Here is a 45,053-nt window from a genome sequence, read left to right as displayed (position 1 = left end):
TGACTCCGCTCAATCCAAACGGATCAATAGGTGCAGTTGCATTGCAAACGAGAGAAGGGCACTCTAATTGCGGGCGCCCTTCTCACTTTATTTTCATCATAAAATGACGAACTTATAGAATCGCTTTTTGGTTCCATTATTGGATGTGAAACAAAGGTAGGAGGAAAGGATCTTTTATGGGAAACCGGACATTCCTGWWCGTTACAAACGCCGATACAGATTCGGTCGATTATGAGAATACAGMTTTCGAGACGAATAATTTTCTCGCTCCAGTATGGTTTTGTCTGGTCAGCCAGGAGCAGTTCCAGCGCTATAGCGGGCAGCTTATGCAAGCATGGAGCAGGATTCAACCCCATATGGACCAACCGGATGTGGAGGATCTCCCTGAGTGGGAATGCTTTTCCRAGGCATTCCAATGGCAGATTCCATGGGCGGATGCTGCAGAGCAGCTGCGCCTGAGCTTACCCGGCACGCTGGCCCATTTCCCTTCTCTTGCCGCACCTGTGCATGAGTGGCTGGAAACCTTGTCGACCCATGTACAGCGGCATTCTGCTGCCGTTATTCATCTGGAGCTTTCACAATATTTCTCGTTYACGGGCGATCCCGCCCTCTATCTGAAAGACATTCAAGAATACGTTACGCTCTGGCAGTCGCCGCATCCCTCGCAGGTGAAGGTCTGGCAGGGAGCAGCCGATAACTTCTATATGCTGAATGGTGAGCATTTGCCATGGAGAGAACGTACGGCAGCTCAGCCGGARSAAGCTCCGGAAATTCAGCCAGCACAGTCCACTCCTCCAACATCTGGGAAGCGCCAGGCCAAATGGCGGCAGGAGCTCTACATATGGTTGCTTGCGATTYTGTCCGCAGCCCTCTTTCTTACCGTCTATGTCAAGACCTCCAGTGGATGGTTGGCGGTGCTCGGCTTCCTCATCCCCTCAATGTTAATCGTTTTGTGGAATGTGATTTTCGGTTCTAAAAAAACCTCCCGCCAACGGATGGASGCGGCTATGGCCTTGAAGAGGAACAGTACCCGCTCTTATGCTGTGCTCAGGATTGAATATTTCGATGGGCATTCACCAATTGGGGTGGATGGCATGGAAACCGGCCCTTCGGAGAATAAATCATTACCGGATCTTATCCCCTGGCTGCAAATCATTCAAGCGAAAGTGCTTTCATCTCATGAGGTTGGGCTCATGATTTCTACTAAAAATCCACCAGTCTCTACCTTACAACTTCATTTTAAGCTGGAWGAACAGCTGGTAGCCAAGGATACTGTATCAGCGGTTAATGCCATTGTGTTGGCTCATAAAATGTYCGTTTAACTGCAATGACTTCGACCTCAATCTGGATTGGCAGCTTCGTTGCGCTAACGGGCAGTATAGTTCCAATATGTGCTAAAATTAAATAACAAAATAGTTTAGCTAAGTATCTTTCCTGAGGTGATACAGAACAATGAGCTTTATGAGGTAAAAACAAAAGAGGATATTCTTCACTTTGTAGCTTCCTTAAAGAGTGATTTGGATACTAATAAAAATGAGTGGGAAAACCCGAATTTGGAATCATTTTTAGAGGGGATGAAGGCTTGGCTTGAGGATACAGGGGCTAGTCTTGAACCAGATTGGAGTACTTTCGCAATTATCCTCTCTGCCGGAAGATCCTATGAGTGACTATTATATAGTAGCTCCAATTTTAAACTAATTGGAAACGATAGTTGAACATCGAAAGGGCTGCCATGTAGTAGCTCTTCATTAAGATAACGGGCAGGTTAGTTATACTTGTCATTTACCTTAAGTAATAGTACTTTTATGTGGTAAGTTGAAGTTGCGTGTCATACAGAAGTAAATCTATTTAAAGTTTTTGAAATACACTAGCATTTTTTTGTGACATAAAAATATTTAATGGGGGATTGAAATGAAAATTGTTTTTAGAAATTTCGATAATTCTTATTATGATAAAGTTTGTGAATTTCTGATTGAATTATCAAAGGATGACCGTAAACATATAAATTGGAATTGGGCAAGGTGGGAATGGATGTTTTTTCATCCTGACTTTAATAGTGACTTAATGGATAAGATTGGCTTGTGGTATTGTAATGATGAGTTAGTAGGTATAGCAATCTATGACCATTATTTCGGCGAGGCCTTCGTTGCAACAAAGCAAGGGTTTGTAGAATTAGAAAAAGAAATATTAGAATATGCCATTGCTACTTTTAGTAATGAAGATGGCCTTGGGATTGCGGCGAATGATACGGATACTCATACTCTAGACTTATTACGTAGAAGGAAATTTGTGAAGAATGATCAATCTGAAAATGTACTTGAACTTGAACTTGAGAATGTTAGCCTTGATTACATAACTCCTAAAGGCATAACAGTGAAAAATCTCAATATAAAAAATGATCTATATAAGCATCAGAAATTACTATGGAAGGCATTTGACCATGAAGGACATGTGCCTGTTGATGAAATAACTATTCATAAGCAAAAAAAAATGCTGTCAGCAACGAATTTGAATTCATTTCTACATATTGTTGCAGAAAATGAAGACGGGGAATATATTGCATACTGCGGCTTATGGTATAGTCAGAAAACTGATTATGCTTATGTTGAACCTGTATGTACGATTCCAGAGTACCGGCATAAAGGACTTGGTAAAGCGGTGGTTTTAGAAGCCTTAAAAAGAAGCTGTTCCTTAGGTGCTAAGAAAGCATACGTTATTTCTGATAATTCTTTTTATAAGTCCTTAGGCTTTCATCAGCATTCACATTATACTTTCTATTGGCATAGCATCTAATATTCCAATCTTGAATTTAAGGTTGTTCATACATTTTATTTTTAGTTTAGCTTAAATAGATTTGTGTCACCCGACCATGTTTTATAGCTTGAATATCAGATGGAAAGGTAGTCGGGCGATCAGTTGCCTTTTCTCAACTAACGGGTAACTATAGCTTATTTTTGTACTTGCATATGATGGAGGAAATATTCTGTATATAAGAGGTATCCATTCCCTTCGCCCCCTCTGTCCAAAAAATAGAAAACCCGATCGAGAAGATCGGGTTTTTTGTCTCAACACTATGCATGATAGCTCTTTAATGCTGAGTTGAGAAACAATATCCGTGTAAATTAAACAAACTTCCGACTCGTCTTCTTCCCATCACAGCTGAACACGATCTTTTTATCTTCAACAAATGTCTCCAGGTGCACATTTTTGCCCCAAAGCTGAACGACATGAGGCAGTGTACGCTCCACATACTTCAGATCCAATTCCATACCCTCATACTCGTGGATTAAATAAAGCTCACCCACACGATTAAAATCTCCATCCTTGACCATCAAGCTAGGAAACCCACCGTTCACTTTTGAATAAACAAGCTGATCGCGAATTTTCTCCCACGACTTATCGGTAATTTTCCATTCAGGACCTTTTTTCTCGAAAATGTATAGATCAAGATCATTAACCAGATCCTTCGTCAGGTAGTTGCGGATGAATGAAATATCGGAATCGAGCTCGCGTACCTCGAACATTTTTTCCCTGCCCTTGCCAGGGACGCGTCCGAAGCGTGCTTGTTCTTCCTTCGTTGGGTTATCGAATCGACGCTCGATATCCTCGAATATTTTTAAACCTAAATAATAGGGATTCAAGGTATGCCGGGATGGCTGCACGACAGAGGAGTTTAGCTTAGCGAACTCAATCGTTTCATCGCTAGTCAAATCAAGCTCGCGAATAATTCGCTGATGCCAGTAGGAGGCCCAGCCTTCGTTCATAATCTTGGTCTCGATTTGCGGCCAGAAATAGAGCATCTCATCGCGAAGCATAGATAGAATGTCGCGCTGCCAATCCTCCAGAGTAGGGGAGTACTCCTCAATGAACCATACGAGATCTTTTTCTGGCCGTGGCGGAAAACGTTTGGCGTCAGCGGCCTGTGATTGAGCGGCTGATGCGGCGGCAGCTGTTCGATCCGGGTCTAGATTCCACAAGTCATCATAAGAGGAGGAAGGGATATTCCACTCCGAGCGCTCACTGTCCTTTTGCACCATTTCGATATAACGTTTCTTATCTAATTGATAGGGCTTTATTAGCGTCGGATCGACATGCTCTTGAATGGCGAGTATTGCATCGATAAACTTTTCGACTGCTTCTGTTCCATGATCCATTTCATATTGATGAATGCGATCCGCTGTAGCAGACATGCTCTCAACCATATTGCGATTGGTAACACTAAAGCGAGCATTGTTTTTGAAAAAGTCACAGTGAGCGAGCACATGGGCAACGATGAGTTTATTCTGGATTAAAGAATTTCCTTCAAGTAGAAATGCGTAGCAGGGGTTGGAGTTAATTACAAGCTCGTAAATCTTACTTAAGCCGAAGTCATATTGGAGTTTCATTTTATGGAAAGTTTTATCAAATAACAATAAATATGAAGAAAATGTGATAAGTTTTTGAGACCGATAGAGATGGGTATTGCTAATTCTACCGCAAATGCCTAAACCCAAAACACAATCGCTAACGACCTGTTCCGTTAATGAATGTCAAGTCTAATTCATTCGTAAATTACAACAAAACTAAGCCCATATCTTGCTAAACCTCGAATGTAAAATAAAAAGAAAACCCCTTTGACTAACAAAGGGGGAAAGTATTTATGCTCGATCACGGTCACGATCAGTTGCTCGGCTTCTCATACCTGCTAGTCCAAGAAGACCTAAAAGACCAAGCCAACCCCAATTTGAACCACGATTATAATCAAAAAAAACGACTTCATGAGATCGGAGTTTTCCATGGTGGATATGGAGGCGAGGGGGCGATAACTCTTATTTATCCTGGTTACTTGTAATATCTATTTTTTAGCTGTATTACGAACGTAAGTTCTGATATAATGTACAATAAATTGAAGTCGAAAGGAAGCAGCTATGAACGCTATAGAAGCCATAATTCAGAATTTAAATGAGATTCGACGCAGAAGCATGATTATTTGGGGAAGTATTCCGCATGAGTTTTTGGACTGGAGGCCTGATTCAGAAGCAATGAGCATAAAAGAGATGATTCGCCATGTCCTGGATAGTGAACATTATTACCATCTTGCCTTGTTGAATGAAGGAAGTCTAACCGCTTATGAATCCCCTTATGAGGCTCGTACTTTTACAACGCTCAAAGAGGAACTCATCTTTTCAGAAACCTATCGGAATGAATTTATGAATACAGTAAAATCCTATACACAAGAGGATTTAACAAGAATCCAGATTGATAGAAAAGACGTAGGCTACATTCGATCATTAGGCGACATGCTTTTAAGAATTGCATACCATGAAGCAGTCCATTCAGGCCAACTTTTAGATTATTTAAGAGTAGCCGGATTAAAACGGCCAAAGGTATGGGATTGAAGTTTACATTTTTCTCTTAAATTTATTTGGCGAAGGCAGTATACTAAAATTAGGCATGCTAAAGAACCTTCACAGTAAGTGAAGTGCCTCTCTTATAGTAGACATCGGAAAAACACATATGGAAAACCGATGATGCTGGTCAAGATTCCATATAGTGGACAGAATCGGAGCCAAATTGTTTAGTTTTCTTTGCCGACGCTTATTGTTGTAAAAGTGTATATATTCTTCAATTCAGCTTTGTTCTTCTACTGATCGTATATCATAAGGGTAGAGCGCTACTGTCTTCAAATGCGACTAGAAGCTCTCCCTTGAGGCATTGTCGTAAAAATTGCCCCGCTTGGACATGCTGATTTGGGCGCCAACCTTTGGTAGTATGTCATGGTAACCGTAGGATGTGTACTGGCTCTGATCGCTGTGAAAGATCAGCCCAGTCACGTCATTTTCCTTCTCAAAGACCTTAGAGAACGTCTGTAGAACAAGTTGCTTGTCAAGTGATGACTGGTTTGGTAAGCGATCCTGCTTATTCTTATCTGTGTTCAGTCGCTTCAAGTATGCATAGAATCCACTTCGGGATAAGTCCCGGTTCATTTACACTAGCTATTGCGTCACAAGGACGTATAGCGGGGAGTGTTGTATCCCCCCTGGCCTTCACCTACTGCCCTAATTGAAAGGGTTAAATTTAATGAATCAACATAACGATTACTTGTTGAATTGAATCCTTTTTTAGACCCATATACTCAGGTTCTGAATCTTTCCCGTGTACGGGTTTGATAACATAAACTGACGTAAGTCTTTAAAAGAAGTATGGGGAAGCAGCGGCAGATTAGGACGAATCTATCATCCTAGTAAGCTGCTGCTTTTTTTCGCATTTTAAGTGTTCTATGCCCTTAATTATATCTTATCGAGCACAGTGGCACAGGATTTTTTACTTCAAGGTCCATAATAAAGTCGAAAGTTAAGGAGAATTATGTGGCACATTCTGAAGATTTTGTTAAGTAGCAAAATTATCATAGAAATCAACTTTTTATTCAAGACGTTGATTCCAAGTAAATTTAGTATCTTTTTAGGAGCTACTATAACCAGGTAAAGAATATCATCTATGGTTACTGGGTGACTGGATGTACTGCTGCGGTTTTGCTGATCCGGACGGTCATTGGTGGTACGCGTTTTATATGGACTTGAGCAAAATGCTGCAAGGCTGAAAACCCAATTCGCCATTTCGTGACGATGTATCTCCAGTTAGCTTACATTGAATTGTCATCTCTTTCATATCCTTCATCCTCAAGCGATTCTAGGAATCGGGCGATCCATCCAGATTCACATTATCATTAATAAAGCAAAATTCAAGGGGACCCTTTTGAGCCCAATTTTTTATCTTTTTCCATACCACTTGGATCAGTGATATACGCGAGATACCCAATTCCTGACATACTCATTTTCGGAACTACAATTGCTCATCCGTTATATGTATCTACTTCTAAGTAATCGTCAATTGAACTTCAATAAAATTCACCGTTTTACTCACACACTCGTAGGCAGAAAAGTTATAGTTTGATTCACACAGTTTAACATAAGGTACAACCATTTGTTCATATGATGAAAAATGAATAAACAATCTGGAATTTCAAACCAATTGATAGCTTGGCGAGTTGTAAAACGATAAATAGGGTTACTGGCCCGACGCTTTCACTATAAAAGCGGGGGAAGGTAACGAGACGGGAATGGGGTAACGGGATGAACGATTCCGCCAAATCGCCATCCGTCGTATTTGACGACGTTTCGTTCCGCTATTTGGATCACGGCAACTGGATAGTAAAGGATTTCAAATTCAGCATTAATCCGGGTGAATGGGTATCCATCGTGGGAGGAAACGGTTCGGGAAAATCGACCTTGGTCAAGTTAATGAATGGCTTATTGAAACCAAGTCTGGGAAAGGTGCTTGTTTTCGGTGAAAATATCGGTCCGGGTAATGTTCAAAAGATCCGTCAGCTGGTTGGAGTTGTTTTCCAAAACCCTGAAGAACAGATGGTCGGCAGTACTGTCGAAGAGGATATCGCGTTTGGTTTGCAAAACTTAAGATTCACGCGAGATGAGATGATTTCAAGAGTAGATCGGATACTGAGATTGCTGCAATTGGTAGAGCTGCGGAACCGGTCCGTTCGGACCTTGTCCGGCGGGCAAAAGCAATTGGTTACGATCGCAGGCATACTCGTCATGCATCCACAAGTTATCATTTTCGATGAAGCTGCATCCATGTTAGATCCGCAAAATGCCGGTAAATTGCATGACGTTATGTCCGACCTTCATCGAATGGGATTCACCATCATCCAGGTAACGCATGATCCGGAAGACATCTTGAGGGCGGATCGCGTCCTGGTACTAAATCATGGACGTCTTACTTTTGATGGAGACGTCCTCACTTTAATGAAGCAATCCTTTATTCTCGAAGAGGCTCAGACACTTCCGCCGTTTCTGGTTCGTTTCAATAAAGCGCTTCGCAGTAAAGGTATGGATCTGCCCGTATACTGTGGATCAGAAAAGGAATTGGCCAAATCCATATGGGAATCAATTTCAGCAAAGTAAGCTATGCGCATGCCAAAAAATCACCTATGGCGCATAAAGCGGTGAACGATATAACCTTTTCTTTACCGGATGGACAATTTGTCGCAGTCATGGGACCTTCCGGGTCAGGCAAATCCACTTTGGGGCAACTGGCTGCTGGTTTAATACATCCGGATACGGGAACCGTAAATGTGGATCATATCCCGACGAACAACAGAAATAGCCGTTCCGATTTCTTGAACAAAGTCACTTACGTATCCCAATACCCGGACCATCAGTTAATTGAAGAAACGGTATTTCGGGATATTCGCTATGGGCTTCGCAGGATGAACTATAATGATCAAGAAATAACGGTAAAAGTGAAAGAAGCGATGGAAAATGTGGGCTTAAGCTTTGAACTATATAAGGATCGCTTCCCTTTTCAGCTTAGCGGCGGAGAAAAGAAACGTGTTGTATTGGCAGGGGCCTTGATCCTAGAGCCAAAGATCCTTATATTAGATGAGCCGACGGTAGGACTGGATCCATTGACCCGTGTGAAGTTTCTAGCTTTGCTGACCTTACTTCAACGAACACGCCTTATGACCATAATCTTCATTACACATAATCTTCAGGATGCTTTAGAACATGCAGACCGTCTGGTCATTTTAAATCACGGACAATTGATCTATGATTTGAAAATAACCGAAATTCGGCGTGCTCTTGAGGACCCCGATATTCCTTTATCTTCAATACCGTTACTACGTTTAAAAGAGGAGCTTGAATCCTTTTTCCGAGGGAAAATCGATCCGGAACTTATTCAAGAAAACAAGCTTCTCACCTTCATAACCGACCGACTCATGTGTACATAGGTGGTGGACAATGAACAGCTTAGGCCCTTTATCCGCCCTCCAATATGTACCCGGCAATTCCTTACTGCACAGGCTTGATCCCCGTTCTAAATACGGGTTTGTTGTTAGTTATTCAATAAATCTTGCATCTTCCCATTCTTTAACAACGAGCTTGATCCATACGTTTATCGCCTTATTGTTGTTTTTGCTTTCCAAGCTTCACCTTCTTACAGTATGGAAAAATATTCAAGGGCTTGTCATCGTCCTGTTGATATTGAATTACTTTCAATTCCGGTTACATGGAATAGAAGCAGCCGCGCTGCTGACGTTGAAGATGCTTTCTTTTTTTCTGTTGATGACGCTGATGTTATCTACTACGCCGCCGGAAAAACAAATGGAGGGGCTGCAAAAGTTATTGTCTCCTTTGCGACGCCTGGGAGTTAAGACAGAATCGTTTGTGTTTATGTTCACCATAGCTGTTATCTATCTTCCGCTTCTCTTGGAGGATCTTATGCGAATCATGCAAGCACAGAATGCCCGCGGACCGCAACCCGGTAGATGGAATTTACTGGCTAGGGGCAAAGATATGCTTTTACTTTTGACCCCCTTACTTTTCATAATCTTCAGACGAGCCGAACGGTTGTCGGAGGCTATGGAGTCCCGCTGTTATTACCCCGGATGCGACCGAACCGCTTTTTATCAATTGAAGTTAGGCAAGCACGATTTTATCGTGCTGCTCCTGGCCCTTCTGCTTGCGTTTGTTCCTCTATACTCCGAATGGCCAAAATAAGGAGGGCCTTTGAATAATGCATGGACCATTTATAAAATATTGGACTCAACCGCTGCCGCAAATAGAGTACGGGTCACCATTAGTCAGTGTTGGCGCAAATCAAACCAAATTAATAGTGACCATAGCCTTTTTAAGTGCCCTAACCGCATTATTCCAATCTGCGGGAGGTTTTTTACCAGGAGTGGGATACTTGATCAGCCCACTTTCTACCGCCCCGATTGTTTTCGCGACCCTCATTTCATTTCGCTCGGGACTTACTGCCTATGCATTGAGCAACTTGTTATTGTTCCTCATTCAACCAAGCGAGTTAATCGTCTTTCCTTTTACAACGGGATTGCTTGGGATGGCACTCGGCATCTTCATTGCTCTCTCCAAAAATCGTATTCAGGTTATCTTTATTTCTGCAAGTGCATTATGGGCTGGAATTACACTTGTGTTATATGCCTTCCGCTTTCCTTTGCTAGGACCGTCGGTCGCCACGAGCTTTCGAATTGACATAACCGTATATGTATTTCTTTTTAGTCTGCTTTATAGCGGAATGTGGACGGAAATCAGCCTCCGGTTAATAGCGAAACTAAGAAAATCCGTGTAAGGGATAAAAGGAAACAACTAGAAGGGGAGTAGAGTGATTTGGCTAAAGTAAAGGTTAGTTTACGGCCCATTGTTAGTAGGCTAAATATGCCCACCGTTTTGAAAACAACTATACTCCCAGGTGACTCTATTGAAAGATTATTTATTGCAACCCAGGTAGGAGAGATCTTTTGCGTAGGAAACGGAGATATAAGGACTTTTTTAGATATTCGCTCGCGAATCATAAAGCTAGGTGGATCTAGTGGTGGATATGATGAGCGGGGATTACTAGGGCTAGCATTTCATCCCGAATTTTATTATAACGGTCTGTTTTATCTTCATTATTCAGTAGCTGGAACGCAAGGTCCAGGTGCTCTTCCAGGTGCTCCTGAATCTTTTAAGCCTACCCCGTGTGATCCCAGTACCTTAAACTTAAAGTGGATAAATAGAGAAGCGCAATATGATCATATTGATACAGTAGAAGAATGGATTTTACAGTCGAATGGTCAATCCCAAAAACGACGGACATTACTTAACTTAAGAAGACCATTTTTAAATCATAATGGTGTCAATAGCTTGAATTTTTCACCTGAAACAGGAAAGCTTGTTTTTACAACAGGGGATGGCGGATCAGGATATGACCCATTTAATTTAAGTCAGGACATAATGGAAATTTTCGGAAAAATAATTGAAATTGATATAGTCAAGAATACATTTATCTATAATTCGCCAGTAGTCACACGTTTTAATGAACTTCCCGTATCAATTCAGGAAACGCTTACGGTAATTGCCAAAGGGGTTCGCAATATACCAGGCATTTCATTTCAAAAACATTATAGTCAGTATATCAAATATGTAGGAAATGTCGGACAGGATTTGGTGGAGTCAATATTTTCATTCGTTCATTACAAACCAATACCGGTTACTCAGCTTACTCATTCTTTTTTAATGAATTCAGAACCTGACCAAGAAGGTTTGATTAACTTTGGCTGGCGAGGGTGGGAAGGTGCTTTTCCTACTTCGTTTATAAAGGGCTGCCCTGAAAATCAGACTTTGGAAGAGAAAACAATTGCTTATTACAATGAAACGGTAGAAACTTCAGCGAGGCGTCTTCAACCTTTAATCAGTTATTTTCATAAAGATACTAGACCCGATAAGTTTGGAGGAACTGCTCTTACTGGAGTCCAGCCATATATGGGAAATGAAATCCCCGAGTTAATGGGAAGCGTCCTGTTTACCGATCTAGCAAGGAAAGAACAATCTGGGCCTCCGATTAGAGGGGTTTTAGCTTTTACAAGGGTAAGAACAGATTGTAAGCAAAATGATTTTAGTGTTATTGAAACCGATTATAATTTTGGATCTCAATCTGCTTATTATGTTAGTTTGGGAACGAATCTGAATCAAACCAAACTATATTTAGGAGTATTTGGATCTATGAAAGTGGCTGATTTTAATCAAGGTACTGTTTTTGAAATTGTTCCATATGGCTAATGGGTGCGTAGATTCAAGAAAGATTAACGAAATTTACAGTTTTCTGATCAGGTTCCGTATTACCAACTTCATAATTTAAAGGTGACTTGCCATTTCTTTTTGTGATTTCTCAAAACCTATTCAGCAGCTATGAACGCTATAGAAGCCATAATTCAGAATTTAAATGAGATTCGACGCAGAAGCATGATTATTTGGGGAAGCATTCCGCATGAGTTTTTGAACTGGAGACCGGATTCATAAGCAATGAACATAAAAGAGATGATCCGCCATGTCCTGGATAGTGAACATTATTACCATCTTGCTTTGTTGAATGAAGAATGTCTAACCGCTTATGAATCCCCTTATGAAGCTCGTACTTTTACAACGCTCAAAGAGGAACTCAACTTTTCAGAACCCTATCGGAATGAATTTATGAATACAGTAAAATCCTATACACAAGAGGATCTAACAAGAATATAGATTGATAGAAAAGACGTAGGCTACATTCGATCATAAGGCGACATGCTTTTGAGAATTGCATCAAAGCTCTCTTCCTTCACTAATAATACGAAAATCCAGTTTAGGAACTTGTTCACATACGCAATTAATCCTCTATGCAAATGAAAAATGGATCAACCAGAAAGAACTGGTTGATCTCATAATACGAACGGTTAGGATAAGACGTTGGAGACAAGTTCACTCTTTCCCTCATGATGACATTAGGCTATTTTGGGTGTCAAGGGGATTATCAAAACTATACAAATGATTTCAAGATATTATGTTCTGGCCAGTGATTTACTCCATAATTTTTTATTCCGAATGACATCACATTTTGTGAATTGAGAAGCTAATTACTTTTGTACAACACAATAATAGGATGCTCCTAAAAAGACCCACTGACAAGTGTAGCATAGTGTGAAAAAACCATTAATTGTAATAATCATCTTAAGGCATTAGGTTGGTCCTATGTTATAATCTGCGATATTTGCCTCTTTTTGTAGAGTGTAGTCGCAAAAACTGTTATTAAGCTTAATGATTACTTATCCAATGAAAGCAACCGCCTGTTGCTCTGCGTAAAGAAGGCGTTCCCTGACATGGACGACCTCACCGATAATAATTAGAGCTGGGTTAATCAATTTCATAGATAAAGCGATTGTATGAATATCCGCGAGTGTTCCAATAATTGTACGCTGGTTAGCGAGCGTGCCTCGTTCGATAATTGCCACCGGGGTTTTAGCTGATTTTCCATGTTTCAGCAATTCTTCTCTAATGAATGGCAACTGGCTTACGCCCATATAAATGGCAAGTGTATCGACGCTATGAGCAAGTAAATCCCAGCGGATTGGTGATTTGTCGCCGTGGCATCGACTGCCGGTCACACAAGCGAAGGAAGCTGCATAATCGCGATGGGTGACCGGTATACCAGCAGCAGCGGCAGCGCCGATAGCAGATGTAATTCCTGGAATGATCTCGTAATGAATTCCCCTTACTGCAAGCTCCAACGCTTCTTCACCGCCTCGTCCGAAAACAAACGGATCTCCGCCTTTTAGGCGGACGACCCTTTTACCTTCCAATGCGTATTCGATTAGTTTCTCGTTAATGAGATGCTGTGGCATCGCATGAATGCCAGGCGATTTGCCGCAAAAGATTAGTTCTGCATCAGGATGTGCGTATTCAAGTAATTTTTCATTTACAAGCCGATCGTACAATATAATATCGGCTATCTGTATACGGCGCGTTGCTTTGACAGTAATAAGCTCGGGATCACCAGGGCCTGCTCCGACAATATAGACGATTCCATTTGTAGTTTTCTTCATTTGATGCTTCTTTCCGAAGCGGCCGCAACCTCTATTTCTGATGATTCCGTATGACGCTTCGTTACTGCAGCAGAGCTTTTTTTTCGATGAGAAAGATATAGAAGAATACCAGTAAACACAGCACCGCCTATAAAGTTGCCGACCAATACCGGAATTTGATTCCAAAGCCACCAGTCTGCCATCGATACGTCAGCACCAAGCATCATGCCTGCTGGGATCACAAACATATTGACGACCGCATGCTCGAAGCCTTGTGCAAAAAAGGTTAATATAGGCAGCCACATTGCAAGTATTTTTCCTCCAGTAGATTTAGATGTCATCGCCATGACTACGCCAAGTGTCACCATCCAATTGCATAGCACAGCCTTAATGGTTACAAGAATGATACCGTCAAAGCCCATCTTCTGGTAGCCAAGAGTTTTTGTCTCGCTAAGCTGAATAAGCATTTGTGCTAACGGGTTGCTGATATCAGTGTCCATCTTCGTTATAGTCATCCCATAGAGGATAGCGTATAATCCACAACCGATTAAATGGCCTAAGATAACCCAACCATAATTAGCTATCATGCGGGAGATCGTTGTTTTACGTTCAAGGATCGATAATGGAATGAGTGCAAACGTGCCAGTTACGAGCTCAAGACCTAATAAAACGATAATGACAAAGCCGACTGGGAAAATAATTGCACCAGTGAGTCCGACAGTGGTCTGGGTAACAGCCGTGAAGGCAAGTGTTGTTGCAAAGGAAAGAATCGCTCCCGCGAGAAAACCGCGAACGACCATTTGTAAGGCGCTTAGGTTTGCCTTTGTTGTTCCGGCATCAATCATAGCATCCAGTACTTCGGTAGGCTTTACATACGACATACACCACTCCACCTTATATCTTTATATAAATAGAGCCGCTTATGTGGTCGATTTCTGTTTCAAAGGTTCTAATGCAACCGTTATCCGGCTCTAGCACACTGCCGCTCCTTAGATCAATCTTCCAATCATGAAGCGGACAATGGATGGTTGAACCACATACCATACCCTCAGATAGCAAACCGCCTTTATGAGGGCAGCTGTTTTCTACGGCGAGTACACTTCCGTCTGATAGGCGGAACATCGCAATATCGATATCTTTTATTTTAATTCTGCGTGAGCCTTTCATATCAATATCAGAAAGGTTAGCTGCCAATAGCTTCGTTGTCATAGGTATACCCCTCCTATATTTGTACCGGCTGTGCGCCAGGCAACTGCTCGAAATTTTTACGTAAGTCTTCATTCTCGACGATTTGTTTCCAAGGGTCAGTCGTTAAGCTGAGAGTTTTCTCTATGCGGCCCACAAGGGCGAGTCGATCTTCACGGTTCTCGAGCGCTTTCTTAATCGGAGTAAGGCCTATACGTTCCACCCATTGTGCGGTACGCTCATTCCATGTCGCGTTTTCACGGTAATATTGTAAAAATGCAGATGACCATTCCATAACCTCATCCTCGGTTTTTACAATGCAGAGAAGGTCAGTAGCTCTTACCTTTACGCCGCCGTTACCAGCGATATGAATTTCCCAGCCTCCTTCGATTGCCACAATACCGACGTCCTTGATTGTAGCCTCTGCACAGTTGCGGGGACAGCCGGATACCGCAAGCTTCACTTTGGCAGGCGCCGTCAAACGCTCAAACGCTTTCTCCAACTGTATGCCCATACTCATAGCATCTTGTGTGCCAAATCGGCAAAAGGTTGATCCGACGCAGGTCTTCACGGTACGCAGCGTCTTGCCGTAAGCGTGACCGGATGGCATATCTAGCTCTTCCCATATTTTCGGGAGATCCTCTTTTTTGACACCAAGTAGATCGAGCCTTTGTCCACCGGTGAATTTAACTAATGGAACTTCAAACTTCTCAGCGACCTCGGCAATTTTCTTAAGGTCAGCTGGTGATGTTACACCGCCGTAAATACGCGGTACGACCGAATATGTGCCATCCTTCTGAATGTTCGCATGGTAGCGTTCATTTGTGAATCGTGATTCCTTCTCATCAACATATTCTTCGGGATATAACATGCCTAGGTAATAGTTTAGTGCTGGACGGCACTTCGTGCAGCCTTCCGGATTATGCCATTCAAGCACATTCATAACTTCCTTGGTACTCATCAGACGCATCCGAGTTATTTCTGAAACAATTTCGTCACGGCTCAGCGTTGTACAGCCACATATACCCTCTTTTACCGGTTCGCCAATTGCATCGCCACCGTATAGGCTAAGGAGTCCTTCAACTAAAGGCTTACAACCGCCGCAAGAAGCGGAAGCTTTCGTACAGGCTTTAATGGCGCCTATGGTATTGCAGCCTTTTGTTGTAATTGCTTCGGCTATCGTCCCTTTTGCAACACCGTTACAGCCACAGATGATTTCATCATCTGCCATGGCTTCAAGCCTGTTATTACCCGAGGACTGACCTAGCAGGTCAGACGATATACCGAGCAACAGCTCCTTCTCGCGTCCTGCGACAGATTCTCTCTTCTTAATAGAAGCAAACAATTCCGCGCCATCCGATATGTCACCGAAGAGTACTGTTCCGATCAGCATTCCGTCTTGAATGATAATTTTCTTATACGTACCTGCCAAATCGTCTTGAATTTTTAGCGCGCGTGTACCAGGAGCATCACTGAAACGTCCTGCTGAGAACACATCAACGCCTGATACCTTGAGCTTGGTGGATGTGACTGATCCCGAATAGCCTGTCGTTTCGATGTTTGCCAAATGCTTGGCTATTACAGCCCCTTGCTCGTAAAGCGGAGCTACCAAGCCATAGGTAATGCCGCGATGCTCTGCGCATTCCCCAACAGCGTAAATACCAGGAATATTGGTTTGCATAAAATCATTGACTATGATGCCGCGATTAACATCAATCCCGCTGGCTCTAGCCAGCTCGATGTTTGGCCTGATGCCTACTGCCATAACCACCAAATCTCCATCAACCTCTGTGCCATCGGTAAAGGTTAGCCCGGAAGCACGTCGTTTACCCTTAATTGAAGCAGTATTTTTCTGCAAAAGAAACTTCATGCCTTGTGCTTCTAGCTCACGTTGCAGCATTTTAGATGCTGCTTCATCCAATTGTCGTTCCATTAAGTAGGGATGAATATGAACGACGTTTACTTCCATTCCTAAATGAAGAAGTCCTCGAGCGGCTTCAAGCCCAAGCAATCCGCCGCCGATCACGACTGCTTTCCTATAATTTTTGGATGCATCGATCATCATTTCACAATCATTAATGTCGCGGAATGCGATAACACCTTCCTTGTCAGCACCAGGTAGCGGTAGCATAAACGGATTGGAGCCAGTTGCGATAATGAGCTCATCGTAATCCACTTCTATGCCTAAATGAGAGGTAATCTTTTTGCGCTCTGAATCAATGTTTGTAACCTTGTGCCCCGTATGCAGCGTAATGTTATTTTCTTTGTACCATTCCCAGCCATTAATAATGATTTCCTTCATATCTGCTCCTCCTGCTAGGACCGAGGATAACATGATGCGGTTGTAGTTGGGATGAGGCTCGGAACCGAAAATCGTAATGTCGTAATTCTCTGGGGAAAGCTTGAGAAGATGCTCAATTGTTCTAACCCCCGCCATGCCGTTGCCGATAAGTACTAATTTTTTTTTGGAAGAAACCATAGTCTTCCTCTCCTCTCAGTCGCTGTATGAGTGAAAATAACAAAAGCCTGCCTCATATTCATGGAAGAACATGCGTCTCCCTAGAATACGAAAGCAGGCTTCTTTGCCGCTTCAGACGAATACACCATTGTATTCGAGAATGTTTGGTTACTGATAGCGTAAATATACAATGACACAGCATTATATGTCAATATATATAACATACACTTCTTAAATTTCTGGTTATCGACAAAAAAGAGGTTTTCGTGTTATATATAGTAACAATGATATTGATTTGTGTTGATACCTTTAAGTCGAATAGGAGGGAGCGCTTCTATATGCGTTCTTTGTTAGTAGTAGAACGTCCACTAGCAGCGGGAGTAGAAGCAGTTTCTCGAAAGGAACAAATTCCCAAAGATCAGACGCCGAAATATAGGCTTACAGACTACGGTTACCATGTCATAAGCACAAATGACGCAAAAAAGGCAATTCAACAATTAAGCAGCGCAGAAGCAATTATTTTGCACTTGCCATTAAATGAGACCAAAGCTTGGAGTGAGGTTCTTCTAAAGCAGAGGGCATTACCCTTACTCTGGTGGTGCAGCACCCCAATAGCTTCTTTATCTACAGCCTTCTGCGAAGATGATGTATCGATTGATGGTCTCCTGACAGCTACGATGAGCGAGCAAGAGCTGCACTGGGCGCTTCATTTCGCTTCTAAACAATGCTTCGAGAGACAGCAATGGCAGAACGAACGTAAACAGCTGGAGAGTAGGCTCGAAGAACGTAAATGGATTGATATGGCAAAGGGGATTTTATGCAAAATCAAAAACATTTCCGAGGCGGAAGCGTACGACGTACTGCGCAAGCAAGCGATGAATGAACGGAAGCGAATGGTCGATGTGGCAACGTCTATTGTTAAGGTTTATCAAATACTACAGGATTCAAAATAAGGGGGGCATGCGATGATTGCAAATCTATTAAAGGAAGTTGCCAGAGGAAAACGGGGTGCCAGAGATCTCAATTATGAGGAAGCGCTCGAAGCCGCAAATTCCATTTTGGAGTTGAAAGCAACCCCGGCGCAAATCGGAGCCTTTTTTATAGCTGAACGAATGAAGATGGAAAGCGTCGAGGAGCTAGAGGCATTCGTGACAGTCTGTCGCAAGCATGCATACCGAAGCCCATTACAACAAGGACTAGATTGTGCAGGGCCTTATGACGGGCGGAAGAAATCGTTCTTTACTACGTTTGCAACAGCATTTCTGCTTGCGGCGGCTGGGCTTCCAGTCACTCTACATGGAACAGCGCCGTTACCTCCGAAATGGGGGATTACGCTGCATGAAATAATCCTTGAATTAGGGATAAATACAGAGTGTATTCCACGTGAGCAGATTTTAAAAGCAGCAAAGGATACGGGTGTTCTTTATGTACCTGCTGAGCAATGGTGCCCACCACTAAAGCAATTGCGTTCGATTCGATTAGAGCTTGGCATGCGAACTGTGCTCAATACTGCTGAGAAGCTAATCGATTATACCCATTCGCCTTATTTGGTATTCGGCGTTTATCATAATACAGTGTTAGCAAGAATGACCCAATTGGCCACGAATTTACGATATAGAAAAGCACTCATCGTTCAAGGAGTGGAAGGATCTGAAGATCTGTTCATCGAACGTCCGACTCGTACATTTACCGTAGAAGATGGTGAATCTCGGCTTCAAATTATCGATCCCGGCACGTATGGCTTAGAGACTCCTATCCCTGATACAGATTGGACTCCAGCCGAGCAAATTCATATGACGGAAGCCGTCCTGCAAGGGGAAGGACATATTGCCTTCGTCAATCAGGTGCTTTTAAATGGAGCGGTACGACTGCAGTTCGTAGGCAAGGTAGACTCTATTGAGGAAGGTATTTATACATGTCAACATTTGCTTGACTCATGCGCTCCATGGGAGCTTTATCGCAAATGGCAAGGCGCGATGCTCGGTGGCGCTATTAACATTTTATGAGGATCAGGCAGATTTAGAGAACGCGCCGAGTGCGTAACGATCACCGGATTAAGGCGATGGCGAAGCTGCTTCAAACCCCGATACGGCTGCACATAAAAAGCTCTAGAACGACAAAAAAATACCCTTGGATTAAGCAAACAGCTTAGTTTAAGGGTATTTGGTTTATTTAATTGATTAATTGTATATTAAACGTTAACTTGAGAAGCATCAACGTCTAGACGGGCTTTGCCGCCTTTAGCCATCCATTTATGTTTCCATTTCATTTGCATGACCGTTAACAAAATAAGGGATGCCAGCGTCACAGAGCTGAGGATCAAGAAGCCGGAAGTGTATGAGCCGGTAGATTGATAAAGCTTTCCGAGAATTAGAGGGAGCGCATACCCGCCTAATCCGCCAGCAGCCCCAATAATGCCTGTCATGAGGCCTAGTTCACTGCCGAAGCGCTGCGGTACAAGCTGGAATACAGAGCCATTTCCTGCACCGAGACACATCATTCCGATGAAAAGCAAGGTAATGACGACAGGCAGTGGGGGCATGGCTGCTACTGCTGCAAGCATTAAGCCTGCGCCGCTGTAAAGAATCGTCAACATGCGCGCTCCTCCGATCCGGTCTGAAAGATATCCGCCAACAGGTCTAAAGAAGCTTCCTGCAATGACACAAAAGGTTGTGAAGTCAGCGGCTCTGACTGGGGATAACCCATATTGTGTATTGAAGAAGATGGTCAAATAGTTGGAGAGTCCGACGAATCCGCCAAAGGTTACGCAATAGAAAGCGCAGAACACCCATGCATCGCCTTGTTTTAAAACCTGCGCATATTGTGAAAGCTTTTTAGGCGCAGGACGGTTCGGACTATTTTTGGCAAAGATCGTGAAGATAATAAAGACGATAATGATCGGGATGATAGCAAGTCCAAAAACCATTTCCCAGCTGCCGTAATGTTGCGCCAAGCGGTTAGCAAACAAAGTAGAAATTACAGTACCGCTATTTCCTGCCCCGGCGATACCCATTGCAAGTCCTTGATGCTCCTTGGAGTACCACTGGCTGGCAAGCGGTAAGGCTGCAGCAAATGAGGCGCCAGCAACACCGAGCAGTAGAGCTACGATATAGAGCTGATCCAAGGAATGTACGAATTGCCAGCCCATTATTAATGGAATAAGAGTAAAGAGCATTCCGAACTGAGCCGTTCGTTTGGGCCCGATATAATCGGTCATGAAACCTAACACTAATCTTAAAATTGAACCTCCTAATATAGGAAGAGCTACGAGGTTTGCTTTTTGAACAGGATCCATCGGATAATCGGCCGCAATAATAACGCTGAGAGGACCAATAAGCACCCAAATCATAAAACTCATGTCAAAATACAAAAAAGCACTGAATAAGGTAGGTTTGTGCCCGCTATGCCAAAATCCTTTTCTCTCCATTCCAATCTCTCCCTTTTCTATTGTAATCAACTAAAAAAGCCGCAATCCGTCCTTATTAAGGAACGGATTGCGGCTTCATTGCCATAGGGGGCACGTCATTGTGCGACCACTTTTATGCATTGGATCACAAACTTTGTAACCCCAACTCGAATTATAGGGCGGTGTAATATTTATGTCAATATATATTACATAAAATATTTTTCGGAAAAATTGATTAAGATTGTGTTATATATATTGACATGTAAATTAACATGAACTAATCTATACATTATAGAACGAGTACAGCACAATGGCGTGCTAACTCTTGCGGCAATGATGCCTTTTCCCAGATGCGGGAAAGGGCTTTTTCTGATCATTTTTGTACCAATCATTCGCTGGAGGGATAACATGTCGGTCCTAAATCCAATTCAACCGCTTACGGCATCCGTATCAAACGCTTTAATGAAATTGACAAGGGAAATGAAGGAGCCGATTTGTGAGACGGTATCGTTAGATGATTGTCTATCCAGAGTACTTGCTCATGATTTTGAAAGCCCATTCTCCTTGCCACCTTTTCGCCGAGCCGCAATGGATGGATACGCCATTTACGCCGCATCATCGGGAGGTGCAAGCAAGGAAATGCCTGTGTTATTACAGGTTAAAGGAGAAATTCGGTCAGGCCAATCAGAGCGTATGTACGATATGGAGCCAAAAATGATGACTGCGGTTCGTATTTTCACTGGTGCTCCCGTGCCTGCTGGCTATGATACGATTGTAGTGCAGGAAGCAGCACGCGAACGTATGGACCTACGGGGATTATCCATTCAAATTGATCGTGCTTACGTAAAAGGACAACACATTGCCGAAAAGGGCGAGGATATCCGAAATGGTATGAAGGTGCTATACCGCGGAACGGCTATCAAATCGAAAGAAATCGCCATTTTAGCTTCTTTTGGGCAAACGGAAGTACAGGTATATAAAAAACCTCTCGTCACAATTATTCCGGTTGGCGATGAATTGCTCATGCCAGGCGAGAGCTTGCAATCCGGCAAAATTTTTGACGCGAACAGCTTCATGGTAAGCGCTCGGCTTAGGGATCTTGGAGCCTCAGTCATTCGTCATAGGTCCGTACCCGATTGCCTGAAAACGATTGAAAACGCGCTTAAGGCGGCGCTAGAGCAATCAGAATTGATCGTAACCACAGGAGGTGTATCGGTTGGTGATTACGACTTCGTAAAGCTGGCGGCGGAAAGCATCGGCGGCGTACCTTTGTTTACTAAAGTTGTCATGCGACCGGGAACGCCTACCTCTGCCTATCATTTTGGATCTAAGCTTCTCATTTGCTTATCCGGGAATCCATCTGCTTGCTTTGCAGGTGTCGAGCTGCTGCTTCGTCCTGCGATATTGAAGGCTATCGGAAGAAATGATTTTCGGACCGAGTGGATGGAAGGGCGTTTAATCGATTCCATAGCTAAACCGTCCCCTTATCCAAGATACGCGAGAGCATTTGTCTATCGCTCGGAGAAGGAATGGATGGTAGAGCCGCTGCGTCATGATAAGTCCGGTAATGTTGCTGCCTTCGCTAGAGCCAATGCTATCGTACAAATACCAGCCGGGGGGGCTGGCGCGTCAGCTGGGCAAGAGGTTCGTTTTGTTTCTTTAACAATCTAGGAAATTGCACGAGTGGATGTGAGCATAGGTGAGTAGAGAGAAACTAGTCGTTATAGGAAATGGAATGGCAGGTATTAAATGTGTGGATGAAATCATCAAGCTTGCGCCAGATAAATTCCAAATTACGGTATTTGGCAATGAGCATCATCCGAACTATAACCGTATTTTATTATCAAAGGTGCTTCAAGGAGACTCTTCCATTGAAAGCATAGTAATTAATGATTGGTCTTGGTATGTGGAACGGGAAATAAGTCTTTTTAAAGGCGAGACTGTCGCTCATATTCATTCAGATTCACAATATGTAACGACCATATCCGGCATTCGTGCCGATTATGATCATCTCATTATAGCAACCGGCTCTTCTGCCTTTATTCCGCCCATTGCAGGAGTTCATAAATCTGGCGTCATCTCGTTCCGTAACATTGACGATTGCAAGATGATGATCGAATACTCAAAAAAATATAAGAAAGCCGCAGTGATCGGCGGCGGCTTGCTAGGGCTTGAAGCTGCACGAGGCTTGTTAAATCTCGGCATGGAAACAGATGTCATTCACAATGCGCCTTATTTAATGAATCGTCAGCTCGATCGTATGTCATCCGACATGCTTCGCAAAGAATTGGAAGAGCAAGGGATGCGATTCTGGCTCAGCAAGGAAACGGAAAGCATTACCGGATTAAATCGCGCTAAAGGAATACGCTTCACGAACGGCGATTCATTAGAAGCAGATTTAATCGTCATTTCCGTAGGAATCCGTCCAAACGTCGAGCTGGCCAAAAAGAGCGGTATCGATACTAAAAGAGCAATCATCGTGGACGATTACATGCGAACGAGCAAACCCAATATATATGCCGTTGGTGAATGCGCGGAGCATCGTGGCGTCGCTTATGGTTTAGTTGCACCGCTTTATGAGCAAGGGAAGGTGCTGGCCAAAAGTATTTGCGGACATAGTTCAGAGCCCTACTTAGGTTCCGTTCCATACGCACAGCTCAAGGTTTCAGGGGTCGAGGTTTTTTCAGTCGGCGAAATTCGTCCGGAAGAAGCAGAGACCGCTATCCAGCAGTTTGATGGTATTCACGGAACTTACAAAAAAGTGACGATGAAGGAAGGTACGGTGCGCGGAGCTATATTGTATGGCGATACAGCGGAAGGAACCGCCTTGCTTGGCTTAGTGAATAGAAGAGCAGCTGTTGTGGAGCTTATTGCTCCTCCGAGCGCCGGAGGCGGCAGTGCAAAAGATGAACTAGCTGCTCAAATGCAAGAGCGTGAGATGGTATGTGCCTGTAATGCAGTAGACAAATCCGCTATCATGTGCGCCGTAATTGAAGACGGTCTACTAACGCTGGAGCAGGTTCGTGATCATACGAAAGCCTCAAGCTCCTGCGGAGGCTGCCGTCCCATCGTCGCAGCGATCGTCCAATATGCGCTTCAACATGGCAAAGATGCTTTGAAAGCATCGGCTCCGCCAATTTGCAGATGCACCGATGCCAGTCACGAGACGCTGAAACATCATATTGCTGCCAATCCGATGTCTTCTGTTCATGAAATGAAAACATCATTAGGCTGGAAGATCTTATCCGGCTGCACCGTTTGCTCTTCTGCCCTGCACTATTATTTAGTTATTTATCATCCACAGGCTGCTAATCTAGATAGAAATATCGCAGCTGAATACAGTTTTAGCATAAACTCTGCCCCTGCAAATCTAGATTTAATACGCGGTATCCATGCTGAGTTTGATTTGGTTTCCCTTGGGAGCGAGCTAGAAAGCTGCTGCGCAAGCTTGCCTTTCCCGGCACCAGTGAAAGCGGCTATTTCACCCAGCATTCAAAATCCGGCCGGAGTACTTGTTCATGATATTGGAATCACCGGAGCGCCTTCGGGGTGGGAAATCTATGTTGGCGGGCATTCAGAACACCCCGTTAAGCAAGGGCAGCTTATCGCAGTAGCAGAGACAAACTCACTCGCATTAGCGCTGTCTTTAGCTTGCCTCCAGCTATACAGGGAATATGCCGAATTTGGCGAGCCGGTTTGGAAATGGCTGGAAAGAGCAGGAATCATAGAGATTAGAGAAAGGCTGCTCGATAGCAGCTGCCGAATGGAGCTTGCTGGTAGAGCAAAGACTGCTGCCGCAGTGCAACAAAGGATGAAAGGACTTGGTGAGGGTATATGCAGCAATCGTTAATTCATAAGAGCAAGGATTCAGGCTTCGTCATGGATACGCAATGTCCGTTTTGCAGCGTGCAATGCAAGATGCGCATAACGAAAGAACCGACTGTCCTAGAATCAAGCAGGCCTTCCTATGTGATTGAAGGAATTGCTAACGCTGCTTCGGAAGGACGACTATGCGTGAAAGGCATGAATGCACATCAGCATGCAATTAGTCCAGAGCGTCTGCTTCAGCCATTAGTAAGGAAAGATGGCCAATTTGTCGCTTCGTCATGGGAGGAAGCAATAAACGCAATTTGCAGTAAATTCCAAATCAGCAGCAAGGATCATGGCCCTGATTCACTTGGTGTATACGGAGGTGGATCTCTGACTAACGAGAGCGCCTACTTGCTCGGGAAGTTCGCCAGAATTGCGCTGGGAACAAAGTATATCGATTATAACGGTAGGTTTTGCATGTCAGCTGCAGCGTCTGCTGGCAACAAAACCTTCGGCATCGATCGAGGGCTGACCTGCCGATTATCCGATATTCCGCTTGCTCGGTGCATTATTTTGGCAGGAACGAATATAGCTGAATGTCAGCCCACGTTGATGCCTTATTTCATAAAAGCAAAAGAAAACGGAGCCATCATCATCGTCATTGATCCGAGAGTTACGGCAACGGCTGCGATTGCCGACATCCATTTGCAGCTTAAGCCCGGTACGGACGCTACACTTGCTAATGGACTGCTGAAAGTGTTGCTTGATGAGAAGCTGATGGATGAAAAATTTATTACTAAAAGAACCAATGGATTTGCAGAATTAAAGGATCATCTCTCCAGCATTCAGCTGGATGAGGTGGCAAATATAACGGGCTTAAAAGAAACTGCCATCCAAAAAGCGGCTATTGCGTATGGACGCGCGGAATCCGGTATTATTTTCACTGCGAGAGGCGTAGAGCAGCAGACTGATGGCCATATGGCGGTACGAAACTTCTTGAACCTCGTAATCGCAACGGGAAAAGTCGGCAAACCCGGCTGCGGCTACGGCGCCGTGACCGGACAAGGCAACGGGCAGGGGGGAAGAGAGCATGGTCAAAAAAGCGATCAATTGCCAGGGTATAGGAATATAGAGGATGAACAGGACCGCGCATATGTAGCTAGCGTCTGGGGAATTGATCCTGCGGAGCTGCCGCGAAAAGGTGTGTCCGCATACGAAATGATGGAGCTTGTTCATCAGCGCGTTATTCGTTCGTTGTTCGTGATGGGCTCTAATCCAATCGTATCTAATCCAAATGCCAATTTGGTTGAGGAAGGGCTACAAAACTTAGATTTTTTAGTCGTTGCAGACATGTTTTTGTCAGAAACAGCGAAATTGGCAGACGTTGTATTGCCAGTGACGGCATACTTGGAAAATGACGGTACTTTGACTAATCTAGAAGGCCGTGTGCTTTTAAGAGAAACTGCGATCACTGCGCCCGGAGAGACAAGGCATGACTGGTCTATTTTATGCCAAATTGCCGCAGGAATGGGGAAACAACAGCATTTCTCCTTCCATTCATCCGAACAGATCTTTGAGGAACTGCGACTTGCAAGCCGTGGTGGATTAGCAGATTATTATGGTATTACTTATGAGAGATTACGGCGTGAGGGAGGCGTGTATTGGCCATGCGCCTCAATTGATGAGGACGGAAATCAAGGAATAATGTTTGCTGATTCGTTTGCCCATTCGGATGGAAAAGCGATCTTTATGCCGGTAGCAAATCGCTTTCCTCAGGAGAGACCTTGTGAAGAATATCCACTAACAATGACGAACGGAAGAGTGCTGTCTCACTACTTGACGGGTGTCCAAACACGTAGAAGTCCGTCTTTAGCTGCACGAAATATCGAAAACTATATTGAAATTCATCCGAAGACCGCTCAAAAGTATCGTATAGAGGATGGCGAATGGGTGGAGGTGACCTCACTTAGAGGCAGCTTCAACGTTAGAAGCAGAATCACCGATAAGATTATGGAGGATATTCTATTTGTACCCATGCACTGGGGCGGCGTTCAGAACGTGAATAAGGCAACCAGTCCCGAGCTTGATCCCAACTGCAAAATGCCGGGCTTCAAAACCTCGACCGTTGCGATTACGCCGCTGCGTTTGATGAAATAAAAGAAGAACCGTTATAAGATCTCAACATTCTGTATCCAAAAGCCACCTAACGGTATTTCTAACTAAGCTATTTGAAGTGGTTTAAAATTTGTTATATAAAAATAGATACAAACCTCCATATATATATATGGTAGTATATGGTTCTATCGAGCGATAAAGTGTAGAGTTGCCTTCTAACGGCTAGCCGTATCCAAGCAAAAGGTGATCCGATCGCTGATCTATATGAGGACATAGCGGCGGAGGAGAAAGCTAGGGCGACGTATCAGTGGCTGATTGATCTAACAGACGATGTGGGTCTGCAGGATAGCTTGAAGTATTTACGGGAGCGGGAGATTGTGCATTCACTGAGGTTTCGGGAAGCGGTGGAAATACTTAAGGATAAGCGGGATGAGAAGATATTTTATTAGTGGGAACCTCTCTACAGGGTGCTGCGGGGAGGTTTTTTGCTGACTGTTGATATTAACCTCCCTCGGTACAATTTGACAGAAATACGGAAAAAGATAGTTTCAGTACCACTGTTGAATAACAAGGCAACATGAAGGCGTAGGAAATAGAGGGGTGAAATTCTACCCCATTTCCTTCCATATACTGCAAGTATGCTCCGCACCACCCCTGGGGGTTTACACGATTTGTGAAGATTTCTATTACAAAGGTTTCCATCGATCCGTGTTATAGTGATGTTCCGATGCACTATGGGAAATAATTCTTGATTGAACTGGTAATCATAATACCAGTCCAACCGGATTGGAGGAAACTAGGAAAAAATGGCGCACCTTGTTAGGTTCTTAAAACAACATTTCGCGCATAGCGATGATTTCGCGGTCGAAATGAAGGAAACAAACGGAGGGCAAGTGACTCTCTGTTATTTGAAAAGTTTGGTTGATACCTCTCAAAATTTCGATTTGTTGAAAAGGATCCCTGAGTTGATTGATGCGAAGGAGGGGGGGGATAATACGGCGCCTCAGATGGAGTCCAAGTCTAACATATCCGAATCAGAGGCGGTTAATGAAGTCCTCATAGGCAACTTGGTCCTTGTTCACCGGACAGGAAACCTATCTTTAAAACCTACTTCCCGTTCTTTGCAGAGGTCTATCGACACGCCCCAAAGCGAAAGTCCCACTCAAGGTGCCTCGGACGCCTTCACAGAAAGCCTAGACTCCAATATCGGCATTCTAAGAATACATTTGCGGTCTGATAGACTTGCCATTCGCCAACTTGAAATGGGGGTAGTCAGAAAACGATCGGTTGCTGTATGTCACATTCAGGGCAAGAACAGCTGTAATATAGTGATCCAGATCGTATCCTTGCTTGAGGAGCAGAGTCAGACAGAGGTAGGAAATATCCAAGATCTAGCACGAATATTGGGTCAACGTAAATGGAGTCCAGTTCCGCTATTTTATACGTCAGAAATGCCGGAACAGGCTGTAGCACTCTTGTTAAAAGGTCGAGTGTTGTTGCTGCTTGATCAAATGCCTTACGCGCTGATAGCCCCTCCGAAATTGATGGACCTATGGAATATTTATTCCGACAGGAATATGCAGGAATCCATAACGCTTTTCCTACAAGGGTTAAGGATTCTGGGCCTGCTTATAGCGCTTCTTGTCCCAGGGCTCTATGTTGCATTCGTCGACATCAATCCGGAGTTATTCCGAATCGACATGGCTTTGTCCGTTGCCAAGAGCCGGGAAGGCGTCCCTTATCCGCCTCTTTTCGAGATGCTGCTCATGCTAATCGTCATCGAAATGATCGTAGGCGCAAGCGTGCGGCTTCCGAAAAGTATCGGTCCGACGATTACGATGGTTGGCGGTATCATCTTGGGCCAAGCTGCCGTTCAGGCGCAATTGGTGAGCAATCTTCTGTTGATCGTCGTAGCCGCATCGATCATCGCGAACTTTACATTTGTCGGGTTACAGAATGCTTTAATGATTCGCTTGTTTAAATATGTAATTGTTATTTTGGGCTCCATTTTCGGTATTTTGGGAATTTTCGCCGGTCTGGTTTGGTTGCTGTTTTATCTATCGGGCATCACCACATTCCAAGTGCCTTATCTAAGCTTAGATATAAACCCGGAGGAAAGTCATGAGTAAAAGCTGGAGCATAACGATTACGTTTTTCGCGGTTCATCTCAGTTTAATTTTTTTCCTATATCCAGAGAACATGATCGAAATTGCAAGATTTGGACAATGGGCGTACATATTGACAGGGTTTACGCTTGAACTTCTCTTCCTTCGATTTTATTTTAGCGGACTCGCCGCTTTCCCGGGAGAAGACTTGACGGAGATAGTTCGAAGGTACGGTATATGGACCGCAAGAATTTTGCTGTTGCCACTTGTCTTTTATTTTTTTATGAGTTTTGTGTTGTTGAACCGAAGTCATGCGGAGTTGGTGACGGTTGTTTTTTTGCCTAAGACTCCGATTTGGGCGATACTGCTAATCATGCTCGGCATCCCTTTGCAAGCAGCAATACATGGCTTAAAAGCTATAATGCGGGGGTCTGTCATCCTTATGTTTGTCGTTCTGCCTTTCATTTTATTTTCTTTAGTGACCTGTTTTCAAAACACAAATCTGAACTTTGTTTTTCCATTGAACATTGAACCGTCCTTTTGGAGGAAGGAGAGCTTCCTAACAGGAATGCTTGCCCATTCGGCTTTCTTGTTTCTAGGAATGACTTCATCAAAAATCAATTTTTCTTCCAAACGTCTCCGCTTGATGCTGTACTGTACGATGGGGGCGTTACTACCCTTGTATTTTCTTGCTAATTATATTCCATTATTGATTTTTGGTCCAGCCACGGCGGTGAGGTTTCCCTTTCCTTTTCTTAGTGCTCTGGACACAGTAAATTTGGAATGGCTTTTTGTTGACAGAATTACGATGTTTTATTTGGTCTCTACCTTATCCTTTATATTTATCTATAGCTCGATCTTACAATGGATGGTTGCAACTATGCTTGCCAAACTGTATGTTCCGATTTCCACTAAAGTTCTCTGCTGGGCGGTAACCTTGTTAGCGTATTGGGTATCGGTATCAATTCCAGATTGGGAGATGATCGAACAACTAATTATCTTGGACACTCCATTACGGCTGTACAGTATCGGGTTTATCCCACTACTAATATTTGTCGTCGGAATAACGAAGGGCAAGGGGAGGCGAATTCAATATTGAAGCGATGGACGAAAGCTTTCATTGCGATGACCACAATGCTCATGGCATTAACAGGTTGCTGGGACTCAAAGCCAGTAGATAAGCGCTTACTCCCACTTATTATGGGGGTCGATCTGGATGAAGAAAAAAACACATATATTGTTAGTTTGAGGATACCAGATCCTCTAAGTGGCAGTTTTTACTCTGCTCACGCAGAGGCCTATACGTTCAGCGAAGCACTGGACCGCATGAGGATGAACGAGGAAAGAAGCATCGACTTACTTCATGTCTCTCTTGTCTTGGTAAGCGAAGCTCTCGCAAAGAAGGGAATTGAGGACATAACTCAATATATTATGAGGGCACGCGAACTTAAATCGAAGGTTACACTAGCTGTTGTAAGAGGTAATGTCGCCAAATTGATAAGCGATCAGAGTAAGAAGCGCAAAGAAAGCAGCACAGAGATGCTGGATTTGTTCAATACGAGCGCGGGCTGGACCCCTAATATAGCGCTTACTCATGCTTGGGAGGTGTACAGGGACATCCTTTCCCCTACAGCGGATATCGTGCTTCCCATTATCAATAAGGGTACCGAAACCATGTTTCAGATGGAAGGTTCGGCATTATTTCATAATGACCGAATGGTCGGATTCATATCTTCGGACGAAACAATGCTTTATAACCTATTTCACGGCCGATTCATAAGTGGAATCGTCGAGGTCACAGAGTCTGCTAGCTTACAAATTGTAGATGCGAATGTCAAGAATCAGACTTCATGGGAAGGAGGGTCTCCGAAGATTAAAAGTACGATGGAACTGAAAGCAATCGTGTTAGAGGCAAAAGCGAAGAACGTCTTGGACAACAGGATATTAAAGCGCGAACTGGAACAGCTCCTTGAAAAGCGGTTTCAATTGCTATTCATCAAGATAAAACAGGAACATTCTGACATTCTGATGACCGGAGTAATCTTTCGAAAGAAGCTCACGCAGAGTCAAATCGATGAATGGGAGAATCAACTATTTCCTAAGCTAGTTATTGATTTTCGGACGGTTGTGGATATACGGAACACCGGGGATATAAAAATGAGGGAATAAACTGAATATTCTTTAAAATTTGTAGACATCTTTTGAAGGTAGCTTTGTGAAATAATTTCGCTTTATGTGTTCGCAACCCTCAAAAAGCCCAAGAATTAGTGAACTAGGGGTAGATTTTCGTTAATGGATTTTAATCATTGGAGTCGCTGGAACCTCCATTGATATAGGGTTGGATCCTGCGCAAACTTGTTCTTCGGGCTCTTTGAGCCTGCAAAGGATTAACTAGTATATAACATACCCTTCACTTTGTATTCACTGAGCAAGTGTACGATGGTAGTGTCCGGATGTTTTAAAATGACAACTGGTTTTATCTTATGCATCTCGGTTTATGCCAGATCACTTGAAGATTAATTGATCTCGACCATAGGGCATATTACATTTAATGAATGCTTTATGACTGATTTTCCTTTTGCTACATCAATGACAGGTTTCATTGATTTCCTCCTATTATTTCTTCGCCAGCAATCCCACTACCACTATTATTTCTTAAGTTCTCTATTACTTGGTTAATATACTAAATAGCTGATAATTAAAAAAACTCACTTGAAAGTCATTCATTCAATTAAAGAAAATAAATAAGGTGAATCTTCTTTTGGTTACAGGCTCCTCCTAAATTTCATTTTCCAATATTTAGTTCATCAAGTCTGTCTAGTTGAATATTTAATTTGATTATTGGGTTCTTATCTCTGGCTGAAATAGATTAAAGCCATTGGGTGATGCAAAATTAGATGTTTCATAGTGGCTATAGTGGCTATATTTATTGTCATTTTCTTCATGGCTGGCACTTGAAAATATCCAGATTGATTCATATATTGCCATACTTCATATGCCTGCTCAGAGCAGTTTATTGCTCCTTGTTGCATTATTGTTCTAAGCTGCGGGTTAGCAATTCCAGTGTGGCAATTATTTTCATAGTTGCCGATGCCTTATGAAGTCCAAGTAAATGTCATCAAACTGTACTGGGGACATATTTGGGCTTTGCATAGCGGGATTATCAAGCCCGTATATTGGCATGAAATCGGTAATTAACCGAAGGAGACATCATTTGTTGTCTTTGTCCATTCATGTTTTGTAATGTTTGGACGACAAGATTGTATTCACTAACCGCAAATCATTATTTGAGCTATTCTAGGATCCTTTGCATAAGGACGATATAGCTTGCATTGATAGTGGACGTCAAAATCTCATGAGCTTCCACCGTTTCGTGAGCTCCTAAATGTGCTGTCAAGTTCATTCCTCCTTCAAGAGTTGGCCGAACATAATTAGAATGCCGATCCCAATGGATTATATACAGATGATCCTTTGATGATGGAGGAACCATCCATGACGCATATTCAACTGTCATTTTGTTTATTGTAAGATTAAGGCTTATATAGCCCAATTAAAAGTGGGAGGAAATAATAAATGACAACAAGCAGAAACCATCAAGGAGCGCATGAAATAGGACAAACCGAAGAGCAGTTGAATAATCAAATTGAGGCAGCAGTTGAAATTCAAGGTGAATCCGAGATCGATGAAAACATTATCCAAGCTGCTAGTCGATCATATCAAGAAACCAAGAAAGAAACAGAATAGGAATGAATTTCGATTTAGGTAACTTTCGTAAGGCTGCCGATTGTCGACAGCCTTTTCCTCGCAGTTCATATGCAGTTCAGGCTTCATACTCACCTATACAGGCGCGGAGAGTTTCAAAAATACAATACGCTCTCCCTTACAGTTAAATGATCCTCGGAGTCACATGATATGTTCTTTTATTCCGGCTACCTAAGACCCTCTCTAAATCTTCTAGGGCGGATACGAATGGGACTTTTCTTGGCCGTATGCATATGCGACCGGAATTTCGAAATATACCGATGGCTATCAATTGGCAACCGAAAATAAGCATTTCGGATAACCAAATATAACCAACCGTGGATGAGCTAGCTTGGATACATAAGGAATGATTCCTTCTCCGAGTGTTCGGCGTACACTTTCGTTAAGGCTTGAAAAACTTAAAAAAAGTACCGACAGCTGCTAGGAAGAAATTAAGAATAACTGAGAATAAGCTTTTTTCGATTATTAAACTAGACCAAGTAGAAATAAATCCCGATCCTGTACCTGTTATTGATCCTAACCCGAATAATGCAAGTAGCCACGCCTCTTTCTTTTGATTCAATTTGCTCCCTTCTGGATAGTTTGTCCTTTCTAGCTCCTTGGTTTTTCGCAATGGCACTTTCCTATGACGTTCATTTGTCTTTGACAAAGTACGTTTTTAACAAACTACCCAAGGTGTTATACCGATGTCTTTTGCACGTAAGAAGTGAGTTAAGACTCCCAAACCGGCCGAGTGATGACGAAAATTAAGGTTTTAGATCAGTCACTTTTGTCTACATAATGAAGTTTTCTCAGGAAACGATATAATGATGGCAAATCGTACTGCGACACTAATGGATAGGGGCATGATCATGAATGAATAGCGAGAATGCAGTGGGGAAAATTAGAGACACCATGGTTCTGCTGGAAGGCGTGGACGATCTTGACGCATTAGTCCAAGCGATCGGGGATGCGGATTTTGTATTGCTAGGAGAAGCATCTCACGGCACGGCTGAATTATATACGTGGAGAGCAGAGTTATCCAAGAAGTTGATTGCCGAGAAAGGATTCTCCTTTATCGCAGTGGAGGGGGACTGGCCGTCTTGTTATACATTGAATCGTTATGTGAAACAATATGTCGGGTCTGCGTCAAACGCCCGAGAAGCGCTTCGCAATTATACCCGCTGGCCGACCTGGATGTGGGCAAACGAAGAAATTTTGCAATTTACGCAATGGCTTTATGATTACAATAAGCTTCAATTAGTAAAGAATAAGGTCGGTTTTTATGGCATCGACGTGTATAGCTTGTGGGAATCCATTGATGAAATTTTAAAGCATTTGGAAAAGACGGGTTCTCCGGAACTGGATGCAGCTCGCAAAGCTTTTGCCTGCTTTGATCCTTATGGCCGAGAGCCACAAAATTATGGGGTATCCGCCGCATTTTTATCCGAAAGCTGCGAGGAAGAGGTTGTGAAGCTGCTGGACAATCTTCAGACCAGAAGACAGCGAAGCGATAACGGTGATGAAGCGTTGCTAAGCGATGAGCTGAATGCTTTGGTCGCGGTGAATGCCGAACGATACTTCCGGTCGATGGTGCGAGGAGGACCCGATTCATGGAACGTACGGGACCATCATATGGTCGAAGCATTGGAAAGGATTAAATCATATCACGGCCAAGCAGCCAAGGCCATTGTATGGGAGCATAATACGCATATCGGCGACGCGCGGGCAACGGATATGAACGCAGATGGAATGATAAATGTAGGACAGTTGGTCCGGGAGAAGTACGGTGAAGAGCGAGTATATGTGGTCGGTTTTGGTACGCATCGGGGAACCGTTACCGCGTCCGACCGATGGGGCGGGGAAATCAAGACCATGAAGGTGCCGGATGCCCAGCAGAACAGCTGGGAGGATATAATGCATCGTGCGGGCGCCTTTGATAAAATGCTTCTTTTTGACCGAGAGGAGTCTCTCTTTGTTGAACCAGTCGGACATCGGGCGATTGGCGTGGTGTACAATTCATGGCATGATCGGGGTAACTACGTTCCTTCTATCATTTCGCAAAGGTACGATGCTTTTATTTATATCGACGAGTCGCATGCACTATTACCTCTGAAGCAGGAGGTTCTGCATATTTGAACATTCGACAAACCTATGTGTAAGGAAAAGGGATGTTTTATAACAGTAAGCATCCCATATAGCATATGGACGACATGTTTAGATTCACATACCGGTCCTAGATTGACTCGATGTAGGCTATCGTGGTCGGTCAGATACGGGATTCTTTACAGTCAACAGGCCGAAAAAATTGCAACTATTAGACTTGCAGCAAAAACATTCTCTGAAAATGACGAATAGCTGTTGCAGCGCAAGCCGCTCCTCTCGCGAAGATCCGCTGCATGTGAATCGAGCAGGAGGTGATCCTAATTGAAGGTCAGCTCAGTCGGATAAGGCCCGAATGATAAATATTCCGGGTTATAAATGTTTCTTGGCATGATGCTATCACATACGATGAATTGAAGAATAGTATTCTAAAAAGAACGTGGTATCAAACAAAGCATGTCCCGCTGAGGAAACTGCAACGACAACGCCGTCATTGAGAAATTTTTGGTATCTTGAAATCTGAATTCCTTTATTTAAAGGGGTTTGAAAGTATCGAACATTTTAAACAAGAGATCTACACATGCATCCATTATTACAATCACAAACGGATTAAATCCAAACTAAAGGGCATGAGTCCGGTACAGTACCAAACTCATGCCCAACTAATCGCCTAGCAAAATAAACTGTCTAACTTTATGGGGTCACTTCAAATGAGATTGGTTTTTTGGTATTAGCATTATACATGATAGCTCTTAAATGTAGAATTAAGAAGCATTATCCTCGTAACAAACAAACTTCCGACTCGTCTTATTCCCATCACAACTAAACACAATCTTCTTATCTTCAACAAAAGTCTCCAGATGAACGTTCTTGCCCCAAAGCTGAACGACATGAGGCAGCGTACGCTCCACATACTTCAGATCCAATTCCATACCCTCATACTCGTGGATTAAATAAAGCTCACCCACACGATTAAAATCCCCATCCTTGACCATCAAGCTAGGAAATCCGCCGTTTACTTTCGAATAAACAAGCTGATCGCGAATTTTCTCCCACGACTTATCGGTAATTTTCCATTCAGGGCCTTTTTTCTCGAAAATGTACAGATCGAGATCATTAACCAGATCCTTCGTCAGGTAGTTGCGGATGAACGAAATATCGGAATCAAGCTCGCGTACCTCGAACATTTTTTCCCTGCCCTTGCAGGGAACGCGTCCGAAGCGTGCTTGTTCTTCCTTCGTTGGGTTATCGAAGCGTCGCTCGATATCCTCGAATATTTTTAGGCCCAGATAATAGGGATTCAAGGTATGCCGGGATGGCTGCACGACAGAAGAGTTTAGCTTAGCGAACTCAATCGTTTCATCGCTAGTCAGATCAAGCTCGCGTATGATCCGCTGATGCCAATACGAAGCCCAGCCTTCGTTCATAATCTTGGTCTCGATTTGCGGCCAGAAATAGAGCATTTCATCGCGAAGCATAGATAGAATGTCGCGCTGCCAATCCTCCAGAGTAGGGGAGTATTCCTCGATGAACCAGATGAGATCTTTTTCTGGCCGTGGCGAAAACGTTTGGCGTCAGCGGCCTGTGATTGAGCGGCTGATGCGGCGGCAAGTTATGAATTAACACCCTTGAACTCTACTGTTAAACTGACACTCCTACACGAGGATTTAATAGAGAAGGATATTCGCAAAGATGAAGGGAAGATTGATGGATTTAATATTGGCTGGCCTGTCATTCTCAGCAATTTAAAGAGCTTGCTCGAAACAGGCAACATCCTGCCAGCCTTTTAGTTTATCATTGGTCTTAGCTAAACCTCTGGAAGTCCCCAACTGGAGTGTAATCGTAGTAATAACCACGGTTATCAACGTCTGCAATGACAATGGCGTCTTTGGGGTTGCTCTTCGAAGGACAATTATCACTCTGTTACTGATATAATTAAATCTAAGGTGAGGTGTACAAATTGGAGCCGAATCAAGCGAATTACTCTGTTAACCACGCAGGTGCATTTTCGAATTGGAAACGTCACGGAAGGAATGCTAAAAGGAAAAATTTTTCTAAAAGATTCCTTAAAACTTACGAGCATGGAAGTTTCACTCAATAATCTGCCCCCAAAGGCGGAAATCCCCTTCTATCACAAACACCAAGAAAATGAGGAACTCTACATCTTTCTTAAAGGACAAGGTCAATTTTAAGTGGACGGAAATGAGTTAGATGTGTTCGAAGGAACTTCAGTTCGAATCGCTCCGGATGGAGTGAGAGCGTTGCGGAATACGTCTGCTTCAGAAGACCTGTATTTTATCGTTATTCAAGCCAAAGAGAACAGCCTAACCCAATGGGTGGAGACAGACGGGGTAATCCTGACGCAACCTGTCGAATGGGGGAAGAGCGTTGAGTTACTAACGAGTGATGATAGTTAAAAATAAAGGGTTCCACATATTATGCATGACTAATATGTAGAACCATTTATTTTATTTGATTTTCTTAAGTTTAGGTCTTGATAATTCTCAGTCTAACACTTAATTTTTCTAGTCTAAGACTTTATTTCCCTCTGACACCACAGCAGCAAAAATGTCGGTCTAAAGGCCGTGCAAGAAGTACATACAGCATTGAAACATTACGGGGCAACAGAAGCGTGGGTTGTTACCAACAGTGATTATACAGAGCAGGCTTATACATTGGCCAAATCTAACGGGATTCGATTGATTATGCGGCAGCAACTGATTGAGTTAATTTTGGTGATAAATCCTGAACAGACGGTTCCTAATTCAAACCAGATCAATCAACAGCTAGAACCTGAAGATGAAGTCGCAGTGCTTCAACATAGGGGCTGTTTAGCTTTTTGGATATGATACCTTCCCACTCATGAGTATTAACCCAATTCCATAGTGCAGGTCCATTATATACCAGGTCAGTAACAAATAACCGTGGCTACTTTGTTGGTAGTTTAGCTGTAAGTCGCTCATATCGTTCCCTGAAGGGGAGAGAGCGAATATCTTGTCCATCATCATAGAGCATGTCGAAAGCAACAAAAATCAGATTGTCATCATATTTCTTGCGGCTAACCCCGATCAGGACGCGCTGAAAGTTTGGTCGTGTACCGTCAAAGTAAGCAATTTCTCCATCAATTACACAGGCACCGATTCGTAGCGGTTTCAAAAGTTCTACAATCTCAGGAAATCGATCATTGCGAAGTTCTACGCGCTTTGAAAATATTTCTACGCCACCTACGCCGTCAAGTCTGACCAGGGTACTCACACCGTCCCATTTGATTTGATAGTCCCAGTCCGGACCGGTAGGTATATCCGGCGAAGTGATTGGGGCAATTGGTACGCCAGGCAGAACCATAATAGGGGTCGCGCCAACATTTTAACGTTATCTATACTCGAACGTGAAAAACCCTTGAAATATAAGGCTCTGCACATTGTTTACATGTATTCAATGTATTAATGTGGGAGTATCACAAAAAGCAGGCCATGACTGGAACAATACAGTCTTGGCCTGCTTCTTTCTGTCATTCAACTTTCGTCTCCGTTAGAGCAATCGTAAGACCATTAAATCTTCATCCCAATATTGATAACCAGTCTTTAGTGCATTCTGCTCTGTTCCATAAGTTACAAAGCCGGCAGTCTCGTAAAGTCGCTTTGCCGCGTCATTATTTGAGATGATTGTGAGGTTAATCTGTTCAAGCCCATCAAACTGTTTCGCTTTAATAACCAATTCTTGAATCAATGATTTACCTATTCCTTTTTCTCGAAATTCAGGTGAAACATACATAGCATAGACGTTACCCTTATGTGAAATCTTGGAGTTACTTTCCCTTACAAATGTTACAATACCAATGAGTTCACTGTTGATAAAAGCGCCTAAAGTAAATCGATTATCTGAAGCAATGAGATTACGTTGTAGTTGCTCAATTGGTTTATCTTTCTCTATTTCATACGTTGTCAAAAATGCCTCGGGATTTTCCTTCAGAGACTTTAACCTTAACTCACGATAAATTTCAGCATCCGCTGAATCCAAAATACGAATCTTCATTTTTTCACCTCGACATGCTCACATTTGAAACCATATGCAACATCATCATTGTAATATCCTGCCAAATGTTAGCTTAATGAGGCCGCCTTGATCGGTCCCGCGGCGGCCTCTTGTGGTTTGATTTCATTATCGTGCCCGTTAATTTAATCCTCTTTGCACTTTCCAACATCCTCATCTATTTCTTCGCTATCATAAAAAATCATCTAAAACTTAATGCACTGATTGAACCACCGAATGCCGTGATGCCATGCTGGACAATACAAACACAGCAATGATGGCGATGAGTACGCCGAGTACCCCGAACCAGGTAATGGATGCTAAAGAAACACGGTTAACGATCAGCCCGCCGATTCCTGCGCCGACAGCCATGGCAAGCTGCATCATGGAACTGTTCAAGCTCAGCATGACGCCCGAGGATTCGGGAACAAGCGAAACTAGGTTAAATTGCTGCGCGGGAGCTGATGTCCAAGCGGCAAAAGACCAGAGGATCAAAATGGCGATTACAGCAATGACCGACTGTCCGACTAAGGATAGCAAAATCAACGAAATGACATGAAGCACCATCCCTGAAACGAGCGTGTATTTGATGCCCCGTTTATCCGCACTGTAGCCGCCGACTTTCGAGCCAATCAAACTGGCAACACCGAACACGAACAGAGCAGCGCTAATCAATGATTCATTTAAATGAGTCACCTCTAGCAGAAAAGGTGATAAGTAAGTATAGGCAAGGGAATATCCTCCTAACCAGAAAAAAGTAATCGCTAAAGCAACCAAAACTTGAGGCCTTTTTAACAAAGCAAATTGTTTGATCAAAGGGACAGGCTTGTCGCCCTGCATACGTGGTATAACCGCAGCAATGACAAGCATGGCCAAGCCCCCGACGATTGCGATGGCCAGAAATACCGCTTTCCAGCCAAAAGCCGAGGCTACCATTCTGCCGAGCGGGACGCCGATGATGAGCGATGCGGTAATGCCCATGGTGACGTTGGCGATAGCGCTGGCCTGCTTACCTGGCTGAGCGATTTTGGCGGCGATGCTGAGCGCGTTAACTGTGACCACCCCGGCGCCTAACGCCGTAATGATTCTCGCGGCAATGAAGAAACCGAAGCCGGACAATATAAATGTCAGCAGATTTGCGGCAATAAAGAGGCCCAGCGAATAAAGCAGGAGCTTAAGCCGGTCCATTTTGGCCGTCAGCGCCATCAAAATAGGAGTGCCGACCGCATAGGCCAGGGAATAAACCGTAATGAGCTGACCTGCTGCTGCAACGCTTGTTCCCAACGTCTCTGCGATTCGGTCTAATATCCCGGAAACGATGTAATTGGATGTTCCAACTAAAAAGCTGATCAAGGCTAGAACGTAAACTTTCCATGTGCTCTTCATCATTCACTCTCCTGATATGTTTTAAATAGCTATATTTTATTTTTGTCGATAACGAGAAACCGCCACGGCTTCATTTTAGCAGCAGAAGGAGCCAGCGCGGGGCTTGCCGTAATGTTTTGGTCAATTCTTCCCGCGAGATCTTGATCTCGGGATCATAGCTACTAACCGACAGGCTTTCTCGAATAATATCAAAAAAAGTTGGTGCTCCCTCGTTTGCAACGGTTGTGAAACCGACATGGTTCTCTCCCCCCTTTTGTAAAAAATGGCATTTAGCATTTTTTAATACAACACTAGTCGTTTCAACAACATTTGTTGTATTTGTATGTTATAATATCAACCGAATGGTACGCAATCATCAATAACCATAAACCGTTGTATTGACAACACCATTTCTATAATGTCGTTTTACTGGGGAGATCTTAACTATGACAATTAAAAAAAATGAAGCTGATCCTCGTGTGATACGTACACGGCGACTCCTTCAAGACGCTTTTGCTTCATTAATTCAAGAAAAAGACTTTGAATCGATAACCATTAGGGATATTGCAGAGCGGGCTACTGTTAACAGAGCGACTTTTTATGCGCACTTTGTAGATAAATTCGAAATTCTTGAGGCCAGACTAATGGAATCATTTATGACAATCATAAATCGTAGAATAAGCGGTCACGAAGTATTGAATGAAGAATCAATTCAGAGTATTTTTCTGGGGGTATGCGAATTTCACAAGGGTCTAAGCACTATGTGCAAAAGAAGAAATACATCGCTTGTACCTGTATTCGAAATTCAAATAAAGGAAAAAATTCAAACGATACTTCTTTCTTTTATAGACAAAGATAAGATGCTATCGAATCCAAACGCGCAATTCTTAATAAATACAGCTTCTATCATGTTAAGTTGGGGGATATATGGGGCGGCTTACGTTTGGAATAAAGAGGGGTGTCTAATAAGTGCGGAATCATTCGTTAAACAGTCTTTGCCCTTAGTGATGAACGGAGCTAAAGAACTGCTGGGATAGGTCCTTTCGCTATGACTCTGCCCTGCCCGTTCAGATGAAACATTAACTTGAATCACGAGGAAGAAAATTGTATGCTGGCGAAAAAGTAGAAGTTGAAGGCTGCGGCGTCTTTACGGTAGGTAGAGAGTAACGCACCTCCCGATACTTCTAAAATTATTCCGCAAACGTTCAAAACAGAGCAAAAGAATTAAACGGGAAGGTATATTTTGAATTGGTGGGTTGCGACGCAATCATCATCATCCGCGAATGGAGTTGTTTTTGCGCTTTCTTCCTCGCAAGGCGATGATTTAAAGGGGGATTCGCCCGTGAAGACGGGGGTGGTTTCGGGGATAGGAATTATTGAGGTTGCTGCCTCCCCCGTTTCCGTTTCGCTTATGAATGCTGGCACGGCTCTCGTGTATCTCTCTGCTAACGTACCCGTTAAAGCAGTGCTAGTCGTCGTTCAAAACGATGTTTCAGCCGTGGGCCCAACCGGACCTACTGGCATGACCGGAGCAACAGGTACTACTGGAGGCACAGGAGCAACCGGCGGTACTGGTGCCACAGGAGCAACGGGAGCAATAGGTGAGACCGGCGGTACTGGTGCCACAGGAGCAACAGGAGCAACAGGAACAACAGGAGCAACAGGAGCAACTGGAGCAACAGGTTCGACTTAGATACTGGTGCCACAGGAGCAACAGGAGCAACGGGAGCCACAGGAGAAGCAGGTACGCCTGGCGGTGCGACAGGCGCTACGGGTTCTATAGGTCCGACTGGAGAAACGGGAGTGGCGGGAGCTACTGGAGGAACCGGACCTGCTGGGGGGACGGGAGCGACAGGTGCTACGTGCGACTGGTACTTTTCAACCTAATCCGTTTGAGGTTTGTGTGCAGGCGTGGGCGGTGGGCGGTAACGGTACTCAGGCCAGTCCTTTCGCAACGATACAAGAAGGCGTTGTTGCTGTTTCGCCTACAGGAACCGTTCATGTATTAGGCGGGACGTATCCAATCACTTCTCAAATTACACTTAACAAAGCTGGTATTACGTTGAAAGGCTATCCGAGTACGGTAATTATTTTGCAAGCGGCAGTCATTCTCTTTCTTGTTACTGGTAACGGCGTGACGATCAATGGTGTGACTATTACGAGTAATAATCCGTACGCTGTTGATTTTATACAATTTGCTGGAGCGAACCATAAGCTAATCAATAATGTTATCTTTGGCCCGCCTCAAGCTGGTCCGTCATCAGGGTGGGTCGTGAATCGTGCGTTTGTTTCGCAAGGCAGTGCAACGAATTTGATCGTACGTAATAATACCTTTTACACTTTGAGACAGCCTGCTTATTTAAACCCAAATTCAACAGGCCTTATTACGAATAATGTCACTTATAATTCGCGTGGATTTGTCGTTGACCGTGCTATATTTGTTTTCTCTGGAAACTCTTGGGGTAGTCCTGAAAATGCAGTTGATATTGCTTTATTAGTCGGTACGCTTACAGGTGCGCCTTACGACCCGCTAGCAGATTTATCAGCGAATAATAGTACTGCTAGCATTCAAGACAGCAGGTAAGCGAGGGAGCGATTATCGCTATCCCCTTTTGCTTCCAATAAACTGGTGGGCTAGATTTGATGCTTACTTTAAAGGTAAGGATATGTACCTGCAGAGTGATGGTTAATACACATTTAATGTGCTTGATGCGAGTTGCTAATTAAAGTTAGAAGAAGCCAAGCAAGATGTTTCTCCCAATCAAGAAGTGGTATCATTAGAATAGGAATTAAAATATCGGAGTATAAGAATATGTACCGAATGAAAATGATGGAGAAAATATTCTGTATATCAGAGGTATCGCCCCCCTTGGCCCCCACTGTCCGAAAAATAGAAAACCCGATCGAGTGAGATCGGGTTTTTTGTCTCATCGTAATGCATGTTAGCTTTTAAATGCAGAATTAAGAAGCACTATCTTCTTAAATCAAACAAACTTCCGACTCGTCTTCTTCCCATCACAGCTAAACACAATCTTCTTATCCTCAACAAATGTCTCTAGATGAACATTCTTCCCCCAAAGCTGAACGACATGAGGGAACGTACGCTCCACATACTTCAGATCAAGCTCCATACCCTCGTATTCATGAATAAGATAAAGCTCACCCACACGATTAAAATCCCCATCCTTGACCATCAAGCTAGGAAACCCGCCGTTTACTTTCGAATAAACAAGCTGATCGCGAATTTTCTCCCACGACTTATCGGTAATTTTCCATTCAGGGCCTTTTTTCTCGAAAATATACAGATCGAGATCATTAACCAGATCCTTCGTAAGGTAGTTACGGATGAACGAAATATCGGAATCGAGCTCGCGTACCTCGAACATTTTCTCTCTGCCCTTGCCGGGGACGCGTCCGAAGCGTGCTTGTTCTTCCTTCGTTGGATTATCGAATCGGCGCTCGATATCCTCGAATATTTTCAAGCCCAAATAATAGGGATTCAAGGTGTGCCGGGATGGCTGCACGACAGAGGAGTTCAGCTTAGCGAACTCAATTGTTTCATCGCTAGTCAGATCAAGCTCGCGAATAATTCGCTGATGCCAGTACGAAGCCCAGCCTTCGTTCATAATCTTGGTCTCGATTTGCGGTCAGAAGTAGAGCATTTCATCGCGAAGCATAGATAGAATGTCGCGCTGCCAATCCTCCAGAGTAGGGGAGTATTCCTCAATGAACCAGATGTGATCTTTTTCTGGCCGTGGCGGAAAACGTTTGGCGTCAGCGGCCTGCGATTGAGCGGCTGATGCGGCGGCAGCTGTGCGATCCGGGTCCAGATTCCACAAGTCATCATAAGAGGAGGAAGGGATATTCCACTCCGAGCGCTCGCTGTCCTTTTGCACCATCTCGATATAACGTTTCTTATCTAATTGATAAGGCTTGATGAGCGTAGGATCGACATGCTCTTGAATGGCAAGGATCGCATCGATAAACTTCTCGACCGCCTCCGTGCCATGATCCACTTCATATTGATGAATACGATCCGCTGTAGCAGACATGCTCTCGACCATATTGCGATTGGTTACACCAAAGCGAGCGTTATTTTTGAAAAAATCACAGTGAGCGAGCACATGGGCGACGATGAGTTTATTTTGAATTAAAGAATTTCCTTCAAGAAGAAAGGCGTAGCAAGGGTTGGAGTTAATAACGAGCTCGTAAATCTTACTCAAGCCAAAGTCATATTGTAGTTTCATTTTATGGAAAGTTTTTCCAAAACTCCAATGACTAAATCTTGTAGGCATACCATAAGCACCGAATGTATAAATGATCTCTGCAGGACAAATCTCATAGCGCATTTGATAGAAATCTAATCCAAAACCTTTTGCAATTTCTGTTATCTCATCAATTGAACGCTCTAATGCTCGAAGTTCGTCGGGGCTCATCAGGATACCTCCAAGTTTTCATATTTATTGGAGTTTGTCTTAGCGAAACTTCAATGATTAAATCTTGGTTAATAGTTGTTACTTGGAGAGTTAATGGTTATTTTTTTCTTATCTAGTAAACTCGCTAGAGGCGGTGACAAATATCAATCTTAGTTGGCATTGTAGATTGATACAAAATGGTTTGTGTATAAACAAAATGAAGCATCAAAAGAAAAAATTTTTGAAGTCAAACTAACTAACGTAGGGAAGAGTTGCCTGGCTATAAATAATATTAAGATTAGAAATAAGTTTGATTCTCTCTAAATAAAGCGAGCATAGTTATATTAGAACACTTGGGTCGCCTTAAAATTTATAGTACTCTTATAATATATGCATAAGTTAACAGTCACGCGAGATGCTTATGGGGAGTCAGGAATATATAATATATCCTGTGATATAGTCAATTACATGGAAAGCGAGTCTAATAAAAAAAGGATTTTAGTTCATACTCCTTATGAGAATTACTATATGATGGGGACATTGAAATATTGGTCTGTTGTGCTTAATACTAGTGGATATAAATTTTTAGATTTGGATAGGAATATTCTAGTTAATGTAGATAATATAGTTTTGATGAGTAATACTACAAAGGAAGTATATTTTGATTTGAAGATAGATAAAAATTCTATGAAATGTGGAATAGCTTTTCATAAATACTCAAAGTATAAAAGAATTATCTTATCGTTTAATCCTAACATAATAATAGTTTAGTGAAGGTGAAGTGCACCCCTTAGAATAGACATTGGAAAAACCCCTAGGTTATTCCGATGAAATTCTAGGGGGTGTATTTTTGTGGCGGTTAAAGGGCAAAAGTTTAAGCATTATGAAGATACAACGAAAGTGGAGGCAATCCGCTTACATGTTG

Annotated in this window: 36 protein-coding genes and 5 pseudogenes; 27 read left to right on the top strand and 14 right to left on the bottom strand. The window is 43.2% G+C overall.

Annotated elements, in window-relative coordinates; all coding sequences use genetic code 11:
• Positions 1 to 176: 176 nt before the first annotated feature.
• From AC1DOV_RS31955 to AC1DOV_RS31945, 3 genes are all read left to right on the top strand, one after another.
• On the top strand, positions 177 to 1,322 hold the full coding sequence (locus AC1DOV_RS31955) for a hypothetical protein (protein ID WP_477551945.1): 1,146 nt from the start codon (positions 177 to 179) through the stop codon (positions 1,320 to 1,322).
• Between the two features lie 117 nt (positions 1,323 to 1,439).
• On the top strand, positions 1,440 to 1,667 hold the full coding sequence (locus AC1DOV_RS31950; RefSeq protein ID WP_441886713.1) for a DUF7660 family protein: 228 nt from the start codon (positions 1,440 to 1,442) through the stop codon (positions 1,665 to 1,667).
• Positions 1,668 to 1,911: 244 nt separating this feature from the next.
• Complete coding sequence (locus AC1DOV_RS31945) at positions 1,912 to 2,793, top strand: GNAT family N-acetyltransferase (RefSeq protein ID WP_441886710.1); 882 nt, start codon at positions 1,912 to 1,914, stop codon at positions 2,791 to 2,793.
• A gap of 329 nt (positions 2,794 to 3,122) precedes the next feature.
• On the opposite strand, the gene AC1DOV_RS31940 is transcribed toward AC1DOV_RS31945, so the two are convergent.
• Entirely contained in the window at positions 3,123 to 4,493 is a 1,371-nt protein-coding gene (locus AC1DOV_RS31940) for a SpoVR family protein (RefSeq protein ID WP_441886707.1), read from the bottom strand.
• 144 nt (positions 4,494 to 4,637) lie between these two features.
• Positions 4,638 to 4,784, bottom strand: coding sequence for a WGxxGxxG family protein (locus AC1DOV_RS31935; protein ID WP_441886728.1), 147 nt, complete (start codon positions 4,782 to 4,784; stop codon positions 4,638 to 4,640).
• A gap of 123 nt (positions 4,785 to 4,907) precedes the next feature.
• On the opposite strand from AC1DOV_RS31935, the gene AC1DOV_RS31930 reads away from it, so the two are divergent.
• The 6 genes from AC1DOV_RS31930 (at position 4,908) to AC1DOV_RS31905 (ending at position 11,618) form a co-directional block, all read left to right on the top strand.
• Entirely contained in the window at positions 4,908 to 5,378 is a 471-nt protein-coding gene (locus tag AC1DOV_RS31930; RefSeq protein ID WP_339204137.1) for a DinB family protein, read from the top strand.
• A 1,734-nt stretch (positions 5,379 to 7,112) separates the two neighbouring features.
• On the top strand, positions 7,113 to 7,961 hold the full coding sequence (locus AC1DOV_RS31925) for an ATP-binding cassette domain-containing protein (protein ID WP_441886704.1): 849 nt from the start codon (positions 7,113 to 7,115) through the stop codon (positions 7,959 to 7,961).
• On the top strand, positions 7,937 to 8,788 hold the full coding sequence (locus AC1DOV_RS31920; RefSeq protein ID WP_441886701.1) for an ATP-binding cassette domain-containing protein: 852 nt from the start codon (positions 7,937 to 7,939) through the stop codon (positions 8,786 to 8,788). The genes AC1DOV_RS31925 and AC1DOV_RS31920 overlap by 25 nt, the downstream gene beginning before the upstream one ends.
• A gap of 10 nt (positions 8,789 to 8,798) precedes the next feature.
• A complete protein-coding gene (locus AC1DOV_RS31915; protein ID WP_441886698.1) occupies positions 8,799 to 9,557 on the top strand; it encodes an energy-coupling factor transporter transmembrane component T family protein in 759 nt (252 codons plus the stop codon).
• Positions 9,558 to 9,573: 16 nt separating this feature from the next.
• The gene (locus tag AC1DOV_RS31910; protein WP_441886695.1) at positions 9,574 to 10,149 is read left to right on the top strand and encodes a hypothetical protein; all 576 of its coding nucleotides are present in this window, start codon (positions 9,574 to 9,576) and stop codon (positions 10,147 to 10,149) included.
• A 38-nt stretch (positions 10,150 to 10,187) separates the two neighbouring features.
• The gene (locus tag AC1DOV_RS31905) at positions 10,188 to 11,618 is read left to right on the top strand and encodes a PQQ-dependent sugar dehydrogenase (protein WP_441886692.1); all 1,431 of its coding nucleotides are present in this window, start codon (positions 10,188 to 10,190) and stop codon (positions 11,616 to 11,618) included.
• A 1,019-nt stretch (positions 11,619 to 12,637) separates the two neighbouring features.
• Here the strand turns inward: AC1DOV_RS31905 and cobA are convergent.
• From cobA to nirB (AC1DOV_RS31885), 4 genes are read right to left on the bottom strand one after another with little or no spacing between them, the layout of a single operon-like run.
• Positions 12,638 to 13,414: a uroporphyrinogen-III C-methyltransferase gene (gene cobA, locus AC1DOV_RS31900; protein ID WP_441886689.1), complete on the bottom strand. Its 777-nt coding sequence runs from the start codon at positions 13,412 to 13,414 to the stop codon at positions 12,638 to 12,640.
• The gene (locus AC1DOV_RS31895; RefSeq protein ID WP_477512695.1) at positions 13,411 to 14,274 is read right to left on the bottom strand and encodes a formate/nitrite transporter family protein; all 864 of its coding nucleotides are present in this window, start codon (positions 14,272 to 14,274) and stop codon (positions 13,411 to 13,413) included. Before AC1DOV_RS31895 ends, cobA begins: the two co-directional genes overlap by 4 nt.
• A 13-nt stretch (positions 14,275 to 14,287) precedes the next feature.
• Positions 14,288 to 14,602, bottom strand: a complete 315-nt coding sequence (nirD, locus tag AC1DOV_RS31890) for a nitrite reductase small subunit NirD (protein WP_477512694.1) — start codon at positions 14,600 to 14,602, stop codon at positions 14,288 to 14,290.
• A 13-nt stretch (positions 14,603 to 14,615) separates the two neighbouring features.
• Entirely contained in the window at positions 14,616 to 17,057 is a 2,442-nt protein-coding gene (nirB, locus tag AC1DOV_RS31885) for a nitrite reductase large subunit NirB (protein ID WP_477512693.1), read from the bottom strand.
• 317 nt (positions 17,058 to 17,374) lie between these two features.
• On the opposite strand from nirB (AC1DOV_RS31885), the gene AC1DOV_RS31880 reads away from it, so the two are divergent.
• Together AC1DOV_RS31880 and AC1DOV_RS31875 are read left to right on the top strand one after the other, a co-directional pair.
• Positions 17,375 to 17,989 carry an ANTAR domain-containing response regulator gene (locus tag AC1DOV_RS31880; RefSeq protein ID WP_441886677.1) on the top strand — a complete coding sequence of 205 codons (615 nt, stop codon included), beginning with the start codon at positions 17,375 to 17,377 and terminating at the stop codon, positions 17,987 to 17,989.
• Positions 17,990 to 18,001: 12 nt separating this feature from the next.
• Positions 18,002 to 19,042: an anthranilate phosphoribosyltransferase gene (locus AC1DOV_RS31875; RefSeq protein ID WP_441886674.1), complete on the top strand. Its 1,041-nt coding sequence runs from the start codon at positions 18,002 to 18,004 to the stop codon at positions 19,040 to 19,042.
• Positions 19,043 to 19,227: 185 nt separating this feature from the next.
• Here the strand turns inward: AC1DOV_RS31875 and AC1DOV_RS31870 are convergent, their stop codons facing one another.
• Positions 19,228 to 20,463: a nitrate/nitrite transporter gene (locus AC1DOV_RS31870; RefSeq protein WP_441886671.1), complete on the bottom strand. Its 1,236-nt coding sequence runs from the start codon at positions 20,461 to 20,463 to the stop codon at positions 19,228 to 19,230.
• A 387-nt stretch (positions 20,464 to 20,850) separates the two neighbouring features.
• Between AC1DOV_RS31870 and AC1DOV_RS31865 the strand changes: the two genes are divergently transcribed.
• The 7 genes and pseudogenes from AC1DOV_RS31865 (at position 20,851) to AC1DOV_RS31835 (ending at position 30,641) form a co-directional block, all read left to right on the top strand.
• The gene (locus tag AC1DOV_RS31865) at positions 20,851 to 22,113 is read left to right on the top strand and encodes a molybdopterin molybdotransferase MoeA (protein WP_441886668.1); all 1,263 of its coding nucleotides are present in this window, start codon (positions 20,851 to 20,853) and stop codon (positions 22,111 to 22,113) included.
• Positions 22,114 to 22,141: 28 nt separating this feature from the next.
• Positions 22,142 to 24,292: a nitrite reductase large subunit NirB gene (nirB, locus tag AC1DOV_RS31860; RefSeq protein WP_441886665.1), complete on the top strand. Its 2,151-nt coding sequence runs from the start codon at positions 22,142 to 22,144 to the stop codon at positions 24,290 to 24,292.
• Positions 24,277 to 26,409, top strand: coding sequence for an assimilatory nitrate reductase catalytic subunit NasC (gene nasC, locus AC1DOV_RS31855; protein WP_441886662.1), 2,133 nt, complete (start codon positions 24,277 to 24,279; stop codon positions 26,407 to 26,409). The genes nirB (AC1DOV_RS31860) and nasC overlap by 16 nt, the downstream gene beginning before the upstream one ends.
• Positions 26,410 to 26,585: 176 nt before the next feature.
• Positions 26,586 to 26,816: pseudogene (locus tag AC1DOV_RS31850) on the top strand (manganese catalase family protein); the annotation flags it as partial.
• Positions 26,817 to 27,173: 357 nt separating this feature from the next.
• Complete coding sequence (locus tag AC1DOV_RS31845; protein WP_441886659.1) at positions 27,174 to 28,496, top strand: spore germination protein; 1,323 nt, start codon at positions 27,174 to 27,176, stop codon at positions 28,494 to 28,496.
• Positions 28,489 to 29,571: a GerAB/ArcD/ProY family transporter gene (locus AC1DOV_RS31840; RefSeq protein WP_441886656.1), complete on the top strand. Its 1,083-nt coding sequence runs from the start codon at positions 28,489 to 28,491 to the stop codon at positions 29,569 to 29,571. The genes AC1DOV_RS31845 and AC1DOV_RS31840 overlap by 8 nt, the downstream gene beginning before the upstream one ends.
• Entirely contained in the window at positions 29,568 to 30,641 is a 1,074-nt protein-coding gene (locus AC1DOV_RS31835) for a Ger(x)C family spore germination protein (RefSeq protein ID WP_477512691.1), read from the top strand. Before AC1DOV_RS31840 ends, AC1DOV_RS31835 begins: the two co-directional genes overlap by 4 nt.
• Positions 30,642 to 31,321: 680 nt before the next feature.
• On the opposite strand, the gene AC1DOV_RS31830 is transcribed toward AC1DOV_RS31835, so the two are convergent.
• On the bottom strand, positions 31,322 to 31,531 hold the full coding sequence (locus AC1DOV_RS31830; RefSeq protein WP_441886716.1) for a spore coat protein: 210 nt from the start codon (positions 31,529 to 31,531) through the stop codon (positions 31,322 to 31,324).
• 514 nt (positions 31,532 to 32,045) lie between these two features.
• Between AC1DOV_RS31830 and AC1DOV_RS31825 the strand changes: the two genes are divergently transcribed.
• On the top strand, positions 32,046 to 32,216 hold the full coding sequence (locus AC1DOV_RS31825) for a hypothetical protein (RefSeq protein WP_441886653.1): 171 nt from the start codon (positions 32,046 to 32,048) through the stop codon (positions 32,214 to 32,216).
• 400 nt (positions 32,217 to 32,616) lie between these two features.
• Here the strand turns inward: AC1DOV_RS31825 and AC1DOV_RS31820 are convergent, their stop codons facing one another.
• Positions 32,617 to 32,796 carry a hypothetical protein gene (locus AC1DOV_RS31820; protein WP_441886650.1) on the bottom strand — a complete coding sequence of 60 codons (180 nt, stop codon included), beginning with the start codon at positions 32,794 to 32,796 and terminating at the stop codon, positions 32,617 to 32,619.
• Positions 32,797 to 33,089: 293 nt separating this feature from the next.
• Here AC1DOV_RS31820 and AC1DOV_RS31815 point away from each other — a divergent pair, with 293 nt between their 5' ends.
• The gene (locus tag AC1DOV_RS31815; protein WP_477551944.1) at positions 33,090 to 34,352 is read left to right on the top strand and encodes an erythromycin esterase family protein; all 1,263 of its coding nucleotides are present in this window, start codon (positions 33,090 to 33,092) and stop codon (positions 34,350 to 34,352) included.
• Between the two features lie 396 nt (positions 34,353 to 34,748).
• A pseudogene (locus AC1DOV_RS31810) lies at positions 34,749 to 34,990 on the top strand (IS3 family transposase); the annotation flags it as partial.
• 90 nt (positions 34,991 to 35,080) lie between these two features.
• Here the strand turns inward: AC1DOV_RS31810 and AC1DOV_RS31805 are convergent.
• A pseudogene (locus AC1DOV_RS31805) lies at positions 35,081 to 35,881 on the bottom strand (SpoVR family protein); the annotation flags it as partial.
• A 627-nt stretch (positions 35,882 to 36,508) separates the two neighbouring features.
• Between AC1DOV_RS31805 and AC1DOV_RS31800 the strand changes: the two are divergent.
• A complete protein-coding gene (locus tag AC1DOV_RS31800; RefSeq protein WP_441886641.1) occupies positions 36,509 to 36,733 on the top strand; it encodes a cupin domain-containing protein in 225 nt (74 codons plus the stop codon).
• A gap of 150 nt (positions 36,734 to 36,883) precedes the next feature.
• Positions 36,884 to 37,165, top strand: a pseudogene (locus AC1DOV_RS31795) (restriction endonuclease); the annotation flags it as partial.
• 79 nt (positions 37,166 to 37,244) lie between these two features.
• Here the strand turns inward: AC1DOV_RS31795 and AC1DOV_RS31790 are convergent.
• The 3 genes from AC1DOV_RS31790 to AC1DOV_RS31780 form a co-directional block, all read right to left on the bottom strand.
• On the bottom strand, positions 37,245 to 37,661 hold the full coding sequence (locus tag AC1DOV_RS31790) for an ATP-dependent DNA ligase (protein WP_441886638.1): 417 nt from the start codon (positions 37,659 to 37,661) through the stop codon (positions 37,245 to 37,247).
• A gap of 186 nt (positions 37,662 to 37,847) precedes the next feature.
• Positions 37,848 to 38,351 carry a GNAT family N-acetyltransferase gene (locus AC1DOV_RS31785; protein WP_441886635.1) on the bottom strand — a complete coding sequence of 168 codons (504 nt, stop codon included), beginning with the start codon at positions 38,349 to 38,351 and terminating at the stop codon, positions 37,848 to 37,850.
• A 210-nt stretch (positions 38,352 to 38,561) separates the two neighbouring features.
• Entirely contained in the window at positions 38,562 to 39,734 is a 1,173-nt protein-coding gene (locus AC1DOV_RS31780; protein ID WP_441886632.1) for an MFS transporter, read from the bottom strand.
• Between the two features lie 425 nt (positions 39,735 to 40,159).
• On the opposite strand from AC1DOV_RS31780, the gene AC1DOV_RS31775 reads away from it, so the two are divergent.
• The 3 genes from AC1DOV_RS31775 to AC1DOV_RS31765 all read left to right on the top strand — a co-directional run bounded on the left by AC1DOV_RS31775 (position 40,160) and on the right by AC1DOV_RS31765 (position 42,297).
• Positions 40,160 to 40,750 carry a TetR/AcrR family transcriptional regulator gene (locus AC1DOV_RS31775; protein WP_441886629.1) on the top strand — a complete coding sequence of 197 codons (591 nt, stop codon included), beginning with the start codon at positions 40,160 to 40,162 and terminating at the stop codon, positions 40,748 to 40,750.
• A gap of 206 nt (positions 40,751 to 40,956) precedes the next feature.
• A complete protein-coding gene (locus AC1DOV_RS31770) occupies positions 40,957 to 41,406 on the top strand; it encodes a hypothetical protein (RefSeq protein ID WP_477551943.1) in 450 nt (149 codons plus the stop codon).
• A gap of 162 nt (positions 41,407 to 41,568) precedes the next feature.
• A complete protein-coding gene (locus AC1DOV_RS31765) occupies positions 41,569 to 42,297 on the top strand; it encodes a right-handed parallel beta-helix repeat-containing protein (protein ID WP_477551942.1) in 729 nt (242 codons plus the stop codon).
• 400 nt (positions 42,298 to 42,697) lie between these two features.
• Here AC1DOV_RS31765 and AC1DOV_RS31760 read toward each other — a convergent pair.
• Positions 42,698 to 44,149, bottom strand: a pseudogene (locus AC1DOV_RS31760) (SpoVR family protein).
• 369 nt (positions 44,150 to 44,518) lie between these two features.
• Here AC1DOV_RS31760 and AC1DOV_RS31755 point away from each other — a divergent pair.
• Positions 44,519 to 44,899, top strand: coding sequence for a LytTR family transcriptional regulator DNA-binding domain-containing protein (locus tag AC1DOV_RS31755; protein WP_441887249.1), 381 nt, complete (start codon positions 44,519 to 44,521; stop codon positions 44,897 to 44,899).
• Positions 44,900 to 45,053 lie beyond the last annotated feature (154 nt).

The organism is Paenibacillus sp. 01T47 (genome assembly GCF_056398245.1).
The sequence above is the reverse complement of the archived record's forward strand: the minus strand, read 5'-3'. Positions and strand labels throughout refer to the sequence as shown.

Coding starts and splice junctions, on each gene's coding strand:
- cobA (WP_441886689.1), bottom strand. CDS start 13,414: ATGAAGAAAACTACAAATGGAATCGTCTATATTGTCGGAGCAGGCCCT.
- AC1DOV_RS31785 (WP_441886635.1), bottom strand. CDS start 38,351: ATGAAGATTCGTATTTTGGATTCAGCGGATGCTGAAATTTATCGTGAG.
- AC1DOV_RS31780 (WP_441886632.1), bottom strand. CDS start 39,734: ATGAAGAGCACATGGAAAGTTTACGTTCTAGCCTTGATCAGCTTTTTA.
- AC1DOV_RS31840 (WP_441886656.1), top strand. CDS start 28,489: ATGAGTAAAAGCTGGAGCATAACGATTACGTTTTTCGCGGTTCATCTC.
- AC1DOV_RS31920 (WP_441886701.1), top strand. CDS start 7,937: ATGGGAATCAATTTCAGCAAAGTAAGCTATGCGCATGCCAAAAAATCA.
- AC1DOV_RS31910 (WP_441886695.1), top strand. CDS start 9,574: ATGCATGGACCATTTATAAAATATTGGACTCAACCGCTGCCGCAAATA.
- nirB (WP_477512693.1), bottom strand. CDS start 17,057: ATGGTTTCTTCCAAAAAAAAATTAGTACTTATCGGCAACGGCATGGCG.
- AC1DOV_RS31895 (WP_477512695.1), bottom strand. CDS start 14,274: ATGTCGTATGTAAAGCCTACCGAAGTACTGGATGCTATGATTGATGCC.
- AC1DOV_RS31915 (WP_441886698.1), top strand. CDS start 8,799: ATGAACAGCTTAGGCCCTTTATCCGCCCTCCAATATGTACCCGGCAAT.
- AC1DOV_RS31790 (WP_441886638.1), bottom strand. CDS start 37,661: ATGGTTCTGCCTGGCGTACCAATTGCCCCAATCACTTCGCCGGATATA.
- AC1DOV_RS31945 (WP_441886710.1), top strand. CDS start 1,912: ATGAAAATTGTTTTTAGAAATTTCGATAATTCTTATTATGATAAAGTT.
- AC1DOV_RS31815 (WP_477551944.1), top strand. CDS start 33,090: ATGAATAGCGAGAATGCAGTGGGGAAAATTAGAGACACCATGGTTCTG.
- AC1DOV_RS31875 (WP_441886674.1), top strand. CDS start 18,002: ATGATTGCAAATCTATTAAAGGAAGTTGCCAGAGGAAAACGGGGTGCC.
- AC1DOV_RS31825 (WP_441886653.1), top strand. CDS start 32,046: ATGACAACAAGCAGAAACCATCAAGGAGCGCATGAAATAGGACAAACC.
- AC1DOV_RS31775 (WP_441886629.1), top strand. CDS start 40,160: ATGACAATTAAAAAAAATGAAGCTGATCCTCGTGTGATACGTACACGG.
- nirD (WP_477512694.1), bottom strand. CDS start 14,602: ATGACAACGAAGCTATTGGCAGCTAACCTTTCTGATATTGATATGAAA.
- AC1DOV_RS31870 (WP_441886671.1), bottom strand. CDS start 20,463: ATGGAGAGAAAAGGATTTTGGCATAGCGGGCACAAACCTACCTTATTC.
- AC1DOV_RS31925 (WP_441886704.1), top strand. CDS start 7,113: ATGAACGATTCCGCCAAATCGCCATCCGTCGTATTTGACGACGTTTCG.
- AC1DOV_RS31930 (WP_339204137.1), top strand. CDS start 4,908: ATGAACGCTATAGAAGCCATAATTCAGAATTTAAATGAGATTCGACGC.
- AC1DOV_RS31755 (WP_441887249.1), top strand. CDS start 44,519: ATGCATAAGTTAACAGTCACGCGAGATGCTTATGGGGAGTCAGGAATA.
- nasC (WP_441886662.1), top strand. CDS start 24,277: ATGCAGCAATCGTTAATTCATAAGAGCAAGGATTCAGGCTTCGTCATG.
- AC1DOV_RS31845 (WP_441886659.1), top strand. CDS start 27,174: ATGGCGCACCTTGTTAGGTTCTTAAAACAACATTTCGCGCATAGCGAT.
- AC1DOV_RS31880 (WP_441886677.1), top strand. CDS start 17,375: ATGCGTTCTTTGTTAGTAGTAGAACGTCCACTAGCAGCGGGAGTAGAA.
- AC1DOV_RS31865 (WP_441886668.1), top strand. CDS start 20,851: ATGTCGGTCCTAAATCCAATTCAACCGCTTACGGCATCCGTATCAAAC.